The sequence below is a fragment of the Pseudomonas sp. PvP028 genome, assembly GCF_017832255.1.
GTDB lineage: Bacteria > Pseudomonadota > Gammaproteobacteria > Pseudomonadales > Pseudomonadaceae > Aquipseudomonas > Aquipseudomonas syringae.
Genome location: NZ_JAFIBL010000001.1, coordinates 3,466,145 through 3,523,815, shown reverse-complemented (window position 1 = coordinate 3,523,815; position 57,671 = coordinate 3,466,145). Strand labels below are relative to the sequence as shown.

The window sequence follows — 57,671 nt, the reverse complement described above, 5'->3', positions numbered from 1 at the left end:
CCGGCGACCAGGGTTGATGCCGACACTGGGCATCATCCTCGCCTTCACCGGGCTGATGCTGGTCGCCGGGCCGCAGGGCGCTTCCCTGCAACTCAGTTCCGGCGAGATCGTGACGCTGATCAGCACAGTGGCCATCGCCGCCGAGATCATCATGATCAGTGCCTATGCCGGTGAGGTCGATGTGCGTCGAGTCACCGTGGTGCAACTGGCTACCGCATCGGCGCTGGCATTTCTGATGATCGTCCCGACCGAGGAACACTTGCCGGATTTTTCCTGGTTGCTGGTGTTCAGTGCTGTGGGGCTTGGGACCATGAGTGCGGCGATCCAGATCGCCATGAACTGGGCACAGAAAAGTGTTTCGCCGACCCGCGCCACGGTGATTTATGCCGGTGAACCGGTCTGGGCCGGAATTGTCGGAAGACTCGCCGGCGAGCGTTTGCCGGGCGTCGCCCTGCTGGGCGCGGCACTGATTGTGGCCGGGGTGATCGTCAGCGAAATGAAGCGGCGTTCGGCGTCTGATGATCAGAGCATTGTCGACGAAGAGGGAAATGAACAAGCCGTGCGCAAAGCTGAGTGAACAGCGGGCTTTGCCAGCCATGAAACACCTTGCTTCTTCAAAGCTATTTCAAATACATATCGCTGCATCAGAAGTAATTATTTACCGAATTAAAAAAGCAGACACTTTTTGTAGGAAATTTCGGAAACCGTCCCTTTGGTATCGGAGTGTCTGGCACGTATGATGCTTGACATTCCCCTGCAGATTAGAAGCCTATGTCCCTGATAGTTCTACTGCTTCTGCCTTTCATCGGCAGCTGTCTGGCGGCCTTTTTGCCGCACAACGCGCGTAATGCGGAATCGTTTCTGGCCGGTCTGATCGCCCTCATCGGCGCGGTGCAGATGGCCTTGTGGTTCCCGCAGATCGCCGACGGCGGCGTGATTCGTGAAGAGTATTTCTGGCTGCCAAGCCTGGGCATGAACTTCGTTCTGCGCATCGACGGCTTCGCCTGGCTGTTCTCGATGCTGGTGCTGGGCATCGGTGCGCTGGTCTCGCTATACGCGCGTTATTACATGTCACCGGACGATCCGGTGCCGCGCTTCTTTGCGTTTTTCCTGGCCTTCATGGGCGCCATGCTCGGACTGGTGATGTCCGGCAATCTGATTCAGATCGTGTTTTTCTGGGAGCTGACCAGCCTGTTCTCGTTTCTGCTGATCGGCTACTGGCACCATCGGGCCGATGCCCGACGCGGCGCTTACATGGCGCTGATGGTCACCGGTGCGGGCGGTCTGGCGCTGCTGGCCGGCATGATGATCCTCGGCCATGTGGCCGGCAGTTACGACCTGGACCGTGTCCTGGCCGCCGGTGACGCGATTCGTGCACACGCCTTGTACCCGGTGTTACTCACCCTGATTCTGATCGGCGCACTGACCAAAAGCGCCCAGTTCCCGTTCCATTTCTGGCTGCCGCACGCTATGGCGGCCCCCACGCCGGTGTCGGCGTATCTGCACTCGGCGACCATGGTCAAGGCCGGGGTGTTTCTCATGGCGCGCATGTGGCCGGCGCTGTCCGGCACCGAGCAATGGTTCTGGATCGTCAGTGGCGCGGGTGCCTGCACGCTGATTCTCGGCGCCTACGCGGCCATCTTTCAGAATGACCTCAAGGGCCTGCTGGCCTATTCGACCATCAGCCACCTGGGCCTGATCACCCTGCTGCTCGGCCTCAACAGCCCGCTGGCTGCGGTGGCTGCGGTGTTCCATATTCTCAACCACGCGACCTTCAAGGCGTCGCTGTTCATGGCCGCCGGCATCATCGACCACGAGAGCGGAACCCGCGATATCCGGCGTCTCAGTGGTCTGGTAAGGCTGCTGCCCTACACCGCGACACTGGCGATGGTCGCCAGCGCCTCGATGGCCGGCGTGCCGCTGCTCAACGGTTTTCTATCCAAGGAAATGTTCTTTGCCGAAACCGTGTTTATTTCCGCCACTGCCTGGGTCGAAATTGCCTTGCCGGTGATCGCGACCATCGCCGGGATCTTCAGCGTTGCCTATTCGCTGCGCTTCACGGTCGATGTGTTTTTCGGTCCGGCGGCCAAGGATCTGCCGCACTTGCCCCACGAACCGCCGCGCTGGATGCGTGCGCCGGTCGAACTGCTGGTGCTGACGTGTCTGGTGGTGGGGATTTTCCCGGCGCAATCGGTCGCGCCCCTGCTCGCCGCCGCTGCGCGTCCGGTGGTCGGTGGCACACTGCCCGAATACAGCCTGGCGATCTGGCACGGCTGGAACCTGCCGATGGTCATGAGCCTGGTGGCAATGGCGGGCGGTATCATTCTGTATCTATTACTGCGCAAGCCGCTCAAGCACGAGCGCATCACCGCCCCGCCGCTGGTGGGACGTCTCAATGGCAAGCGCTTTTTCGAGCGCAGTCAGGTGGTGATGATGCACTGGGCACGCCGTTTCGAACGCAAGGTCAGCACTCGCCGCCTGCAGCCACAACTGTTTCTGCTGGTGCTCGCGGCGGTACTGGGCGGTTTCATTCCGATGTATTTCAGCGGCCTGACCTGGGGCGACAGACCGAAGATTCCGGGTTCCGGGGTGTTTGTCACGCTGTGGCTCATCGCGATTGCCTGCGCCATAGGCGCGGCCTGGCAGGGTAAATATCACCGTTTGGCGGCACTGGTGATGGTCAGCGTCTGCGGGCTGATGACCTGCATTACCTTCGTCTGGTTCTCGGCCCCTGATCTGGCACTGACGCAACTGGTCGTGGAGGTGGTGACCACCGTGCTGATCCTGCTCGGTTTGCGCTGGCTGCCGCGACGCAATGAAGACGTCGCCCCGCTCAGCGCACGCCTGCGTGCCCGCACCCGACGCATACGCGACTTCGGCCTGGCGGTGCTCGTGGGACTGGGCATGGCGATACTCTCCTACGCCATGCTGACCCGCCAGACGCCCAACGCCATCTCGTCCTTCTACCTGAGTCGTGCGCTGCCCCAGGGCGGCGGCACCAACGTGGTCAACGTGATGCTGGTGGATTTCCGCGGCTTCGACACGTTTGGCGAGATCACCGTGCTGGCGGCGGTCGCCATGACAGTGTTCGCCCTGTTGCGACGCTTCCGCCCACCGAAGGAAAGCATTCTGCTGCCCGCACAACAGCGCCTGCTGGCCCGTGACGTGGTAACGGACCTGGTCAACCCGCGCAGCGCCAGCGATACCGCGCTCGGTTTCATGATGGTTCCGGCAGCGCTGGTTCGATTGCTGCTGCCGATTGCCTTCATCATTTCGATGTACCTGTTCGTCCGCGGCCACAACCAGCCTGGCGGCGGGTTTGTTGCCGGGCTGGTGATGTCGGTGGCGTTCATTCTGCAATACATGGTGGCAGGCACCCAGTGGGTCGAGGCGCAAATGAGCCTGCGCCCGCTACGCTGGATGGGCACGGGCCTGTTATGCGCGGTTCTGACCGGCGCAGGCTCGATGGCGCTGGGTTATCCGTTCATGACCACCCACACCGCCCATGTCGATCTGCCGATCCTGGGTGATATTCACATTGCCAGCGCGCTGTTCTTCGATGTCGGCGTGTACGCCGTGGTGGTCGGCTCGACGCTGTTGATTCTCACCGCACTGGCGCACCAGTCGGTGCGCAGCCATCGGCCGACGCAGTTGCCCAAGCCTGTCGCCAACCCGCAAGGAATCCTCTGATGGAAGAAGTCATTGCAATCGCCATCGGTGTACTGGCCGCCTCGGGCGTCTGGCTGATCCTCAGGCCACGTACCTTCCAGGTAGTGATGGGGCTGTGCCTGTTGTCGTACGGGGTCAACCTGTTCATCTTCAGCATGGGCAGCCTGTTCATCGGCAGGGAGCCGATCATCAAGGACGGCATTCCTCAGGACCTGCTCAATTACACTGATCCGTTGCCACAGGCGCTGGTGCTGACCGCGATTGTCATCAGCTTCGCCATGACCGCGCTGTTTCTGGTGGTCTTGCTCGCTTCCAGGGGCCTGACCGGCACCGACCATGTAGATGGCCGGGAGCCCAAGGCATGAGCTGGATGAACCAACTGATCATCGCGCCCATCCTGCTGCCGCTGCTGACCGCCGGGCTGATGCTCTGGCTGGGCGAAAAGCACCGGCCGCTCAAGGGCCGTATCAATCTGTTTTCCAGCATCCTCGGGCTGGGCATTTCCGTAGCGCTGTTTCTCTGGGTGCAACACAGCGGCAGCAGCGGCTCGATCGGTGTCTATCTGCCGGGCAACTGGGGCGTGCCGTTCGGCATCGTGCTGGTGGTCGACCACCTGTCAGCGATGATGCTCGTCCTGACCGGGATTGTCGGGGTCTGCGCCCTGCTGTTCGCGCTGGCTCGCTGGGACAGGGCCGGTGCCAGCTTCCACGCGCTGTTCCAGATCCAGCTCATGGGGCTGTACGGCGCGTTCCTGACTGCGGATCTGTTCAACCTGTTCGTGTTCTTCGAAGTACTGCTCGCGGCGTCCTACGGCCTGATGCTGCACGGCTCCGGCCGGGCACGGGTGTCGACGGGCCTGCATTACATTTCGATCAACCTGCTGGCTTCGTCGCTGTTTCTGATCGGTGCAGCGTTGATTTACGGGGTGACCGGCACGCTGAACTTCGCCGACCTGGCCATCAAGATCCCGCAGGTAGCGGAGTCCGACCTGGGTCTGCTGCACGCGGGGGCTGCAATTCTGGCCACGGCGTTCCTGGCCAAGGCTGGCATGTGGCCGCTGAACTTCTGGCTGGTTCCCGCCTATTCGGCAGCCAGCGCGCCGGTGGCGGCGATGTTTGCGATCATGACCAAAGTGGGGGTCTACACCCTGCTGCGCCTGTGGACCCTGCTGTTTTCCGGTCAGGCCGGTGCGTCGGCCTTCTTCGGCGGCGACTGGCTGATCTACGGCGGCATGGCGACGATTTTCACCGCAGCCATCGCCATCATCGCCGCCCAGCGCCTGGAACGACTCGCCAGCCTGAGCATACTGGTGTCAGCAGGCATTCTGCTGTCCGCCGTTGGCTTCGCCCAACCGAGCCTCACCTCGGGCGCGCTGTTCTACATGGTCAGCTCGACGCTGGCATTGAGCGCCATGTTCCTGCTGGGCGAACTGATCGAACGCTCCCGCTCGGCCAACGAGATCCCTCTGGAATACGACGTGGATCAATTGCCTCGTACTCTGGAGTCTCTGCATCCGCCGCCCGGCGCCAACCTGGACGACGAACAGAAGGTCGTGGTCGGTCAGGTCATTCCCATGACCATGGCTTTTCTGGGCCTGAGTTTTATCGCCTGCGCCTTGCTGATCATCGGCATGCCGCCGCTCTCGGGGTTCATCGGCAAGCTCACCTTGATCAGCGCCCTGATGAACCCGCTGGGCCTGGACGTCGCGAAGGATGAGGCGCTTTCCACTCAGGCGTGGATGCTGATCGGCCTGCTGATCTTTTCCGGACTGGCGTCGCTGATCGCTTTTTCAAGGCTCGGCACGCAACGTTTCTGGACGCCACACGAGCGTCCTTCGCCGATGCTGCGCCGCAACGAATGCCTGCCGATCATCATTCTTCTGGGTCTGTGTATCGCGCTGACCTTCAAGGCCGAACCCTTGTTGCGCTACACCCAGGACACCGCTGCAGCGCTGCATGAGCCCAAGCAGTACGTGCAGTCAGTGCTCGCCACACGCCCGATACCCGGCCCCACCAGTCGGGAAGTCGATGCGGAGGGACAGCCATGAAACGCCTGTTTCCCGCCCCTCTCCTCTCATTGGCACTCTGGCTGCTATGGCTGGTATTGAACCTGTCGATCAGCCCTGGTCACCTGCTGCTGGGCGCGGTGCTGGGTTTTCTCGCGCCGCTGTTGATGGCTCCTTTGCGCCCGCTGCCGGTGCGTATTCGCAAACCCGGCACGATCCTGAAGTATCTATGGCGGGTGGGACGCGACGTGGTGGTCTCCAACGTGCAGGTCGGCCTGAGCGTCTGGCGGCTCGAAAGCCGTCCGCCACGCTCGGCCTTCGTGCGCATTCCACTGGACCTGCACAATGCTCACGGCCTCGCCGCGCTGGCGATGGTCACCACGGTAGTCCCCGGAACGGTGTGGTCGGAGCTGGCACTGGATCGCAGCGTGCTGCTGATGCATGTCTTCGATCTGGAGGACGAAGCGCAATTCATCGAGCACTTCAAAACCACCTATGAGCGACCGTTGATGGAGATCTTTCAATGAGTGCACTGCTCGACAACGCCATCCTGATCAGCCTGCTGATCTTCGCCCTGGCGATGGTGATCACCCTGCTGCGCCTGCTCAAGGGGCCTTCGGCCCAGGACCGGGTACTGGCGCTGGACTATCTGTACATCATTGCCATGCTGATGATGCTGGTGCTTGGCATTCGCTACGCCAGTGACACGTATTTCGAAGCGGCCATGCTGATTGCCCTGTTCGGCTTCGTCGGCTCGTTCGCTCTGGCCAAGTTCCTGCTGCGCGGAGAAGTGATCGAATGACCGGACTGCCGAACACAGTACCCTTCTGGGTGGAAATACTGACCGCCGGGCTGCTGATCGCCAGCAGCCTGTTCGCCTTGACCGGCGCGCTCGGGCTGCTGCGCCTCAAGGACTTTTTCCAGCGCATGCATCCACCCGCCCTCGCGTCGACGCTGGGCGCCTGGTGCGTTGCGCTGGCGTCGATCATCTACTTTTCGGCGCTGAAGGCGGAGCCGGTGATCCACGCCTGGCTGATCCCGGTATTGCTGGCGATCACGGTACCGGTGACTACGCTGTTGCTGGCGCGAACGGCGCTGTTCCGCAAGCGCATGGCCGGTGACGACGTGCCCGCGGAGGTCAGCAGCGGTACCGGCAACGGAGAATCGGCAGGCGGCTGAATCAACGTCTGGCCAGTGTTACTCGCTGGCCTTGAACGTCAGCTCGCCTTTGCGCCATTTGGCAGCCTTGCCGACGGCGCCTTTGAGAAGCTTGCTCATGCCGATCTGCAATTGCTCTTTCGCAGCGAAAACCATGAACACGGTCTGACCTTCCTTGAACACGATACCGTGACCTTCGGGGACGTCGACGAAGGCATATTCGCCCAGCCCGTACACGGTGGTCTTGATTTCGCGGAATTTCAATTCGAGCTTGCCGCCCTCGCGGCTGGGCAGAACAGACGCGCGGAAATGGTCGCCCACCTTGAGCTCAAGGCGAGGTTTGTCGTCGACGACCAATGCGCTTTCGGTGTCGATTTCGGCGATATAGATGCCTTCGGCTGATTGCTCGGTGATGTAGACAAAACGGGATTGAAACTGCTTGACCAATTGTGCGCGGAGGTCGCCGAGCACGAACAAGGCATGGGTATCCAGATTACTTACAGCCAAAGTACAAACCCTCAAACATGAAATGAGGCTGCCTGATGTCAGGGCAGTCGAAAAAGTGATTCATCCATAGACCGCTTCATGTGGCCGGAAATTTTCCGGCATGCTGCACGCAGAAGCGCAGACAGCGCCGCCGCAAACCTTGTGCAGGCGGGTGGCGGATTCTACCGGCTCATGGCAGCTACGGGATATATACCTTTTGTACACAGCAGTGTCGCGCAAGCGCTGGGGCCCCGAAAATAAAGGTCAGCCCGGGCACGGCGCAAAGGCTGGACGGGTTCCAGCCTGCAATGTGTGCGTCCTGCGATAGCAGAAACATATCATTTATAGCCGCTGTAGAAAAAGCCATCTTTTCCTGCACAGCCAAATGCATCGAACTCTTGCCTGTGCCCACTACTCCCATAAGAACTGATGAATACGGGGATAACCCCCGGCGAGGAGATGACATGGAACAGACTACAACTACCATCAACGACCTGTTCGCCCAATTGGCGCTGGACTCCGATGATGAGAGCATCGAAAAGTTTATCGCCAGCCATCCTCTGCCCGACGACGTCAAGCTGATCGACGCAGAGTTCTGGACGCCGCGTCAGTCTGACTTTCTCAAGGAGCAGCTGCACGAAGATGCCGAATGGGCGATGGTGGTCGACGAACTGAACGTGCGTCTTCACAAAAAGCCCGAGTGAGCCACTCGGGCGTTGAGGCCTATTGCGGATAACCGGGCTGGCCGATATTGGGATGCAATATCCGGCCGCCTGACTGGGGTGCGTGGACGAAAACAGCGTCGCCTAATGTACCCACTCTGCCGACCACTGCATTCCAGTGCGCAGACTGATGAATGTAGCGCCAGCGTAGTAATGCCTCTTCATGACTGTCCAGCAGGTAAGGCCCGCCTCGCGCATAGTCGATCAACCGGGTAGAGATGTTCTCGAGCTCGGGAGGCAACTGGAATTCGGGGGTCAGTGGCACCGGATTGAAAGGCACGCCCTCATCACACGCCAGTGTGTGCATCACCAGCAACGATACTCTCGACAGGTGGCCAAATACCTGGCGGCCCATCCCCACTGCGGCAACAACTGTACTCATGCCATTCAGGCTTTTCCTGCACGGATAACACTTGCTCTCGCAAGCCTGAACCCTCAGCCAGGCCTGACTATCGAGCGGGTCGATCCAGTGATCGCGGTTCATTCGGTTCAATTCAGCCTGTGCCTCCTTCCAGCTTGGTGCCTCCTCGCAAGGGCTGCCACGGCTGACCACACTGCTGCGGGGACGCGTAAGCAATACGCTTTCCTCCATCTGTGGAGGGTAACCCCCACCGATATCGGAATGTGCACCGGGCAGAACGATTTCCCTGGGCCACACGGGCCGAACGCTGTTCAGCGCAAAGTTGCGCCGTGACTCATCGCGGGCCACCAGATGCAACACCTGCTGCGCACACCCCGGAGGCAGGTAAAGATTGACTCTCCTGTTGCTCGCATCGCGGGTATTGCCCATGTCCTTGAAGCTGCCGATGGCTGCAACGGTATCGAACAGACCGATTACCTTGAGCCGTACGCTGCCGTTGCTCCAGCTGAAACTGTCGCTCAGCCTGGCCTTGCGGCTTTCAAGTATCGGCTCGAGCATGCCCGAACGCTGCTTGAGTATTTCATTGACCAGATGCCTGGCCGACGCTGCACCTCGGCTGAAGCCGAACACGTCCAGTTCCAGCGCTTCGAGCACACAATCCGGGTTGTCGCGGGGAAACGCTTTCAATACCGATTCCAGCTTTTTGAATGCGTTTTCCACCTTGGAGATCACACCGGTGGCCCCGCGACCGAAACTCTGCCCCGGCCATACCGAATCACGTCCACCGGAGGTGGTGCCGGCCCCGCTTACATAGATCGGGTAATACACCTTCAGGCCTTCACCGTCATTTTCGGCAACAGATTGCAGACGGTAGATATCGACCAGTCTGGCTATATTGCTTGGATCATTACTGTAACTACTGCCAGGCTGAACATGACGACCCGCGCACGCTTTAATATGCTGCCCCTCATTGATCTCCATCAATGCCTGGCAGTCGGCTCCGATCTGACTATTGACGCGATTATTTCCCGTCCCATCGAAGAAAATCCCTACCCGCGCCGTGACGCGCCGTGTCACCACATCTGAAAGGGCTGCCGACTGTTGAAAACTCCGTTTATCGCTCATAACACTTCCGTCCCTAGAGGCAAGCCATGAAAAGGCTGCGCTTAAATCAAAACGTAAATAACGTTGATTTAAACAGCTTGCTTAAAGACAGTGAGCAGTCAAGCCATGTTGCACGTTTTCAGACAGCTCCTACAACTTCTATCGCCATGACTTTATTACCTTCAACTAAAAACCTACACACGCGCCAGCAACTTTGCTGATTAGTTATTTCTTTGAAAAAACCAACTAACAGGCCAGCCCTTTTGCCGGCCTGAATGATCGGTTACGCGTCTCAGCGGCCTTGCGGCCTGTACCCCAAGCGCAGGCCGCCCCAATGTCGGCCGTTGACCAGGATCGGCACGGACAGGTCGTGCATCAGTTCACCGGTGTCTCGCGTGTAGGTTTGCAGCAGGACCGGCTGTTGGTGGCTGCCACAGCGAATGCCGGTACGGTCATCGAACTTGCGCTTGCTCCGATTGTGCGCATTATCCGCCGTGGCATCGCCTGTCAAAGGCTGACTGAAGGCGTTGTTGTGCGTCGGCACATAGCCTTGCTGGGTACAGGCGATGGCAAATACCAGACCTTCGTGGCGCGACAGCAGCGGTTCTTGCAGTGCTGGCAATACCTGATCGGTATAACGGTCGAAACGTGTTGTAAAGCGAGTGGGTGAAGTGTTGGCGACGGGTTTGTAATTGCGGTCGAACAGGTCATCAAGGCTGACGCGTCCCTGTTCGATATCGGCCTCGAATTTTTCGCTGATCATTCGCGCGCCTTCACGAGCCAGGTCGTAAATGCGTTGGTGGTATTCATCCAGACCGACCTGCGCCAGGCGCTGACTGATAGTCTCGGCCTGCCCCTCCATCTGCACTGCGGACTTGGCCAGTTGCCGGGTCTGCTCATCGCTGACAGAAAGATCACTGCGCATGTGCTCGACAGCGTCGAACAGGCTCGCCAACTGATCCTGATTGCTCCTCGCCCCCTGCGCGATTTCGCCGACCTGGCTTTCCAGTTCGACCGCAAGCCGGGCGATATTGCCCAGGTGCTCGCCGGTCAGCTCGACCTGCTCGACACCCACATCCAGATCGGACGACAGCTCACGAATCTGCTCCACGACTTGTGCGGTGCGCTGCTGGATATCCGCCACCATCTGCCCGACCTCCCCGGTGGCACTGGCAGTGCGACCGGCGAGACCACGGACTTCGTCGGCAACCACCGCAAAACCGCGTCCGTGCTCGCCAGCCCGCGCCGCTTCGATGGCGGCGTTGAGCGCCAGCAGGTTGGTCTGGCTGGCAATCGACTGAATGACCAGCGTCACACGCTGGATCTCTTCACTGCGCTGGCTGAGTGCCTCGATCAGCTCACGGCTGCCGACGGCACGCTTGCTCAGGCGGTGCATGCGTTCGATGGACTCATTCAGCACGCTGCTGCCCGATTCGCTGCGCTGCCGCGCCTCGCTAGCGGCAACCAATGCCTGCTGACTCAACTGGGCTGTCTGTTGCTCGGTGGCGATCATCTGTTCGGCACTGCTGACGATCTGTTCGGCAGCCCCCAGTTGCGACTGCACCTTGCCAGCCAGTTGCCCGACCGAAAAGGCCACCTGGGCCGCGGACAGCGCGTTATGACTGGTGGTGCGCGACAGATCGCGGGTCAGCAAGGCGATATCGCTGTCGCCCACCGCGCTGCCTGGAAGCGCTTGCCTGCTGCGCACCAGGCGCGGCAACCAGACCACCAGCAACGCCAGCGGAACGACGACATACAGCGACAGGCCTGCAACGCTCATGGCGGCGAGCAGCAGGCACAGGACCACGCTTTGCACCGCCGGCACCCACCACCTCGATGCAGCGTCGGGCGTATCGGCCAGCGGTAATCCGGCTGCCATGGATAGGTTGTCGGCCATGTTGCGTCACCCCGTCTGTCATTGTCGTTATGGCGCTATTAAACGCCAGATAACGGCCTTGTGCCATGCGCTGTTGGTCGTAGCGACCGGGCGATGGACGTCAACGCGTTTTCGACAAATTCCGGGCACAACAAAACCGGGAGGCAATTGCTTGCCTCCCGGTCTGGACACTCAGTCGCTGTTACCTGTCTATCAGGCCTGGCGCTGGTGCTTGTCGATCTGCTCGTGGCGCTCTTGCGCTTCGATGCAATACTTGGTGGTCGGGCTGATCAGCAGGCGCTTGAGGCCGATTGGCTCGCCGCTGTCGTCGCACCAGCCGAAGGTGTCATCGGCAATACGCGAAAGGGCCATTTCCAACTGTGGCAGCATGCGCTGGTCGCGATCGATCACATTGACCAGCCAGTGACGCTCTTCTTCGACCGAAGCAGCGTCAGCCGGATCGGCAGGCGTGTCCAGGCTCTCGATCGCAATGCGGCTCTGCTCGATACGCTCATGGATCTCGACCTTCATGCCCTGCAACAGCTCGACGAAGAAAGCGTGCTGCTCGGCGTTCATGTAGTCATCGGCCGGCATGGCCAGCAACTTTTCCTTTGTCATTTATTTCTCTATAAAAAAACGTGCATTGAGGAGCGGCCTGACGTTGCCGTACAAACCAATAATCTCCAAGCGCCACCTGGCACTCAATTTACGAGGGGCGGCAGTCTAAGGCCGGCTAGCGGGCTCGGCAACACAATTGAAGGATTTTTGTACAGCAAATACCTTAAAACCCTTCAAGTGCGGGCGAAAGACCTGGCCAGCAGGTTGCTTGATGAGGCTCTGACCCACTGACAACGAATCGGTTCCTGCAAACTCCAACGCACAAAAGGGCCTTGAAAGGCCCTTTGATGCAGGTGATGGAATCAGCGCTTGGTCTTGCGCTTGTTGCGATATTGATCGATTACCACGGCCACGACAATGATCAAGCCTTTGATAATGTCCTGAACATAGGCGTCTACACCAACAAAGGTGAAACCGCTGGCCATCACGCCGAGGATCAGCGCACCGATAACCGTACCGGTAATCCGCCCGACCCCTCCGGAAAGGCTAGTGCCGCCGATGACCGCAGCGGCGATGGCGTCCAGCTCGTAGGACATGCCCATCCCGGCCTGCCCGGTTGCCGCTCGCGCCGAGGCGACCACACCCGCCAGCCCGGCCAGCAGCCCGGCGATGCTGTAGACGATGACCAGATGGCGCTTGACGTTGATCCCCGAGGTGCGTGCCGCCTGCATGTTGCCGCCAATGGCGTAGGTGTACTTGCCGTACTTGGTGTAACGCAGGGCTATGTGAAAGATGACCGCCACCACCAGGAAGATGATCACCGGCATCGCGCCCTGGCCAATGGCCGTGTACGAGTCGGAGAGCATGCTGACCGGCTGACCTTCGGTGTAGAAGCGTGCAAGGCCGCGCGCAGAGACCATCATGCCCAGCGTGGCAATGAACGGCGGAATACCGGTTATGGCAATGATGCTGCCATTGATGGCGCCCGCCAGCAGCCCGACGCCGAGACCGACAACGACCGGAATCCACACCGGCAGGTCGGTCAGCGACGGAAACACCGCCCGGGAGAAGTCGGAAGTCTGAGCCAGGCTCGCGGCAATCATCGCTGAAAGCGCAAGCACCGAGCCGGAGGAGAGATCGATGCCGGTGGTGATGATCACTTGGGTCACGCCGATGGCCAGCAAGCCGATGATCGACACCTGCAGGATCATCAGTACCAGACGCTGGGAATTGAGCAGGAAGCTCTGATCACGGACGATCCAGCCGAACAGTTCAAAGATCAGGCCGATGCCGATCAGCACCAGAAAGATGCTCAGTTCGGTGGGCAGCCGCCGTTTGCTTCTGGTCGGCGTCATGGCCGGTTTATTTTGCAGAATCGCGTCGCTCATGTTCGTTATCCTCTTGTTCTTCTTCTACCGAGCCCTGTAGTGCGAACTCAATGAACCTTGTGGCCGGAGGCCAGATGCATGACTTTTTCCTGGGTCGCTTCACTGCGATCAAGGATGCCCATCATTTCGCCTTCGTGCATGACCATGACCCGGTCACTCATGCCAAGCACCTCCGGCAGCTCAGAGGAAATCATGATGACCGCCATGCCCTCACTGGCCAGCAGGGAGATCAGCCGGTAGATTTCTACCTTGGCACCCACGTCGATACCGCGCGTCGGCTCATCCAGAATCAGTACCTTGGGGTTGGTCATCAGCCAGCGCGCCAGCAGCGCCTTCTGCTGGTTACCTCCGGATAATGTGTCGATGCACTGCTCCAGTGACGGCGTCTTGACCCGAAGCTTTTTGCACATGTCTTCGCACAGGGCGCGCAAGGCCTTCTGTTGCACGAAACCGTTGCCGGCATAGTTGTCCAGCACGGCCATCTCCATGTTTTCCATCACCGACAGGCATGGAAACAGACCAGTCAATTTGCGGTCCTCCGTGAGTAGCGCAAAACCCAGTTCGATGGCCTGATGTGGATCGCCGATGTGCACCGTCTTGCCATCGAAGCGCACCTCGCCGCTATCGCTGGGGGTTATGCCAAACAGCGTCTCGGCTACATTGGTGCGTCCGGACCCCATCAGCCCGGCAATGCCAAGCACCTCCCCGGCACGCAGGTCGAAGCTCACATCCTTGAAAATGCCGTTCAGGCTCAGCCGGTTGACGGACAGCAGCACATCGCCTGCCGGTTTCTCCCTTTCGGGGAACAACTGGGTCAGTTCCCGGCCCACCATCATGGTGATCAGACTGTCGCCATCCATGCTTTCAGCACGCTGCAGACCGATGTAGGCACCGTCGCGGAACACCGCCACTTCGTCGGCGATCTCGAAGACTTCGTTCATCTTGTGGGTGATGTAAATGATGCCTTTGCCCTGGGCACGCAGGTCGCTGATGATCGAGAACAGGTGAGCGACTTCGGTTTCGGTGATGGCCGAGGTCGGTTCGTCCATGATCAGCACGTCCGAGTTGTATGACACGGCCTTGGCAATCTCCACCATCTGCCGCTCGGCGATGCTCAGCGTGCCGACCAGTTCCTCGGGATCGAGCTTGATGCGCAGGCGCTCCAGCAGCTCGGCAGTGCAGCGATGCATCTCGCGGTGATCGACCATGTGCAGGCCGTTGAGCTGCTCGCGACCGATCCAGATGTTCTCGGCAATGCTCATGAACGGCATCAGGTTCAGTTCCTGATGGATCATGGCGATGCCTGCCTGCAACGCTGAAAGAGGCGTCTCGAAGCGGACCGGCTTGCCACGCAGACGGATTTCGCCCGCGTCCGGCTGATAGATGCCCGCAATGATTTTCATCAGGGTAGATTTTCCGGCTCCGTTCTCGCCCATCAGCGCCAGCACGCTGCCAGGGCGAACACGCAGTTGCACATCATTGAGCGCAACCACGCCAGGAAAGCCCTTGGTGACATGGCTGATTTCCAGCAGATACGGGGCCTGGGCGTCAGGCGCCCCGCCATCCCCGTCGCCGGACGGCAGATCGCGTTGCTCGGGCGGATTGGCAGTAGCAGAACCGAACATGATCACAACTCCTCAAGCGGCAGGCTGCGGCAGAGCATTTGCGTGCCCTGCCGGGCCTGACGATCGTTGTTATTTGAAAGTGGCGACGTTTTCAGGGGTGATCAGGCGATAGGGAATGATGATCGCCTGGGGCTCGACCTTTTCCTTCCTGGCCAGTTTCACCGCGGCATCTATCGCCCCGTCGGCCTGCCCTTTCGCGTCCTGATAGACCGATACGGCCAGATCGCCCTTGGTCACGGCGTTCAGTCCGTCTGGCGTACCGTCGACACCGGCGACGAAAACGCTGCCCTTGCCGACGCCTGCCTGCTTCAGCGCCATCGCCGCACCAATGGCCATTTCATCGTTGTTGGCCAGCACCGCATTGAATTTGCGCCCTTGAGTGAGCCAGTCGTTGGTCAGGTCCATGCCCTTCTGGCGCAGGTAGGTACCCGTCTGCTCCTGGTCTATCTTGATGTCCGGGTACTTGGCCAACACCTCCTTGACGCCCTTGGTGCGGTTTTGCGTGGAGTTGTTGGCCAGGTCACCCAGCAAAATCATGACACTGCCCTTGTGGTCCATCTTGTCAGCGATGTATTGCGCCTGAAGTCGACCGGCCTCCATGTCATCCGACGTCACGGTGGCGACGCCTGCTGGCAGCTTCGGATCGTCCGGGCGGCGGTTGACGTAGACCAGCGGGATACCGGCGGCGACCGCTTCCTTGGTGATCCGCGCAGTGGCGGCAGTGTCGACCGGGTTGACGATCAGCGCGTCGACTTTCTTGTTGATCAGGTCCTTGACCTGATCGAGCTGCTTGTTGACGTCCGCGCGGGCATCGACGAACTGCAGGTCCACTTTCTCGGTCGTGGACATGACCTTGGCCTTGGCACTCATATCGTCACGCAGGTAGGTCAGCCAGGTGTCATCGAACTGCGACATGGACACACCGATCTTGATATCGGCCAACGCTGCACCGCTGCCCAGCATCAGCGCCATCGCCAACGAGGTCAAAGCAATCTTGGTCTTCATGAGGATCTGTCTCCAAATTCTTGTTGTTGTGTGGATGCAGCAAATCAGCGTGACAGGCGGATCCCGGTAGCACCGGGGATGCAGAACAGTTGCGCATCCTTGTGGCGCACGCACAGGCCCCGGGCGACGACGGTGAGAAATCGCTCCAGGGTCCGGATCCAGAATGACGGGGTGGCAGAACACTTGGCGGTGACGCCAGAGGTAGGGGTTTTCATCGACAGTACCTATCTTTTGTTTTGTTTTTGTCGGGCTTGCTTCTCGTGATCTGAAAAACCTTCAAAACGCGAGTGATTCGATCGTCGGTAACCTGAAAACGACTCTATTGGAAAATATTTTCCAATTCAACTGATTTTAGAATTTTATTCCATTTCATTTTGTGCGGTTGCAGAAACGACAGAGCCTGACGCATGGCAAGCGTCAGGCTCTCTTCGATAACGGGCTGCTGGATGCGCTGCAGTGCGCGATGGCTACAGCACTACGACCCGCCCCTCTCTAGCGCTCAGGCGCGCGGCATCCATGACCTGCGCAGAGGCTATCGCATCGTGTGGATTGACCGGATTACTGCCCCGCTCGTCAATGGCGCTTTGTAACTGGCGGTAGAACTCAAGCCAGCAACCGCGCTCCGAGGGTACACGCTCGCGATGCTCACCCTGCTCGAACCAGCCCCAGCGCCGATGCTCCTCGACACCCCAGCGCTCGCCCTCGGACTTTGGCGTGAGCCCGGCAAAGGCGGCCTCTTCCTGGCCGTCCAGCCCGTCCACGCTGTAACAGCCCTTCGCCCCACTGACCCTGAAACGCGGTTTGGCACTGTTTTGCAGGCAACTGCCGGACAGGTGTGAAGTCACGCCGCTGGCATGCCTCAGGGAAACGAAGAACGTGTGGTCCAGTTCGTCTTGCGGCGCAGCGAATTGCAATTCGGCATACACCCGTTCGACCGGCCCGAACAGCACCAGCGCCTGATCCAGCAGATGACTGCCCAGATCACGCAGCACGCCACCGCCGCTGGCTTTGCCGACAGACCGTGGCGAATAACGCTCGATGCTGGACTCGAACCGGCTAACCGCGCCCAGAGCCTCACTGTCGAGCAATTTGCGCACGGTGAGGAAGTCCGAATCCCAGCGGCGGTTCTGATAAACGCTGAGCAGTACGCCACGGCGCTCGGCCGCGTCCACCAGCTCGCGTGCCTGCGCTGCATCACTGGCGAAGGGCTTGTCGCTGACCACTCCGACACCCAGTTCTATCGCTTCGAGGATCAACGCTCGGCGCGAGGCCAGCGGTGTGGAAATCACCACCACATCAACCCCGGCAGCGACCAGATCGACCAGCGTATCGAAGGTCGCCACGCCGGGATGGTCTTTGGCCACTTCCTGTTTGCGCTCGGGTGAACGGGTTACCACACCCACAAACGTGGCACCCGGCAAACTTGAAATCAGCGTCGCATGAAAGTAACGCCCGCCTTTGCCATAGCCCACCAGCCCTGCTCGCATGCATGTCTCCTGTAGTCCATGAACCTCATGGCCGCAGCCGTCGGTTGTGTAGTTGATGCCGCCGTTTCAACGGAGCAGCTCGCTTTTGACCCGCTCCAGCATGAATCGGCTCGATTCATCTGCGCGTTCCTCCCAGGCAAATACCGCCACTGTGGCAATGCCGTCGAACTTGATGTCCCGCAACGTCGAGAAGAACGCCTCCCAGTTCACCTCGCCCTGGCCGATGTCCAGGTGCTGATGCACCGTCGCCGTCACGCCGGGCGGGTTGACGATGTAGCGCAGGTTGGAAGAAGCCCGGTGATTATAGGTGTCGGCAATGATCAGATGCGTGAGCTTGTCGCCGGCATAGCGCAGCATCGAAGCGATATCACCAACGCCATCGTCGTAGAAGAAAGTGTGTGGTGCCGCGTACAGGTAGTTGATCCAGTCCCGATCGAGCCCGCGAATAATATCCACCGACTCGTTGTTGCGCTCGCAGAAATCGTAGGGGTGCGCCTGAATATCGAGCTTTATACCTTCACGCTCGAAATGCGGCATCAATTCATCCATGGATTTCATGAACTGGTTTTCACAGACCAGCGCATGGTCGGACTGCCCGCTGAACTCGGTATTCATAAGGTCGCAGTCCATCTCAACGGCGACCTGAATGGCACGTTTCCAGTTGCGAACCGCTGCAATACGCAGGTCTTCATCTGGCGCAGCCCAGTGGTACAGCGGCAGCAACGAGGAGAGTTTCACCCCGGCATCACTCAGGGCTTTGCGAAACTCCCTGATCCGCGCCCGATCCACCCGCGGGTATTTGTAAAATGGCATGAAATCTTCACGCGGCGACAGCTCGATATAGTCATAGCCCAGCTCCGCGGTTTTATCGACCATCGCCCCCAGAGACAGATGGCGATACATGTAAGGGTCCAGTGCAATACGCATGATGCCTCCTTTTATTCCTTTCAAGAGATGTACTGGTTAAACGCAGGATGGTCAGCTATAGAACACCGGACGCATGGCGAGGGTGATCGGCACGACTGCGCCCGTGTTCTGCGCCAGCACGCAGGCATCGGCGGCCACAGCGGCGGCATATCCGTCCCAGGCCGAAGGGCCGTAGAGAGTCCCCGCTTTGACGCCGTCGATGAAGTCCTGCAACTCGACGTCGTAAGCAGCGATGAAGCGGTCTTTCCAGTCCATCAGAATCGCGTTGGACAGCTTCGCCTCGCTGCGCAACTGGACCTGAGAGGGCTCCGGCAGTCTGGCAATACCCGTCTCGCCGACGACTTCACACTGGATGTCGTAGCCATACTGGCAATTGACGAATACTTCGACGTCGATGCGTGTGCCCTTGACCGTTTCCAGCATCACGATCTGCGGGTCCTTCAGGTGCGCCAGGGCCTTGCTGGTCTTGCGCGGGAATACCACCTGCACCGACACGTAGTCATCGTCGAGCAGCCAGCGCAGTACGTTGAGTTCGTGAATGAGCGTATCGGTGATGGCCATGTCGGTCTTGTAATTCTCGCCCACACTCGGGTTGCGGTGCGCGCAGTGGAGCATCAGCGGCTCGCCGATCCGGCCGCTGTCGATCACTGCCTTGAGCGCGCGATAGCCCTGGTCATAAGGGCGCATGAACCCCACCTGTACCAGACGCCTGCCACTGGCGATCTCGGCTTCGACAATGTGCCGGCAGCCTTCGGCAGTGACTGCCAGCGGCTTTTCGCAGAACACCGGCTTGCCCGCAGCGATGGCTGCCAGCACATATTCTTCGTGACTGGGGCCCCAGGAGCAGACCAGGACCGCCTCGACATCCGGCGCGGCGATCAATGCGTGCCCGTCGGCATACACTTCGGCGCCGAGGTCCAGATCGCGCACCACCTTCGCTGCCTGTTCGAGATTGATGTCGGTGACGGCCACCACCTGACTGCCGACCAGCGTCTTGCTGCAACGCCGGATATGATCCTGACCGATTGCGCCTGTACCGATCACGCCGAGTTTCAATGCCATTTTCATGTTCCTTTTTTGTTATTGGATGTACCCGTGAACGGATCACGGGCGCTGAACGATAAAAGTGATCAGTACTGACGAGCCTTGAGCAGCTCGCGATTGAGCTTTTCATACACCTGAGCGGTAGTGCCGGTGGTCGACACTTCGGCAACCCCGACACGCCACCACGACAGGTATTTGTGGATCATCGTCTTGGGCAGGACCTTGATGTCGATCAGCGTCGACACGGTCTGACGTTGCGCATCGGCGAGCGCCTGGCGCAGTTGTTCGGCAGTACTCACCTTGTAGGTCTTGCAGCCATAGGCGGCAGCACTCATGGCGAAATCCACTGGCACAAAGTCACCGTCGAGCTTGCCGGTTTCCGGATTGCGGAAACGGAACTCGGTGCCGAAGCTGTTCATGCCGTGCTCCATCTGCAGATTGTTGATGCAGCCGAAAGTCATGTTGTCCAGCAGCACCACGTTGATCTTGCGCCGCTCCTGGATCGAGGTGGCCAGTTCCGAATGGAGCATCATGTAAGAGCCATCGCCGACCAGCGCAAAGACTTCGCGGTGCGGCGCTGCGAGCTTCACGCCCAGTGCGGCGTTGACCTCATAACCCATGCACGAATAACCGTATTCGACGTGATAGGTGTCGACTCCGATACTGCGCCAGGCGCGCTGCAGATCACCCGGCAAGCTGCCCGCTGCTGCAACGATCACCGCATCGGCAGGCAGGCTCTGGTTGAGGATGCCCAATACACCACTCTGAGTCAGACACGAACCCGTCAGCTCGATGAAATCGCGCAGCACGGCAGGGTCCAGGTGATCGTTGATTTCCGGGACAAAATCCTCACGTTGGTACTCGACCGCGTACAGGCGATCCACCTCGGCATCCAGCTCGGCACGTGCCGATCGCGGTGCATCGCCCCAGGCCGCACGATAACCGCAGGCCTGGAGGCTTTCGGTCAGCGCCTGCAATGCCATCTGCGCATCGGCCAGGACCTGCACGCCGTCCAGTTTCTGCACATCAAAGGCACCGACATTGAGGTTGAGAAACTGCACATCCGGGTTCTGGAACAGCCATTTCGACGCGGTGGTGAAATCGCTGTAACGGGTGCCTACGCCGATGATCAGGTCAGCCTCTTTGGCCAGCCGATTGGCCGCCAGCGTGCCGGTTTCGCCGATGCCGCCCATGTTCAACGGGTGCGCCGAAACGATGGCACTTTTGCCGGCCTGAGTTTCGGCGAACGGGATATCGAAGCGCTCGGCAAAGGCTTGCAAGGCATCCGCCGCGCCGGAGTAACGCACCCCGCCGCCGCAGATCAGCAACGGCTTGCGCTTGTCGGCCAATAGCCTCAATGCGTCGTCAAGCATGGCCTTGCTTGGCGGACGCCGGTCGATACGGTGCACACGCTTTTGCAGGAAGCTGTCCGGGTAGTCGTAGGCTTCAGCCTGCACATCCTGAGGCAGCGCCAGGGTAACGGCGCCCGTGTCGGCCGGGTCGGTCAGTACGCGCATGGCATTGAGCGCTGCGCTCATCAACTGCTCGGGCCGGTTGATGCGGTCCCAGTATTTGCTCACCGCCTTGAACGCGTCGTTGGTGCTGATACTCAGGTCGTGAAACTGCTCGATCTGCTGCAGCACCGGATCGGGCTGGCGGCTGGCGTAGACATCGCCCGGCAACAGCAGCAACGGGATGCGGTTGGCCGAGGCCGTTGCCGCAGCGGTGACCATGTTCGCCGCGCCAGGGCCGACCGATGAACTGCACGCGTAGATCTTGCGACGCAGGTGCTGCTTGGCAAAAGCGATGGCGGCGTGGCACATGCCCTGCTCGTTACGGCCCTGATGGACCACCAGGTCGCCGCTGTCCTGCTCCAGCGCCTGCCCAAGCCCCAGCACGTTGCCATGCCCGAAAATGGTGAAAATGCCGGCGACGAATTTGCTCTGTACGCCGTCGACTTCGACGTACTGGTTATCGAGAAACTTCACCAGGGCCTGGGCCATGGTCAGTCGGGTTGTACTCATGTTCGCACCTTGTTCTTGTTTGAGGTGGCCAGGGTTTAAGCCGGCCTGACGGCTGAAGTCAGTGACGCTGCGAAACGGCTCGTGACAAATGCGTCATGCTTGCCGCTATTGCCTGAGGAATGTCATCCAGCACGTGAACGCTTTCAGCAAACGGTTCGAACGACAGATGCCCCTCATAGCCGCTGTCCAGCAAGCGCTCGATCTGCGACGCATTACCCAGAATGTCGCCTTCGCCGACCAGCACGCGATGACCATCGCGAATGCTGTTGAGCGGTGTCTGCGCATCCTCGACACCGGAGATATGTACCAACCCGGTCAGCTCCGGGAACAGCTCGACCTCGCCGGCCAGATGGTGGTGAAAGGTATCGTGAACCAGTCGGTAAACATCCAGCCCGCCGACAGCTTTGATCGCATCCACCGCTTGACGCTTGAGTCGCAGCGAGCACTCCTCAAAGCCGAGGGGTTCGACGAAGCCGAGAATTCCGTGCTCGCGAAGAATCGGGGCCAAGGCCGTCAATGCGGTGCGTAATCCCGCAGCGCGCTGCGCACCGTTGCGCGGGTCGGCACGGTCATTGAGCGGGCACAGCACCAGACCGCGGGCACCGCAGTCGCGGGCGTACTGCGCCAGCTTGGTCGCTTGAGCAGCGCGCTCCTGGTTCCACACATCGAACGGGTACAGGGCGTTGATGGACAACACCTCTACCCCCCTGGCAGCACAAAGATCACGGACGACCTCGGGGGCAGTGCCGTCTTCGATCTCGATGCCCTTAAGGTCGTTGCGAATCTCGATAGCATCGGCACCCAGCTCAACCGCCAGGTCGACGAAACTTTCCAGAGACAGGCGCGGCGCGACCATTCGATTAAGGGCGAAACGCAGAGGGTGGTTCATTGTTCTTATTCTCCGCAAACATTCCATTGATGAAGACTATTTGGCAGTCGGCATACTGAACTCGGGGCCTTTGGCGATGCTGTCCGGCCAGCGCTGCATGACGCTTTTGTAGCGGCTGTAAAAACGCAGGCCTTCTTCGCCATAGGCATGGTGATCGCCAAACAGCGACCGCTTCCAGCCGCCAAACGAATGCCAGGCCATGGGTACCGGGATCGGCACGTTAATGCCGACCATGCCGACCTTGATGCTGCGAGCGAACGCGCGGGCCACGCCGCCATCGCTGGTGAAGCACGACACACCATTGCCGAACTCGTGTGCGTTGATCAGCGCCACAGCGCTGGCAAAATCCGCGACGTGGACGATGCCCAGCACCGGGCCGAAGATTTCTTCCTTGTATATCTGCATCTGCGGCGTGACGTGGTCGAACAGCGTCGCGCCGACGAAAAAGCCCTGCTCGGCACCCGGCACCTTGAAGTTGCGCCCATCGACGAGCAGCCTGGCGCCCTCTTTGACGCCCTGATCGATGAAACCCTCGACCTTGGCCTTGTGCACGGCGGTGACCAGCGGCCCCATGTCCGAATCGGCCTGCATGCCGTTGCCGACCTTGAGCTGGTCGATGCGCGGCAGCAGCTTGTCGATAAGACGCTGGCCGACATCGCCAACCACCACGGCAATCGAGATCGCCATGCAGCGCTCCCCTGCCGAGCCATAAGCCGCCCCGATCAAGGCGTCGGCGGCCTGATCCAGATCAGCGTCGGGCATCACGATCATATGGTTCTTGGCCCCGCCCAGCGCCTGCACGCGCTTGCCGTGGGCAGTGCCTTGCTGATGGATGTATTCAGCGATCGGGGTCGAGCCGACAAAGGAAATGGCCTCGATGTCAGGGTGCTGTAGCAATGCATCGACCGCCACCTTGTCGCCCTGCACCACATTGAAGACGCCATCGGGCAGACCGGCTTCCTTGAGCAGGCGCGCCATCAGCAGGCTGGCCGACGGATCGCGTTCGGAAGGTTTGAGGATGAAGCAGTTGCCGGTCACCAACGCCATGGGGATCATCCACAAGGGCACCATGACCGGAAAGTTGAACGGCGTGACCCCGGCGCAGACGCCCAGTGGCTGACGCAGGTTCCAGTTATCGATACCGCCGCCGATGTTGTCGCTGAAATCGCTCTTCAACAGGCTGGGAGCACCGCAGGCAAATTCGACGATCTCGATACCGCGCACCACCTCGCCGCGTGCGTCGGACAACACCTTGCCGTGCTCGCGGCAAATGATCTGCGCCAGTTCGTCGTGGTGATGATCCAGCAGTTCCTTGAACTTGAACATCACCCGCGCACGGCGCAACGAGGACTGCTCGGACCAGGCCGGAAACGCCGCCTTGGCCGCCGCAACCGCTTCATCCACGGTCTTCACGCTGGCCAGCGCAACACGCGCCTGGACCGTGCCGATTGCCGGGTTGAAGACATCGCTGTAACGCTCGCCCTCGCCCGTGTCCAGGTGTCCGTTGATGTAGTGGCCGATTACCGGTGACTCGTTCATCTCATGCCTCCAGAACAAAAATGGGAAATCAGAGATCCAGCAGCCAGCTGTGCTGCGGATCGTTGTGGAACTGCCAGGCGCGCGTCGGGCCGGCCATTACGTTCAGGTACCAGGATTCGTAGCCATAGGGGACGGAGACCGGGTGGTAGCCCTTGGGCACGGTCACCAGGTCATTGTTTTCCACGGCCATGGCCTGATCGATGCTGCGGTCGTCGGTGTACACCCGCTGGAAAACGAAGCCCTGCGGCGGGTTGACCTGGTGGTAGTAGGTTTCTTCGAGGAAGCTCTCGTGCGGCAGGTTGTCCCGGTCATGCTTGTGCGGCGGGTAACTGGAGGAATGCCCGGAAGGTGTACGCACCTCGACCACCAGCAGCGAATGCGCCGCTTCACTGTCCGGCAATATGTCGCACACATAACGGGTATTGGCGCCCTTGCCGCGTACGCTGCGCTTCATGCTGCCCGGCATGATCAAGCGTGCCGGAAAATGTTTGCCGGCATCGCCCGGCGCCGTGCATACGGCAAGCTGCACCGCGCCACGCGCGACAAACTGCGCCTGGCTATGCGGCGGCAGGTAGACTGCGAATGGCGATTTTTCCTCGAATACCGATTGTCGGTCGCCGATGTTTTCCCAGTTGAAAGCGCCCTGCCCCGGCGCTTCGCCACTGACGCTGGCGTGCCCGGTCAGCAGGACCACGCACAGCTCGTTTTCTCCTGCGCTCAGTGGCAGGGTTTCTCCGGACTCCAGGCGGTAGGCGGCGAAGTTCACGTATTCCAGCGAACCGGGGGCCAGCGCTACGACGTCGCGGCCAGTGGATTTACTCTTGGTCAGCAGATTCATGCTTGAGTCCTCCTTATCGTGCATCGGCCAGCAGTTGGCGCAGCGTGTCATAGCCTTTTTTGGCGTAGACATAACTCGGCGCTACGGCTGGGTCCTGTTCGGCCTCGACCACCAGCCAGCCGTTGTAATCGGCCTGCAGTAACACCTTGAGCAGCGCCGAGAAGTCGATGTCGCCATCGCCCGGCACCGTGAAAGTGCCGTTGATGATGCAGTCCGGAAAGCTCCACAGATTGTTGCGCGCCAGTTGCACCACCGGCTTGCGCACGTCCTTGAAATGCACATGGCAGATGCGCTGGATGTGCTTGCTCAACACCTGAAGAGGTTCGCCACCGCCCATGTAGCAATGCCCGGAATCGAACAGCAGTCCGACTTCCTCGCCGGTCAGCGCCATCAGCCGGTCTATATCCTGCGGCGACTCGACGTAAGCGCCCATATGATGGTGATACGCCAGACGCACGCCCCGGGACAGGGTGAAACGCGCCAGCTCGGTCAATTTTTCGGCGTACTCATGCCAGGCGGCATCGGTGTGAAAACGCGGTCGTTCGACCAGCGGAATACGCTGCCCCTGAATCGAGTCGGCCACCTCGCCATACACCAGCACCGAAGCGCCATTTTCGGCGAGCAGTTGCACATGCGCAGTGATGGCTTCGATTTCCTCGGCCACCGAACGCCGCGCCAGGCGGCTGGAATACCAGCCGGACACCAGCGCCAGATCATGGGGCCGCAATACATCACCGACGCCCTTGGCATCTTTCGGAAACTTGCCGTTGAGCTCGAAGCCCTCGTAGCCAATGGCTTTGCCTTCGCTCAGCGCCGTGCTCAGCGGGGTTTCTCCGCCAAGGGCCGGCAAATCATCGTTGCTCCAGGAGATCGGATTGATGCCGATGCGGATCCTGGGTGTGGAAGTCGAAACGGGCATGGCTGCACCTTTTTTGTTGTTATAGCGACGTTGTTGTCGTGACGTCGAAACCCGGAACCGATCAGGCGCGGCTTTCGCGCCAGGATTCGATCAACCAGTTAAAGGTGCTCTGCACCCGACTGATCAGCGTCGCATCGTCTATTTCGCCGGCCATCCAGGCCCGGCTTGGCTCACGGAATATTGTCCGGCCGACGGCAAAGCCCTGGCAGACGCGGCTGTGGCGTGCTTCGGCAAAGCCGGCGGCGAGGTCCTCGACCGGTGCATTGAGCCCGAGCAGCACCACGCCGCGGCAATACGGATCGCGTTGCTGGATCAGTTCGTCCAGTTGCTGCCAGACCTGCGCGCTCTGCGCCTCGATCTTCCACCACGCAGGGTAGATGCCCAGATTGTACAAACGCTTCAGCGAGCGAAGCATCACGTCCGGATGAGGCGACGGGTGATCCTTGGGCGGGATGATTTCCAGCAGCAACTCATGGCCGCTGACTTTCGAAGCGTCGTAGAGCGCCTTGATCTGCGCTTCCTGCTCCAGGCGCAACATCGGCTCGTCATCGGGGTGATATTGCACCAGGCACTTGATGATCTGCTCTTGCGGCCAGGCGAGCAGATTGCTGCCGATGGAGCGACCGTGCTCGAAGGCCAGCGGCCTTGAACCCTGCACTTCCACCGGACGCGCTACCCACCAGCCGCGACCGGTCGCCGCGTTGAGTGAATCCTGACCGAAGCGCTGGTCGGCAAGCAGACCGACATCGGCTTCGATGCCGCGCTTGCGCAGGTCGGCTTCGACCCGCTCGACCGCCTGCACGAACAGCTGCTTGAGCTGGCTGATGCTGCGAAGATCACGCCCGGCCTGTTGCGCCAGTTCGACCAACTGGCCGCGATGATCGAAGGCGAAGATGAACAACTGTCGCCACTGCTTGCGCGGCACGCTGACCTGATGCAGCCGTTGCAGGGCGACATCCTGATCAGGGCGAGTAATGGGTTCAGGGCTGTTGAACAGGTAATCGAGTTCGGCCGGGGTCGGCATGGCGGGCGCACAGGCGTGCCGCGACACCACCAGCCCGCCACAGGCATTGGCCAGCTGGCAGCAGCGTTCGTCGCTGGCCTCCTTGAGCCAGCCGCTGAGAAAACCGGACATGAACGCATCGCCCGCACCGAGCACGTTGAGCACTTCGACCTGCACGCCGGGGTAGATGGCGCCCTCTTCCAGCCGCGCAGGAATGGCCCCGTGAATCACCGTGCAGCCTTGCGGGCCGAGCTTGACCACCAGCGTTGCGGCCGTCAGTTCACGCACCTTGCGCAGGGCAGCGAGCAAATCGGTCGAACCGCCGGCAATCTGAAATTCTTCTTCAGTGCCGACGATCAGGTCGAAACGCGGCAGGATGCGCTGCACATGCTGGCTGACCTTCTGATCGGCAACGAACCGGGTCTCGCCGTCGGCCTTGCCTGCCAGCCCCCAGAGCACCGGGCGGTAGTCGATATCCAGCACGCGTTTGACGTCATGCTTCTCGGCATAGTCGAGCGCCTGGCTGCTGGCCTTGAACACCTGATCAGTGGAGAAATGCGTGCCGGTGATCAGCAGCGCCTTGCTCGAGGCAATCTGCTGCTCGTCGATGTCCTCGGCGCGCAGGGCCATGTCAGCGCAGTTTTCACGGTAGAACACCAAGGGGAAGGTTTCACGATCCTTCAGCCCCAGCAGCACCATCGCCGTCAGGCGCTCGGGGTCGCGCTTGATGGCGCTGACATCACAGCCTTCGCGGGCCAGGGATTCGACCAGAAAGCGGCCCATGTGATCATCGCCGACCCTGCTGAGCATGGCCGACCTGAGCCCGAGCCTGGCCGTGCCGAAGGCGATATTGGCCGACGAGCCGCCCAGGTACTTGGCGAAACTGGAAACGTCTTCCAGCCGCGCGCCCACTTGTTGTGCATAAAGGTCGACGCCCAGGCGTCCGAGGCAAATCAGATCCAACTGACGCCCAGTGGCAAAGCGTGTCTGGCCCATGGTGGCTCCTGTTATTTTTATCAGCCTGCAGCGCCTGCATCATGTGTACACGCTGCTTTGTGAATGCAGCGTAAAACGTAAGCGCGCATCAATCAATATTTTTTCTATAATTATTTTTATTGGAATATTTTTTCCATACCGCCACTCAAGTGCTGGCACGCTGCACAGGCGGGTAGGATATAGTCGTCGCTCCTGCCCCAAGGCAGCCTCCACCGTCAGGCCCACAACGGTCGTGCTGTGCACGAAGTTGCCCTGAAAAAGAACAAGCAGATAGGATGTGAATATGACCAGCACCGATCAGTCCACTTTGCCCGGGACGAGCGTCGACATGCCGCCGAACAGTGCCGAAGGCTTGTTGCGACTGATCACTGATGAATACGAGGGACTGCCACGTCAGCTCAAGCGGATCGCCAGCTATATGAGCCAGCAGAGCGACCGGATCATGGTTGACCGGATCAGCGACATCGCCCGCGAGTGCGAAGTCCACCCTTCGGCCATCGTGCGATTTTCCCAGCGCTTCGGCTTCAGTGGCTTCAGCGAGATGCAGGCGTTATTTCGCGAGGCTTATACGCACAAGACCACGCCGGTGCAGAACTACCAGCAGCGTATCCGCAGCCTGATCGCCAACAAGTCACAGAAAGCCAACGCAGGCGATCTGGCACGCGAATGCGTCAGCGCCACCCTCTCTGGCCTGGAACGCCTGAGTGTCGAACTGGATGACGATGAATTCGAAAAAGCCGTGGACCTGGTGGTCAACGCCGACAATATCTATGTGGTGGGCGTGCGCCGCTCGTTCGCGGTGGCTGATTATCTGGTCTACAACCTGCAACACACCAACAAGCGCATTCACCTGATCTCTGGCCTGGGTGGCAGCTATCGCGAGCAAATGCGCAGTGTGCGCGCCAATGACCTGGTGATTGCCATCAGCTTCACGCCCTATGGCAAGGAGACCCAGCACTGCCTGCGCATTGCCCAGCATCATCAGGCCAAGACGCTGATCATCACCGACAGCAACCTGTCGCCGCTGGCCAAGCGCGCCAACTCGGTGTTGCTGGTCAACGAGGGCAGCTCGTTCGCCTTCCGCTCGCTGAGCGCCACGCTATGCCTGTGCCAGGCGCTCTTCATTGCCGTGGCGTATCGCCTGGAGCTCAAGGTCGATGAAATACACGAGCAGGTCGGGTTTGATGACTGAGGGCAGAGCCCTCAGGATTTGGCTTCCTCGCCCATGCGCTGCTGGTTCTTCTCGCCCATTTTCTTCGCGCGTTTTTCCAGCACCAGATACACCACCAGCGCCAGCAGCAGCGGCAGCAGGAAGTAGATCGCGCGGTAACCGATCAACGCTGCGAGCAGGCTGCCCTTGGAAAACTGGTGCGCCAGCAAGGTGATAAACACAGTCTCGAGCACGCCGAGGCCTGCTGGAATGTGAGTGATCACCCCGGCGATGCTGCTGATCAGCAACACACCGAGAATCGCCGGATAAAACGCCTTGTCCGGCAGCAGGGTGTAAATTACCGCAGCCATCAACGACCAGTTCAGAGCGCCCAGACTGGCCTGCATCAGCGCCTGCTTCATCGATGGCAGATTGAATTCCTGATCACGGATGGTCCATGAGCGTTTCTTCGAAAACCGGCAGGCCAGCAGGTACGCAAAACACACGGCCAACAGTCCGAAGCCGATCAGTTGCAGGGTTGTGGTGCCGATCGACCACTCCTTGGGCAACTCCAGAAAACGCATCGAAAACACAAAACCGGCCAGCAGCATGTAGCCCAGCCAGTTGGTAATCAGGCTCAGGCTGAGAATCCGCGTGATGGTCGAAACGTCCAGCCCCAGTCGCGAATACAGGCGGTAACGCAAGGCGATGCCGCCGACCCAGGAACTGAGATTGAGGTTGAACGCGTAGCAGACAAACGTCACCGGCACGATCTGCTTGATCGACAACTTGTGCCGGGTGTAATAGCGCGCCAACACGTCAAAGCCGCAGTAGGTCGCGTAGCTGGCAAAAGCCACCGCCGCCGCGATGGCCAAGGTGCTGGCCTTGTAGGACGCCAACGCCTGTTTCACCTCTTGCCAGTCAAGCTTCTTGACCAGCATAAACAGCAGAACCGGGACGGCGATGAAGAAAAACAGGTTGAACACCCGCTTTGCCCACTTCCACTTGGTTCCCTGCGCACTGTGCGGCGCTGCCTGCGTGGCTTGGGTCATAGGGTTTTCTCCTGGTCCATCGGATGGTTGTTCTGCTGCTGTTCGATCACTTTCGCTTCGGGCACTACATCACCGGCACGCAGGGGCTTGAGGCGCACACCGTGAACCGGAAACAAACCGGCAATGGCCGGGAAACGGCGCAGGAAAAAGAAACTCAATACGATCATCGGCGCACGCCACCACTGGCCACGTGCCGCCCCCTTGAGGCTCATTTGCTTGCTGTGCGCGGCGGCAAGCTCCATCAGATGATTTTGCAGATGCTCATTGAGCGCGCGATCACGAATGAACAGGTTGGCTTCCAGGTTCAGCGCGAGGCTCAGCGGGTCGAGATTGCTGGAGCCCACGGTGGACCAGTCCTGGTCGATCAACGCGACCTTGCCGTGCAATGCACGTTGCTTGTATTCGTGAATGGCCACGCCATCGCGCAGCAGATAGGTATAGGTCAGTCGCGAGCAGACCCGCACGAACGGCATGTCGGGCTGCCCCTGCAGAATCAGGGTGACCTTGACGCCCCGCCGTGAGGCATTACGCAGCTCACGCAGAAAGCGGTAGCTGGGGTAAAAATATGCATTGGCCAGGGTGATGCGTTGCTTCGCAGCGCGAATCGCCTCGAGGTACTGCTCTTCGATATCGGTGCTGTGCTCGTCATTATCGCGCTCGGCGAGCAGCATGCTGGCGTCACCGGCGCGGTCCAGCTTGAGTTCAATGGGTGGCAATTTGTCACGAACGACCTTGCTGAGCATATTCAACGCGCTGTGGTGAATATCGCCAACAATCGGCCCGCGGACCAGAACGGCGTAGTCCTGCTTGGCCGTCACCCCGGTGTCGGTCATATGATCGACGCTGTAGTTGATGCCGCCGATGAAACCCAGTTCGCCGTCGATCACCACCACCTTGCGGTGCAGGCGGCGGAACAGGTTGGTGCGCATGCCCATGAACCGCGGGCGCGGATCGAACAACTGAATCTGGATGCCGGCGTCGATCATGGTTCTGACAAACGTCGAACTCAGGTCCGAAGTGCCATAGTCGTCCACCGTGACGACCACCTTCGCGCCATTTGCGGCGGCTTCGAGCAACGCCTGTTGCAAACTTTCGCCGATTCGGTCTTCAAAGATGATGAAGGTCTCGATCAGCACCTCTTTGCGCGCGGCACGTATGCACTCGAATACCCGGGCGTAGAAATCCTCGCCATTGATCAGCAACTCTACCGAGTTGCCGTCACGCCACTGCCCTGTCGTGTCGCTCATAAGGTCAACTCCACCGCCAGCGGTGCATGATCGGAAAGGTGGGACCACGGCCGGCTGGACAACACTTTCGGCCGGTGCGACGTCGCATTGCGGACATAGATCCGGTCCAGGCAGAGCAAGGGCCAACGGGCCGGAAAGCTTTTGGCCGGTGCCCCGAAGCGCTCGACGAAAACCTCATGCAGCCCGCTGCCCTGCAGCGATGCATCGGCGCGCCGGCGCCAGTCGTTGAAGTCACCGGCAACGATCACCGGCTCGCCCTCGGGAATACGTGCCATCAGCTCGTTAAGCAGTTTGAGCTGCTGACGCCGATGGTTTTCACGCAGCCCCAGGTGCACACAGACCGCATGCACCCGGCCGGCGTGTGGCACCTCGAGAATGCAGTGCAACAAGCCGCGCTGCTCGGTGCCATGAATGGAAATATCGAGGTTTTCATGCTGGATGATCGGGTATTTGGACAGCAACGCGTTGCCATGATCGCCATCCGGGTACACCGCGTTGCGGCCGTAGGCAAAATCACTCCACATGCTGTCGGCCAGAAACTCGTACTGCGAAATCGTCGGCCAGTCCTTGACCTTGCGCGCATGGCTCTGTTGTTCGCCGTGCACTTCCTGAAGAAACACGATATCGGCCGATACAGTGCGCACAGCTTCACGCAACTCCGGCAGAATGAAGCGGCGATTGAAAATGCCAAAGCCCATGTGCATGTTCATGGTCAGTACATTCAATGAAACACTGGCGGACACTGGTGTTGCTGGGCCGACAGGCGGATTGGCACTGGTCAAGACTTGCTCCCGGGTGAATATTCACGGCATATGAAGCCACCCGTGGGCACAGGTTCCGTCGCGTATTTCACGTGCTGTGTATTTGCCATATTTAGTGGCCGGAGAGGCACGTGAAAAAAATCAGGCCATCATGAAACGCAGGCGCCCGATCGACAGCCTAAGCTGTGCACCAGACCTGCAAACAAAGAGACAAGGAATCAAACCGTGGATGCATCGACTTCTCAACGCTACACCGCCCGGGCCAGGTGGCTGCACTGGTCAATGGCCATTCTGATCGTGCTGGCGTACACCCTGATTCTGAGCCGCACCCAGTTCAGCAAGGGCTCGGAATACCGTTTGCTGGTCGTGCAGAGCCATTACTGGGTCGGCATTCTGATTCTGATCATGGCGTTTTTCCGTGCCGCCGAGCGTCGACGTCATCGTCCACCCGGCATTACACCGCCGCTTGAAGGTGCGTTGCGCATCGTCGCAACCCTGACCCATTACGCGCTGTATGCGTTCCTGTTTGCTCAGCCGTTACTGGGCCTGCTGACGGTGATGGTGGAGAAAGGCGCACTGCCCATCCCCCTCACCGACCTGCAGATTCCCTGGCCGCTGGCCACCTCGGACCACCTGGCCGAAACGTTCGAAGACGTGCACAAGTTGCTGGGCTCGATCTTTTACTATGTCATTGGTCTGCATGTGATCGCTGCGCTCTGGCACCACCTGGTGCGCAAGGACGATACCCTCAAGCGCATGCTGTAACTCAGGACGCCGAAAGAACCCGGGCAAGCGTAGCCTTCACCTTGCCCATCCCCTCGCGCAGGGCCTGTTCGATTTCCGCCATGGTAATGACAGTCGTCGATTTGCCCGCTGCCGGATTGACCACCAGCGCCAGGCAGGCGTATTCAAGCTCCAGTTCACGCGCCAAGGCGGCTTCGGGCATGCCAGTCATGCCGACTATGTCGCAACCATCACGCTCCAGGCGAATGATTTCGGCAACAGTCTCCAGACGCGGTCCCTGGGTACAGGCATAGACGCCCCGATCGGAGAACGCGCATCCCTCTGCCGCCAACGCCGCAATCAGCCGAGCACGCAGCGGTTCGCTGTACGGATAGCTGAAGTCGATGTGCGTGACCTCTTCCAGATCATCGGCAAAGAAGGTGTGCTGACGACCGCTGGTGTAGTCGACCAGATCATGCGGCACACAGAAATGCCCGGTGCCCATGGCCGGATGAATGCCACCGACTGCGTTGACCGCAAGAATCGCTTCGGCACCTGCCTGCTTGAGTGCCCAGATATTGGCCCGGTAGTTAACCTGATGCGGCGGCAAGCGGTGCGGGTGGCCGTGGCGCGCCAGAAACATCACTTCACGACCGGCATAGTCGCCGATCTGGATTTCGCCGGACGGTGCGCCATAAGGGGTGTTCATCGGCAGGGATTGCCGAATATTCAGGCCCTCGAGCTGGGTCAGGCCAGTACCGCCAATAATCGCGTAAACAGTCATCGCAAATCCTTAATCGATCAGTTGAGCAGCGCGCAGAGCCTGGAGCGCGGCCTGCCAGCGCGGGTGTTGCCGATAGTCGGTGCTGGCCGACGCCTGACCGCGCATACGCGCGATACGTGGCGAAGGCTTGACCTTCAGGCGCTGTGCAGCGCCCAGCGCAAGCTCTGCGGCCGCCCGGTCGTTACACACCAGGCCCATGTCGCATCCGGCTGTCAGCGCTGCCTCGATACGGCTGGCCGCATCACCGACGACATGAGCCCCGGCCATCGACAGGTCATCGCTGAAAATAACACCGTCAAATTGCAGTTCGTCGCGCAGAATGTCCTGCAACCAGCGCCTTGAAAAGCCTGCGGGCTGCGAATCGACTTTCGGGTAAATGACATGCGCTGGCATCACTGCAGCCAGCTGCTGACTCAGACGAGCAAACGGCACCAGATCACTGGCGCGGATCTCTTCCAGGCTACGCTCGTCATTCGGGATAGCCACATGAGAATCGGCTTCAGCCCAGCCGTGGCCGGGAAAATGCTTGCCGGTGGCAGCCATGCCCGCAGCGTTCATCCCACGAATGAACGCCCCTGCCAGCAACGCCGCCCGCTGCGGATCGCCTTCGAACGAACGCGTGCCGACCACAGCGCTGCGCTGGTAGTCGAGGTCCAGTACCGGAGCGAAGCTCAGGTCCAGTCCGACCGCCAGCACTTCGGTCGCCATCAGCCAGCCACACTGCTCAGCCAGAAGCTCGGCGTCAGGCTTGTCGGCGATGGCGCGCATCGGCGGCAGGCGTACGAAGCCCTCACGCAGGCGCTGCACCCTCCCGCCCTCCTGATCGACGGCCAGCAGCAGGTCCGGGCGCACGGCACGAATCGCGGCGCTCAATTCACGAACCTGACGGGGATGCTCGATGTTTCGGGCAAAGATGATCAAACCGCCCACTTCGGGCTGACGCAAAAACTGACGGTCTTCGCTGGTCAGCCAGGTGCCGGCGACATCGACCATCAGGGAGCCTTGCAGGCCAGAACTCATAGAAAACCCTTACACAGCAGTGCTCGTTCACAATCCGGGCATGGTGCTTGATCCTGAAGCCCGACGCAATCCGACACGCCGGTACAGCGTGACTCAGGGCAGAAGCTTCAGGCCTTGGCGACCGCAGGCGCGCTGGTGCTGCTCTTGGTCCGCGGCCTGAGCTGGGCGGCGATCATCGCAGGGTCGCTGACCCCGGTGTCGGCGCGCATGCCGGCGGCCAGAAACGGCACCATCAGGCGCATGACCTGCTCGATGGAGGTATTGACGCCGAAATCGGTCTCGGCAATGGCGCGCAGGGCCTTGATACCGGACATGCTGAACGCCGCAGCGCCGAGCATGAAGTGCACGCGCCAGAACAGCTCGATGGGTGGAATGCGCGGCGCGGCTTCGTTGACCAGCGTCATGTAGCGACGGAACACCTTGCCGTACATGTCTTCGAGGTAGCGACGCAGGTGGCCCTGGCTCTGACTGAACGCAAGCCCCAGAAGGCGCATGAAGATCGACAGGTCGTTACCGCTGCGCGGCTGCACCACAAGCGCCTGCTCGACGAGAATCTCCAGCAGTTCCTCAAGGCTTGGCTTGTGTTCGGGTTTTGCCTGGCGACGTTCCAGCTCGCGATCGAGACTGATGCAGAACGGTCCCAGAAAACGCGAGAACACGGCCTGAATCAACGCCTTCTTCGAGCCGAAGTGATAATTCACTGCAGCCAGATTGACCGACGCCTTGCTGGTGATAAGACGCAATGACGTTTCGGCAAAGCCTTTCTCTGCAAACAACTGCTCTGCAGCATCAAGAATGCGTTCAACGGTTTCCGACTGGGCCATGGCTCTCTGCCTAACAAACGAACGTTTGAAACATACGTATCAAACGCCTCGGTTGTCAAGTCGGCGCGTTCACTTTGTGGCCGAACAGTCACGGTAATGGATGTTAAATGACAAAACTCAGGTATTGCCGAGGTTTTTGACGGGAGGCACTGCATGAGTAGGGCCACCGCTCGGCAGCGAAAATGAAATGGATGATTGCCAACGCGCCTTCACTGTATATAATCCCAGTCACTGTATAAAAAGCCAGAGCGCCCCTCATGATCAAACTGACGCCACGCCAGGCTGAAATCCTGGGTTTCATCAAACGCTGCCTGGAAGACAACGGGTTCCCGCCGACACGTGCGGAAATCGCTCAGGAGCTGGGCTTCAAATCGCCCAACGCGGCGGAAGAGCACTTGAAAGCCCTGGCGCGTAAAGGCGCCATCGAAATGACCCCAGGTGCTTCACGCGGTATTCGCATCCCCGGCTTCGAAGCGCGGCCGGATGACAGCAGCCTGCCAGTCATCGGCCGCGTTGCAGCAGGTGCACCGATCCTGGCCCAGCAACACATCGAAGAGTCCTGCAACATCAATCCTTCCTTCTTCCACCCCAGCGCCAACTACCTGTTGCGCGTTCACGGCATGAGCATGAAGGACGTCGGCATTCTGGATGGCGACCTGCTCGCCGTGCACACCACACGCGAGGCCCGCAACGGCCAGATCGTGGTTGCCCGGATTGGCGATGAAGTGACCGTCAAGCGTTTCAAGCGTGAAGGCAGCAAGGTCTGGCTGCTGGCGGAAAACCCTGATTTCGCACCCATCGAGGTCGATCTCAAGGATCAGGAACTGGTGATCGAAGGTTTGAGCGTCGGCGTCATTCGCCGCTAAGGAGACGTTATGCAGTTCCATCAAGCACCGCATTCGCAATTGCCGCTGTTCGAGGCGTTTCTGGCTCAGCCCATCGCCCCGCTGCTCACAGATGCAGTCGAAACGCCGTGGGGCGATGAACCAGAGCCCTTCAGTGAACTGTCATTGCGCGGCGCTGCCGGGAACTGCCTCAACCTTCTGGCCCCTATTCTTCGGGAACTGAGTGAGGAGCTGGATGCGCGCTGGCTGACACTGATCGCACCGCCATCCAGCCTGACGCAGACATGGCTGCGCGATGCCGGGCTGAACAGGGAGCGGATTCTTCTTCTGCAGCCACGCGGCACGCAAAGCGTACTGGAGTTGACTCGCGAAGCACTTCGACTGGGGCGTAGTCATACGGTGGTGAGCTGGATCAACCCGCTAGGCGCCATAGCGCGTCAGCAACTGATCAGTGCAGCAAAAATCGGGGAAGCACAGAGCCTGAACATCCGGCTGGGCTAAGGCCCAGTCGTCGATCAATGCAGAACGTGAGGCACATCATCCTTTTCGATTTCGCCTTCCGCCAAGCGGCCAGCCATCTGCACACCCACACTCAACATGGCTTTGGCGACTTCGACATGCTGACCCTGCATGAACGCTTTGGCATCCGCAGAGAAATCAAGCGTTACCAGAGAACCCTCGTCATCGGCACGACGCAGCTCGATACGTCCGTCAGGTAGTTCGACAATTTCCAGGAAAGAGGTAGGCATTGGTACAGTTACTCCGCGATAAGCCGGCATTGTAACAGCCTGCCAGCCCTTACTTCATTGGTTTTCAGCACTCGCTCAGGCCTTCACGAAAACGGATGGCCAACCCTTTAAGCTGTTGGCGCCAATTTTCGAGCTCTTCACGTGAGAGTTCAGACTCCGGCTCTGCGTCCAGGTTCACTGCCTGTATCATCGGCTGCGTGACATCACCCTTGAGCTTTTTCGGCGCTCGCGGTGGCTCATACAACGCGTTATAGGCTGCCAGCAGTTGCGCAAGCCATGTCTGGCGATTCTGGGCGAGCTCTACCAGCTCGGCCATTTCGGGAATGGCGATGGCGTTCAGCACCTCTTGCGTCAACAACTCTTCCGCACGTCGCGCACTGGCTTGCGGCAGACGGTAGTAACCTGCGATCTCATGACACAGGCCCAGCAGCGCACCATATAGATGAAACAGCGCGGACTCGCGTTCTGCCTGCAGCAACGCAGGAGAGTTCACCGCCTGCCCCTTCTCCGCCCTCCCCAACGCTTCGAGCGAGAGCCCTGCGAAATAGATTTTCTGGTTGGTACGGGTATAGAGCTCATGAGCCATGGCGACACTCTCCATAACGATAGGATAGAGAACAGCATAGCCTGCGGCACTTGGGCCGTCCGGCAAAACAGGCGGATGCCTATCGAAAACAGCGCCCGGCTCACTTGAGCCGGGCGCTTGCGATCAACGCTTGTCTTCAACCTTCCAGGCGCTGCCGTCATAGAACGCACGCCAGCCGGTAGGCTTGCCTTCTACTTCGGTCTGGACGTATTGCTCTTTGGTCTTGCGGCTGTAGCGGATCACTGCTGGACGACCGTCCGGATCCTTCTTCGGCGCTTCGCAAAGGAAGTGATACTTGGGATCGATTTCGTCCTTGTGCGGAGCGATTTCGATGACCAGCGGTGCGCGGGTTTCGCGATTCTTCGGGAACTGGCTGGCAGCCAGGAACAGACCCGAAGCACCATCACGCAGGATGTAGGTATCGTCAACCTTGTCGCACTTGAGCTCCGGCATTTTCACCGGGTCCATCTTCGGCGGCGCCGCGTCACCGCTTTTCAGCAGTTTGCGGGTATTCTTGCAGTCCGGGTTGGTGCAGCCGAAGAACTTGCCGAAACGGCCGGTCTTGAGCTGCATCTCGCTGCCACACTTGTCACACTCCAGGCTCGGACCTTCATAGCCTTTGATGCGATAAGTGCCTTCCTCGATCTCGTAACCGGTGCAATCGGGGTTGTTGCCGCAAATATGCAGCTTGTGCTTCTCGTCCAGCAGGTAGGCGTCCATCGCCGTGCTGCAGATCGGGCAACGATGCTTGCCGCGCAGAACACGCGACTCGGACTCACCCTCATCATCGTCGGCAATTTCGTCGCCGGGAGTCAGATTGACGGTCGCCTTGCAGCGTTCCTTGGGTGGCAGGCTGTAGCCGGAGCAACCCAGGAAAACGCCCGTCGAGGCCGTACGGATCTGCATTGGACGGCCGCACACTTTGCACGGGATATCGGTCATCACTGGCTGGTTGGCACGCATACCGCCATCAGCGGCCTCGGCCACCTCAAGCTTTTTACGGAAATCGCCGTAGAACTCGTCCAGCACGTTCTTCCAGTCGCGCTCACCCTGAGCCACGTCGTCGAGATTTTCTTCCATCCCGGCGGTAAAGCCATAGTCCATCAGGTTGGAAAAGCTTTCGGACAGACGTCCAGTGACAATGTCGCCCATCTTTTCCGAGTAGAAGCGGCGGTTATGCAACGCCACGTAGCCACGATCCTGGATGGTCGAGATGATCGCTGCGTAGGTCGACGGGCGACCGATGCCACGCTTTTCCATCTCCTTGACCAGGCTCGCTTCCGAGTAACGCGCAGGCGGCTTGGTGAAGTGCTGGCTTGGGTCGAGCTTGTTCAGTTTCAGGGTTTCGCCCTGGGCCATGTCCGGCAGAACATCGTCATCGCCCGGCTTGGCCATCTGCGGCAGCGCACGGGTGTAACCGTCGAACTTGAGGATTCGGCCCTTGGCGCGCAACTCGAAATCGCTCGCGGCGACCGTAACGGTGGTCGACAGGTATTGCGCAGGCAGCATCTGGCAGGCCACGAACTGACGCCAGATCAACTCGTAAAGACGCTCGGCGTCACGCTCCATCCCGGTCAGTTTGCTCGGGTGAGTGTTGACGTCGGAAGGACGAATCGCTTCGTGAGCTTCTTGCGCGCCTTCCTTGCTGCTGTAGACGTTGGGCGACTCCGGCAGGTACTTCTTGCCGAATTCGGTTTCGATGTAGTCACGCGCCATGCTGACGGCATCAGCCGACAGGTTGGTCGAGTCGGTACGCATGTAAGTGATGTAGCCCGCTTCGTACAAGCGCTGAGCCATCATCATGGTCTTCTTCACGCCGTAGCCCAGACGATTGCTCGCCGCCTGCTGCAGGGTCGAGGTGATGAATGGCGCCGACGGCTTGCTGCTGGTCGGCTTGTCTTCACGCTTGACGATGCTGTAGCTGGACGCCTTGAGCTTTTCAAGGGCGGCCATGGCCTGGCTTTCATTCAGCGGCTTGAACGCTTCGCCATTTTCACGCACCACTTCGAAACGCACATTTGCGCCCTTGGCAGTGCCCAGATCGGCGTGGATCTCCCAGTACTCCTCGGGGTTGAACGCACGGATTTCACGTTCGCGCTCGACTACCAGTTTTACTGCGACCGACTGCACACGTCCGGCAGACAAGCCACGGGCAACTTTCTGCCAGAGCAGCGGCGAGACCATGTAGCCGACGACGCGGTCGAGGAAGCGACGCGCCTGCTGGGCGTTGACCCGGGCAATATCCAGTTCGCCTGGCTTGGAAAACGCTTCCTGAATGGCTTTCTTGGTGATTTCGTTGAACACCACGCGCTTGTAGCGGCTGTCATCACCCCCGATGGCTTCGCGCAGGTGCCAGGCAATGGCTTCCCCTTCGCGGTCCAAGTCCGTCGCGAGATAGATGATGTCGGCATCCTTGGCGAGCTTGCGCAGCTCTTCAATGACCTTTTCCTTGCCGGGGAGGATCTCGTACTTGGCTTTCCAGCCGTGTTCCGGGTCGACTCCCATGCGCGAGACCAGCTGGCGTTGCGCCTTTTCTTTCGGCGTCAGTACCGGGCCTTCGCCCGCGGCAGCCTTGCCACGCTTGGCGGCAGGATCTTTGGCGGCACTCGCCGAACCGCTGGTGGGCAGGTCTCGGATATGGCCGATACTCGACTTCACCACGTACTGGTTGCCCAAATACTTGTTGATGGTCTTGGCCTTAGCCGGGGATTCCACGATGACCAGCGATTTGCCCATGGATCAGAAAATTCCTGAATACTAGATGAAAGACAGTGAGGAGCTTGTAAAGGCCACGCTATATATAGTGGCTACAAGGTGAGGTCAAGCACAGCCTGTTGTGCAATCGCCTCTCACGTTCGGGAAAACAGGCTGGGTTCAGCCTCAACCAGAGCAAAGCGCGGGACGTGCTCGCCGTCAACCTCGACCGACTCCAGAAACATGCTCAAGGGACGTACCCACATGCCGAAATCGCCGTACAAAGCCTGATAAAACACGACTTCCTCTTCGGTTTCGGAATGTTTTGCAACGCTGAAAACCCGGTAGTGCGGGCCCTTGTAATGGCGATAGAGCCCTGGTTGCAGCTGCATGTTGCGGTCCCCTTGTAACACGTCCAAAAAATTTGCCTGAAACCATTTTTTCAAAAAACAAAAGCCGGGGCACCAAGCCCCGGCTCGCATCACACTCGGGAATCAGACGCGTTCGAAAACGGTCGCGATGCCCTGACCCAGACCAATACACATGGTCGATACACCAAAGGTGCCGCCATTCTGCTTCATGACGTTGAGCAGAGTGCCGGAGATGCGTGCACCGGAACACCCGAAAGGATGCCCCAGAGCGATGGCGCCGCCGTGCAGGTTAACCTTCTCGTTCATCTTGTCGAGCACTTTCAAATCTTTCAACACCGGCAAGGCCTGTGCAGCGAAGGCTTCATTGAGCTCGAAGAAATCGATATCGGCGATACTCAGGCCCGCGCGCTTGAGCGCTTTCTGGGTGGCCGGAACCGGACCATAGCCCATGATTGCGGGGTCGACACCGGCCACCGCCATGGAACGGATCACCGCCATCGGCTGGATACCGAGGTCCTGGGCACGCTGGGCCGACATGACGATCATGCACGATGCACCGTCAGTGATCTGCGAGGACGTACCGGCAGTCACGGTGCCACCTTTTGGATTGAAGGCGGGCTTGAGTGCCGCCAGACTTTCCAGGGTGGTGTCCGGACGGATGGTTTCATCGTAGTCGAAGACCTTGAGGAAGCCGTTCTCGTCATAACCCTGCATCGGGATGATCTCGTCCTTGAACTTGCCTTCCAGCGTCGCCTTGTGCGCCAACTGGTGGGAGCGCAGGCCGAAAGCGTCCTGCTGCTCGCGGGTGATGCCATGCATTTTCCCGAGCATTTCGGCGGTCAGGCCCATCATGCCGGAGGCTTTGGCGGCGTGCAGGGACATGTGCGGGTTCGGGTCAACGCCGTGCATCATGCTGACATGGCCCATGTGCTCGACACCGCCGATGACGAACACATCACCGTTGTTGGTCATGATGGCCTGAGCAGCCGTGTGCAGCGCGCTCATGGACGAACCACAAAGACGGCTTACCGTCTGGGCGGCCGAGGTGTGCGGGATCTGGGTCAGCAATGACGCCATGCGTGCGATGTTCCAGCCCTGCTCCAGGGTCTGGTTGACGCAGCCCCAGATCACGTCCTCGACTTCAGCCGGGTCGACCTTGTTGTTGCGCTCGAGCAATTTGCTGATCAGGTGCGCGGACATATCTTCAGCGCGGGTGTTGCGGTGCATGCCGCCCTTGGAGCGGCCCATCGGGGTGCGACCGAAGTCGACAATCACGACGTCTCTTGGATTAAGGCTCATTGGTTCATTCCTCGGAAGACGCTTGACCGAAGAAGCTCTGGCCTTTGGCGGCCATCTCACGCAGCTTCGTGGTCGGTTGATACAGGGCACCCAGTTCGGCGTATTGGTCAGCCAGGGCAACGAATTCGGCAACACCGATGGAATCGATGTAGCGCAGCGCGCCGCCACGGAACGGAGGGAAACCGATACCGTAGATCAGGCCCATGTCAGCCTCGGCAGCGGTTTCGACAATGCCGTCTTCCAGGCAGCGGACCGTTTCCAGGCACAGCGGGATCATCATCCAGTTGACGATGTCTTCATCGCTGACTTCGCGCTGCTCGTAGACAATCGGCTTGAGCACGTCCAGCACTGCCGGGTCATTGACCTTCTTGGGCTTGCCCTTCTTGTCGGTCTCGTACGCGTAGAAACCCTTGCCGTTCTTCTGTCCGAGGCGCTTGGCGTCGTACAGAGCATCGATCGCAGAACGGCGATCGTCTTTCATACGATCAGGGAAACCTTCGGCCATGACATCACGACCGTGGTGGCCGGTGTCGATACCGACCACGTCCATCAGGTAGGCAGGGCCCATCGGCCAGCCGAATTTCTCCATGACCTTGTCGATGCGCACAAAATCCACGCCCGCACTGACCAGCCTGGCGAAACCACCGAAGTACGGGAACAACACGCGGTTGACCAGAAAGCCCGGGCAGTCGTTGACCACGATCGGGTTCTTGCCCATTTTCTTGGCGTAGGCAACGGTCGTGGCGACCGCTTCTTCACTGGATTTCTCGCCACGGATCACTTCCACCAGCGGCATCATGTGCACAGGGTTGAAGAAGTGCATGCCGACGAAGTTTTCCGGGCGCTTGAGGGCCTGGGCCAGCAGGCTGATCGAGATGGTCGAGGTGTTGGACGCCAGAATGGTGTTTTCACCCACGTTGGCTTCGACTTCGGCCAGTACCGCCTGCTTGACCTTGGGGTTCTCGACGACTGCTTCCACGACCAGATCGACATTGCCGAAATCGCCGTAGGACAGCGTAGGACGAATGGCGTTAAGCGCTTCGGCCATCTTCGCCGCGGTCAGACGACCTTTCTCCAGGCGACCGCCAAGCAGTTTGGACGCTTCGTTCAGACCCAGCTGAATGGCTTCTTCACGGATATCCTTCATCAGGATCGGCGTGCCTTTGACTGCCGACTGATAGGCGATACCGCCGCCCATGATCCCGGCACCCAGTACGGCCGCCTGCTTCACGTCCTTGGCAATCTTGTCGTAGCCCTTGGCTTTCTTTTTCAGTTCCTGATCGTTCAGGAACAGGCCGATCAGACTCTGCGCGGCTGCAGTCTTGGCCATTTTCACGAAACCGGCGGCTTCGATCTCCAGTGCCTTGTCACGACCGAAGTTGGCGGCTTTCTGAATGGTCTTGATGGCTTCGACCGGGGCCGGATAGTTCGGGCCGGCCTGACCTGCGACAAAACCTTTGGCGGTTTCGAATGCCATCATCTGTTCGATGGCATTGAGCTTGAGCTTGTCCAGCTTCGGCTGACGCTTGGCCTTGTAATCGAACTCGCCGGAAATGGCGCGCTGGATCAAATCAAGGGCGGCGGCCTGCAGCTTGTCGGGCGCTACTACCGCGTCCACGGCACCCACCTTGAGAGCGTCTTCCGCGGCGTTTTCCTTGCCCGAGGCAATCCACTCGATCGCGTTGTCGGCACCGATGATGCGTGGCAGACGCACGGTGCCGCCGAAACCCGGGTACAGGCCCAGCTTGACCTCGGGCAGACCGACGCGAGCGCTGCTGGCGATGACTCGATAGTCTGCGGCCAGGCACATTTCCAGACCGCCGCCCAACGCGATACCGTTGATTGCCACGACAGTCGGCACGTTCAGGTCTTCGAAATCACTGAAAATTCTGTTCGCTTCCAGATTGCCGGCGACCAGCTCAGCTTCCGGCAACTTGAAGTTGTCGACGAATTCGGTGATATCGGCGCCGACAATGAATGAATCTTTGCCACTGGTGACAATCACGCCCTTGATCGATGCGTCGACCTTGACCGCATCGACTGCCTGGCGGAACTCATTGAGGGTGAGACGGTTGAACTTGTTGACGGACTCACCCTTGAGGTCGAAATTCAATTCGACGATGCCACTTTCAAGAGCCTTAACCGTGATGGCTTTACCTTCGTAAATCATCAACTGATCTCCACAATATGGAAGCTGAACAATACCCGCCGGACCTCAATGTCCGACGGGGCTACGACGTCGCCGTCGATGAACACGCCAAATCACACGCTTACCGCCGCGACGTGGTAGTCGGGATTCTGTCAGAGCTCTCTGACGACCAAACGCTCATTTCATACGCCCGTTTGATTTGGGTACGCACACCATCAGGCATAACCACACGATTGTCAATTCGACAAAACACCTGAAAATCCACGTTTTAACAGGAGCATGCGCAGGCTTCATAATGCCCACGAAGACCTACGATCCTCCATCATTCGCAGTAATGATAGTGGCCATTCGAATGCCCTGCAGGTGCCGCATGGGGCACGCGGTAATACGCCGCCACACTAGGCCTGGCGGGCTTCTGCATGACGATAGCCATGCCGCGTGACATTCGATAGGCGCAGCGAACAATTAGCCACGAACGCACCGTATGAGGGCACGCGCAAAAAATATTCGCAGGAATCGCGACAAAAAGAAGCAAAAGGTCTAGAGTCGCAGCACTGCGCCACAAGAGGCTCGCAATGCAGCTGATTTGCGGGTGCGCAACAGCGAAAGCCGACATGGCGGCGAAAGCCTGTCGGCACGCGACGAATTATCGGCCTGCCTGGCCAACCCCGGCCCGATGTTGTTATCGGGCTTTTTAATGCCTGCGATTCAGGGTCAGGCCAGGGCCTTGAGCAGCGCATCAATACGCTGTAACACTTCTGCCTCGCCCCGCTCCGCCCAGTACACCGCAACCAGCTGCCCGTCAGCCTCGACCTTGTAGGCATCCACGGGCAATGTTTGCAGGTAAGGCAGCAGCTTCGCGTCTTCGCAAGGCTCGCGCCAGCGGTTGCGCCACACGCCCGGCTCGCTTTGCCAGTACACCCAGGCATCTGCATGCGAGCCCAGGCGCGGGCGATGGTACTGCGCGCAAGGGCTGGGCGGCTCCTTGCTCAGCCAGTGCGGCCACTCCTGCGGGGTCAGTTGCATGCCCATGCCCAGGCGCCGCGCCTGCATGCGCAACGCCATCCTGCCGCTCTGCTGGCGCGAGGGACGCAGCCACACCAGTGGGCTCAACATCACACCAATGATTGACAGGACTATCCAGACCGTCATATTTCTTGCCCCCAGCCGATTTCAGGCTCTTTACAACATTCTAGAAAACAATGACTTGCACATGGGTCTGCCCAGATGCGAACGAAAGAGCCATACTCCCATCATTGCAATTCTCCCGGAGGACACCCTCATGCCATACAAACACATTCTGGTTGCCATCGACCTCACCGATGAGTGTGACCCGGTCATACGTCGCGCCAGCGGGCTGGCCAAGGCCAGCGGGGCAAAACTGTCGGTCGTGCACATCGTCGAACCGATCGCCATGGCGTTCGGCGGCGACGTGCCGATGGACCTTTCACAGTTGCAACAGCAACAGATCGATCAGGCCAGGCAGAAGCTAGCAAAGCTGGAGGACAAGTATCCGGAACTGGAGAACAGCAAAAGCCACATGGTGTTCGGCCAGCCCCGCCAGGAGATCCACAAGCTGGCCAAGAGTGAAGAATGCGACCTGATCGTTGTCGGCAGCCATGGCCGTCACGGCCTGGCCCTGCTGCTCGGCTCGACCGCCAACGACGTCCTGCACGGCGCACCCTGCGATGTGCTGGCAGTAAGCCTCAAGAAACCCGAGTAAGCTGACCCGCCACAGAGAAAAGCCCGGTTAACCCGGGCTTTTTTGCATGTCAGGAACGCGCCGGACTATCACTCGTCCAGCTCGGCCCAACGCTCCAGCAGCTTGTCCAGCTCGGCCTGCAGGTTTTCCAGCTGCGCCAGCACGGCTGCAGTCTGCTCCGCCGAGCGCTGATAGAAGCCCGGCTCGGCCATTTCCGCGTTCAGCGCGGCCATCTTGCCTTCGACTTCATCGATCTGCGCAGGCAACGCCTCCAGTTCGCGCTGAAGCTTGTAGCTGAGCTTCTTCTTCGCCACCGGCATGTCCTGAGCGGCGACGGGCGCGGCCTGCACCACAGCGCTGGCCAGCTCGGCCTTGCCCGACTTGGTGTCGGCGACGCCCAGCAGACGCGGCGAACCGCCCTGACGCAGCCAGTCCTGATAACCCCCCACGTACTCACGAACCTTGCCCTCGCCTTCGAACACCAGAGTACTGGTGACGACGTTGTCGAGGAATGCCCGGTCGTGACTGACCATTAGCACGGTGCCTTTGAAGGTCAGCAGAACCTCTTCGAGCAGCTCCAGGGTTTCGACGTCCAGGTCGTTGGTCGGTTCGTCGAGCACCAGCAGGTTGGCTGGCTTGCTGAACAGCTTGGCCAGCAACAGACGGGCTCGTTCACCACCGGACAGCGCCTTGACCGGCGTGCGGGCACGCTGCGGGCTGAACAGGAAGTCGCCGAGGTAGCTCAGCACATGACGGCTCTGGCCGTCGATGTCGATGAAATCACGTCCCTCGGCAACGTTGTCGATTACGGTCTTTTCCAGATCGAGCTGGTGACGCAACTGGTCGAAATAGGCCACGTCCAGACGCGTACCGACTTCAACCTTGCCGGCAGTCGGCTGAAGGTTGTCGAGCATCAGCTTGAGCAGCGTGGTCTTGCCGGTACCGTTGGCACCGAGCAGACCGATACGGTCCTCGCGCTGCAGGACCATGGAAAAGTCCTTGATCAGGGTCGGCCCGCCCGGATGAGCGAAGCTGACGTTCTCAAGGATCATGACCTGCTTGCCGGATTTCTCGGCAGTATCCAGCTGAATGTTGGCCTTGCCGGTGCGTTCACGACGCTCGCTGCGCTCTACACGCAGCTCCTTGAGCGCACGCACGCGACCTTCGTTACGGGTACGACGCGCCTTGATGCCCTGGCGGATCCAGACTTCTTCCTGAGCCAGACGCTTATCGAACAGTGCGTTGGCGGTCTCTTCAGCAGCCAGCGCGGCTTCCTTGTGGACCAGGAAACTGGCGTAGTCGCCATCCCAGTCGATCAGGCCGCCACGGTCCAGCTCAAGGATGCGGGTCGCAAGGTTTTGCAGGAATGCCCGGTCGTGCGTGATGAACAGCACTGCACCCTGGAAATCCTTGAGGGCTTCTTCAAGCCAGGCGATGGCGCCGATATCCAGGTGGTTGGTCGGCTCGTCGAGCAACAGCAGGTCTGGCTCGGACACCAGCGCCTGGGCCAGCAGAACACGGCGACGCCAGCCACCGGACAATTCGGCCAGGGTCTTGTCGGCCGGCAGCTGCAAGCGGCTGAGCGTGCTGTCGACCAACTGCTGCAAGCGCCAGCCATCACGGGCTTCAAGGTCCTGCTGAACATGCATCAGCTTGTTCAGGTCTTCCTCGGTGACGCAGTTCTGCGCCAGGTGGTGGTACTCGGCCAGCAAGGCACCGACGCCATCCAGACCTTCGGCAACCACGTCGAACACCGTCCGTCCGTCGGCTACCGGCAATTCCTGGGGCAATTCGCCGATCTTGAGGCCGGGGGCGCGCCAGACAGCCCCGTCATCAGGCTTCTGAACGCCTTTTACCAGCTTCAACATGCTGGATTTGCCTGTGCCGTTACGGCCGATGATGCACACCCGCTCGCCACGGGCGATCTGCCAGGACACCTTGTCCAATAACGGCATGGCGCCGAAAGCAAGGGACACATCGCTGAATTTGAGCAGGGTCATGAGCTTCTCCAAAAACCGGGCGCGCATTCTACCTGAGATAGCAGGCAGATGTCGGCATTCGTGGCACCGCCGCGCGCCTCGACAAGACTTTATGACCGCCAATTATTTCCATATGAGACAAGCTCGTCGGCAATGCTTTCACCAAGAGCTGGCAAAAGGCTAAGCTAGCAATACTTTTCACCGACTCATCTGCTCGGAAGTCTCATGCGCAGTCGTTTGTTCAGCTTTTTATCGTGCCTGCTCCTCTCCGCCACCGCCGTCCAGACTGCTCATGCGGTAGACCTCAACCAACAACGCAAGTATTACGACGAAGCCAAACGCGCACTGGCCAAGGGCGATTCCGGCCCCTACCAGATGTACGCCACGGCCCTGGCCGACTATCCGCTGGAGCCTTACCTCGAATACGACGAACTGACGGCGCGCCTGAAAACGGCAAGCAATCCCGAAATCGAGAAGTTTCTTGCCGAGCACGGCGACCTGCCGCAAGCCAACTGGATGAAGCTGCGCTGGTTGCGCTGGCTGGCCGAGCGTGGCGACTGGCAAACCTTCGTCAAGTATTACGACCCGAAGATGAAATTCGTCGAGCTGGACTGCCTGTACGGGCAGTATCAGTTGAACAGCAACAAGCGCGCCGAAGGTTTCGCCAGTGCCGAAAAGCTCTGGATGACCGGCAAGACATTACCTGCTGCCTGTGACGGTTTCTTTGCCCAGTGGGCGGCGGCCGGCCAGTTGACCGAACAGAAGCGCTGGCAGCGCGCCAAGCTGGCGGCGCAGACGCGCAATTACAGTCTGGCCAGCACGCTGGTGGACAGCCTCAACTCGCTGGCACCGCAAGGACGCCTGCTGCTGGCTGTCGCGCAGAAACCCGAGATGGTCAACAACCCGTCGCAATTTACCCCGGTAGACGAAGCGATGTCCGACGTGGTCGGTCTCGGCCTGCGCCGACTCGCCAAGCAGGACCCGCAGAAAGCCCTGTCGATGCTCGATGGCTACGCCGCGACCATGCATTTCTCCCGCGAAGAGCAGGTCGAGATTGCCAAGGAAATCGGCCTGACCCTGGCACGTCGTTATGACGACCGCGCGCTGGAGGTCATGACCAAATACGACCCTGAATTGCGTGACGACACCGTGACCGAATGGCGCCTGCGACTGCTGCTGCGTCTGGGTCGCTGGGAAGACGCCTATGAGCTCGCGCGCCGACTGCCCAAGGATCTGGCAGCGACCAATCGCTGGCGTTACTGGGAAGCCCGCTCTCTGGAACTGGCGCAACCCAACAGCCCGCTGATTGCCGCGCTGTACAAGGACGTCGCCAAGGAGCGTGACTTCTACGGTTTTCTGGCTGCCGACCGCACCCAGAGCCCGTACCAGCTCAACAACAAGCCCCTGGTGCTGAGCCAGGCGCTGATCAACAAGGTACGCAACACGCCCGGCGTGCGTCGCGCACTGGAGTTTCACGATCGCGGCGAGATCGTCAACGGTCGGCGCGAGTGGTATCACGTGAGCCGCCTGTTCAATCGTGACGAGATGGTTGCCCAGGCCAAGCTGGCCTACGACATGCAATGGTATTTCCCGGCAATCCGTACCATCAGCCAGGCGCAATACTGGGACGATCTGGATATTCGCTTCCCGATGGCACACCGCGACACGCTGGTACGCGAAGCCAAGGTGCGTGGCCTACATTCGAGCTGGGTGTTCGCCATCACACGCCAGGAAAGCGCCTTCATGGACGATGCTCGCTCGGGCGTCGGTGCCAGCGGGCTGATGCAACTGATGCCTGCCACTGCCAAGGAGACCGCGCGCAAGTACAGCATCCCGCTGGCCTCGCCTCAGCAGGTGCTGGACCCGGACACCAATATCCAGCTGGGCGCCGCCTACCTGAGCTCGGTGCATGCGCAGTTCAACGGTAATCGGGTGCTCGCCTCAGCGGCCTACAACGCCGGCCCGGGCCGTGTGCGCCAATGGCTTAAAGGTGCCAACCATCTGGCCTTCGATGTCTGGGTAGAGAGCATTCCGTTCGATGAAACCCGTCAGTACGTGCAAAACGTATTGTCGTACTCGGTGATCTACGGCCAGAAGCTCAACTCGCCTCAGCCTCTGGTGGACTGGCACGAGCGGTTCTTCGACGACCAGTGACCGGTCGGCAGGAGTGCTGCGCTCAGCACTCCTGCCGGACAACGGCAGTCCCCGCCCCTACTCCAGCACTTCGACGGACATGCCCACTTCAAGCTCCCCCAACCCCTCGTTGGCCACGTTCTGGCCGAACAGCACGTTGCCTTCCACTTCCCGATAAGTCTTGAGCGTGGCGAACGGTTCGCGATCTGTACTGCGCTCGCCGGTTGCCGGGTCGACAGTGGTCAGGATGCAGCGTGCGCAAGGCGTGAGCAGCTGGAACTCGATGTCGCCGATGCGGATGCGTTTCCAGCCATCCTCGGCAAAGGCCTCGGCCCCTTCGATCACCAGATTGGGTCTGAAGCGCAGCATTTCCATCGGCCTGCCCATGCGCGCTGAGAGGTCATCGAGCGATCCCTGACCGATTAGCAACAGTGGAAAACCATCGGCAAAGCTCACCCGATCGTTGACCGTCTGATAGCCGCCAGGGATCCAGCGTGCACGCTCCGCCGGCAGATAGACCATACGCGTGGGCTTGCCGATAAACCGGCTGACCCATTCGGCCGCCTCATCGCCCGCATCCGGCACCTGCAGCGAGTCACGCCAGACGGTGACGCCACGCAGATTCAGGTCGATATTCAGCGGAACCGCGACGTCCTGGGGTTCGAAGCCAGGTGCCGAAAGCGTCACGCCGCCACTGGCGTTCCACAATACCGACAGTTGGGACATGTGCGGCAGCGCACGCTGAGTGAAGAACCGGCCATTGCTGGCGTCGACCAGCATCCAGCGTCGATCACCCGCCAACCCCAACGCATCGAACGATGCGCGCTGCATCGACTCGGCCTTGCAGGATTTGAGCGGGAAACGATAGAGCGAGCTGAGACGTAACATGGGCGCCGATTCCTTTGAGGGCTGGATAAGCTTTGATGCAGACAGCAAAGCTTATCCGAAGCCGGAGCCGACGGCACTCGCGGTGAAGAATCGCGCGCGGCGTCAGACAATCATCAAAAGACGTTCGCGCACGACCTCGACCAGCTTGTCGGGTTGGAACTTGGAGAGGAAGTTGTCACAGCCGACCTTCTTGACCATTGATTCGTTGAAGCTGCCGGACAATGAGGTATGCAGGACGATGTACAGACCACGCAGACGTGCATCGTTACGAATCTCGGTGGTCAGACGGTAGCCGTCCATTTCCGGCATTTCCGCATCGGTGAACACCATCAGCAGCTTCTCATGCACGTTCTCACCTGCATCCGCCCAGGCTTTGAGCATGTTCAGCGCCTTGAGACCATCGCTGGCGACGTGCAGCTTGAGGCCCAACTGAGACAGCGTGTCGCGCAACTGCGCCAGCGCAACCTTGGAGTCGTCGACCAGCAACACTTCGCGGCCACGGGCGTTTTCCAGCACCGGGTCTTCGAGCTTCTCGCGGGACACCTTGGCGTTGTAAGGGACGATCTCGGCGAGTACTTTTTCAACGTCGATGATCTCTACGAGTTGATCATCGACCTTGCTGATGGCAGTCAGGTAATGCTGACGACCGGCGCTGACCGGCGGCGGCATGATTGCATCCCAGTTCATGTTGACGATGCGGTCGACACCACCAACCAGAAAGGCCTGAACCGATCGATTGTATTCGGTGACGATGATCGTGCTGCCCGGACCCGGCACCAGCGGGCGCATGCCGATGGCCTGGGAAAGGTCGATGACCGGAAGGGTCTGGCCGCGCAGGTTGACCACGCCACACACAAACGAATGACGTTGCGGCATGAGGGTCAGTTTGGGTAGTTGCAATACTTCCTGGACCTTGAACACGTTGATCGCAAACAACTGCCGACCGGCAAGGCGAAACATGAGGATTTCCAGGCGATTCTCGCCCACCAGTTGTGTGCGCTGATCTACTGTGTCGAGAATGCCTGCCATTATTAGCTCCTGAAGCGATGGTCACATTGATTCTGTTGAGCCTGTATCGGCTGAAATCAGCCGGACCTTAATGGCGATGAACGGCCATTCTCAAGCATTGATGTCATTTTACCATCATGCTTTACTGATGTCGCTTTCAAGACACGCAAATGCAGCTCCAAACCAGCACCGAAAATGCCTCGGTGCCTCTCTGCGACCAAAACCAAATCAAATATCTGCAAAAAGTCAATCAGGGATAACCTGATATGATCGACATCTAATTGCCACTATTGTGACGGCATTCTCACTACATGAATGGCGTTTGATTTGTGTCCGCGTCCCAATCTTTGCAATCGATCGGCGCTGGCAACATTCAGAAACGCCCTACATACTTTTGTTTGAAATCGACATTAACTGTCAGCCATTCGCCGCGGGCGGAAGTTCGCTATCCATGATCAGTGGAGACACAGGATGCTGAGCCACAACGATTGGCAGCACAAGCACGACCAGTTCCTGAGCCTGTCTCAGGCACTTCTGCACAAGTCGGAAGAATGTCTTTCGCATCTGGAGCTGATCCCCAACGATGAGGACGCTACCGGCTGCCTGTTGACCACCCTGCGCAAGCTCGCGCAGGAGGCAGAAGCCGTTCCAGTGCCGTGCATTGCCGATTTTTCCCGTCAGCTGTGCCAACTGTTGAAAACCGGCGGCCAGGCCAACGAGCTTTCTCAGGAAGCCCTGCTCGCCGTCAAGAACTGCCTGACACTGATGTACTGGCAAGTCGAGCTTCTCGATCCGCATACCGGCGAGCTGACGATGGACGACAACGAACAGCTTGAACTGCTGGAAAAACTGGCCAGCGTCTCCGCGCAATCGGCTTCGCCGAAAGATGTAACCCGCCAATAACACTCGATCACATCCGGCCGTTGAGAGTCACATCGCGATGTCATTGAGGCAGCGTTGTCACGTCAGCATTTTCCGTTCATTGTCTTTATTGCAGCTAACATCCTATTCAAGTATGACCCGAGGCTGCACACACGTTTGAGCGGTCTCATTTGCACAAGAAATCACAATGACCTGCAATCTGTTATTGGTCGACGACCACTCCCTTATCAGAGCCGGCGTGCGAGCGCTGGTTGCAGACATGCCTGGATACACCATCCTGGGCGAAACGGCTGACGGCTCGCAACTGGCGAGTCTTGCGCAGCGCCTCAAGCCCGACATCATCCTGCTCGACATCTGCATGAAAAGCATCGACGGCCTGGTTGCACTTGAGCACCTGCTGAAGGTGCAACCGCACTGCAAGGTGTTGATCCTGTCGGCGCAGAATGATCCGGACATGATCATGCGTACGCTAGACATCGGCGCGCAGGGTTATCTGCTCAAGGACACTACGGCTGCGGAACTCGAACAGGCATTGGAGGCGCTACGTGGCAACGAGCGCTATCTGAGCCCGGCCATTGCTCAGATGGTCATCGAGTGCGCACTGCGCGGTACACCCTCGGACCGGGCCCAGGCGGCGAAAGAGCGCTTTCGACTGACCGCTCGGCAACTTGAAATCCTGCGCCTGATCGTGCGCGGCAAGTCCACACGCGAGATCGCCGATGGCCTGGGGCTGAGTGTCAAGACCATCGAGACTCACCGCGCCCAGGTCATGAAACGCCTGCAGATATTCGACGTGGCCGGGTTGGTGCTGTTTTGCGTTCGCGAACGGATTATCAGTCTGGACGACTGAGCTTCGGTGCACCGCCCAGTACCGGAGAGTCCGCTGGCAGGTGGACGTGAAGCGCGCCCGGCCGGGCCTCGAAACGCAGGTCCTCGCCCGACAGCGGCTCACCGTCCAGATTGATATCCAAACCTTGGGCGGACTTGAGCTCTACCCAAGGCAAACGCGCGCGAATGAACATATTGTCGATACCCAGCCCGCCCTCCAGAAGGCTCCTCAGCGTGCCGACCACTTCCTGAGGCGCTGGCAGGATGCTGATGTCGAGAAGACCATCGTCGGCCATCGCGGTCGGGCACAGCTCGTGTCCACCGCCCGCCTGCCGACCATTGCCGATACCCAGTGCAAGCAAGTCTCCGCGCCAATGAAAATCCGGCCCGGTGAGCTCACCATGCGCCGCATGCAGCTCGCTGAATCGGGTCAGGCCCGTAAACAGGTAGGCAGCACCACCCAGCACCTTCTTCAGGTCCTCGGACGTGTTCGCCGTGACCTGGCTGCCAAACCCGCCGGTCGCCATATTGAGGAACAGCTTGCCGCCCACCTCACCCAGATCGACCGCACGCGGAGCCACGTCCATGAGTTGCAGGGCTTTGGAGACCTCGAGAGGCACGCCGGCCGCACGGGCAAAATCGTTCGCAGTCCCCAACGGCAGAATAGTCAGGCTGGCCTTGGTTTCGGCCAGTGCCAGAGCTTCGGCGATATCGCGCAAGGTGCCGTCGCCACCACCTGCGACAATGTGCCGATGACCGGCGGCCAAGGCTTCGTCGACCAGGCGCTGGGCATCGCCGGCTTCCCAGGTCAGTCGCACGTCCAGTTCCCAACCCTGCTTACGCTTGTCTGCCACTGCGTCACGCACGTCTTCATTGAGTGCCTGTTTACCGTGAAGAATGAGCATTGCCCTGCGTTGTGTCATGACACCTCCTCTGCCGAACCCTACGAATTGAAACCTGCGAGCGACGCTCTTTTCTGTTATCGGCGCCCGCTTACATTTCGCACGACGCATGACTGTGACCCCGGGCGGTCGGAAAAAGCCCATCCGATGCGGAAATTTTTTTCACCCTGGCAACCGCTCGTTTTGCCCCGCAGGCACTGGCGAGAGCCACTTAACGGGCGGTCCGGATCAACGCCTGCGTCATGAATGAAGCACTTTTGTACTGTCGCTATTCGTTTCATGAGCTTTACTGACAGCATTACCCTCAACTGAGGGAAATTTCCTTCACAAATGATTGAAAAGGCTTAAATAAAATCCGGTCAGGGACGACATACATAAAGTGCTATTCACAAAAGACGATCTGGATTCCTCATCAGCACGATGTGTAACTGGCTACGCTTGGACACAGTCCACGCATAAACACCTCCAGGGTGTTGCAGGCAGACAGTAGAAAGCTGTCCTGAATCAGCAGAATTCAGGCGCATACAGGGAGTAGGGGATTTCTATGAGGTTGCAGCCCGTCGACAGTCTTTCGCTGACCCGCACCAGCCTGGTCGAATACTTTCTTTTCGGCATCCGCCTGGCGCATGGCATCGCCTGCATACTGCCGGGCCTGGTGATCATGTTATTGATCAAGGACGGCGGCACGGACGCTCATCAGAGCTACCTGACCATGCTGCTGTTTTTCGGCTGTGTAGGGGTGCTGGTATTTCAAGCCATGGGCGTCTATTCCGAAGCGCTGTTCAGCAACGATCTGCGCATGGGCGCGATGGCGCTGGCCTGGACCGCCGCTTTCGGACTATTGCTGTTCATGCAGCAGGCAATGGGCCTGTTCGGCTACCTGCCACCCGAAGAACTGCTGATCTGGTACCTGACCAGCCTTGCACTGTTCGGCATCATTCGCCTGCTGTTACTGACGCTGTTCAAACATCAGATGCGCAAGGGCGTCTTCCTGCAGCACGCGGTGATTCTGGGCGCGACGGAGAACGGCCAGCGTCTGGCCGAATACCTGCTTGAACATCAGGACATTCGTTCAGGCGTGACCGGTTTTATCGACGACCGTATCGGCCGCATGCCCAAGACCGTGGCCAACCTGCCGCTGCTGGGCAATACCAGCGATCTGGAACGGCTGATCCGCGAAGAGAAAGTGACTCAGGTGCTGGTCGCCCTGCCCTGGACCGCAGAAAACCGCATGGACTACATCATCCGCGAATTGCGCAGGCTACCGGTCAACGTGTTGCTGGTGCCGGACATGATTGCCTTCCGACACACCCACAACCGAATCACTGAAGTCGCCCGGCTGCCGATGTTCAATGCCTCGGATCTGCCGCTCAGTGGCTGGTCGCCGTTCATCAAACGTGCTGAAGACATCGTGCTGTCATCGCTGGCATTGCTGGCGCTGTCACCCTTGATGCTGCTGGTCGCACTGGCGATCAAACTCGATTCCCCAGGCCCGGTGTTTTTCCGTCAGAAGCGCTACGGCTACAACAATCGCTTGATCGAAGTATTCAAGTTCCGCTCCATGCATCAGCACCAGGCCGATGCAACCGCCGAACGGCAAACCACCCGCGGCGACGCCAGAATCACCCGGGTAGGACGCTTCATTCGCAAGACCAGCCTTGATGAACTGCCACAATTGTTCAACGTGGTGGCGGGCAGCATGTCGATGGTCGGGCCGCGCCCGCACGCCACGGCGACCAAGGCTGCGGGGATTCTGTTCGAGCAGGCGGTCAAGGAATACACCTCGCGGCATCGCGTCAAACCAGGCATTACCGGACTGGCGCAGATCAACGGCTATCGGGGCGAAACCGACACTGTTGAAAAAATCGAAAAACGCGTCGAGTTCGACCTTGAGTACATAGAAAACTGGTCCGTCTGGTTCGACCTCTACATCCTTATGCGCACTGTGCCTGCAGTGCTATTCACCCGTGAGGCTTACTGATGAGCACTCTCATTCCCTGCATTATTGCCGGCGGCTCCGGCACTCGCCTGTGGCCGGTTTCGCGTGAAGCCATGCCCAAACCGTTCATGCGCCTGCCAGACGGTCAGAGCCTGCTGCAGAAGACTTTTCTGCGTGCGGTGGGTCTGCCGGGCGTCGAGCGTCTGCTGACGGTGACCAACCGGGAAGTGTATTTCCGTACGGTGGACGACTACCGCCAGTTGAACAAAGGCAATGCGCGCCTGGATTTCATCCTCGAACCCTTCGGCCGCAATACGGCAGCTGCGGTTGCCGCTGCGGCGCTGCACGTCAGTCAGTTGTATGGCGACGAGGCGCAACTGCTGGTTTTGCCTGCCGACCACCTGATCACCGACGTGGGGGAATTCTCCAGAGCGGTGGGCGCTGCACAGAAGCTGGCTGCAGAGGGCTGGCTGGTGACATTCGGCATTCTGCCGACCGCACCGGAAACCGGTTTTGGCTACATTGAGAAAGGCCCGGCACTCAATGCGGACGCCTGTCAGGTCGCCCGCTTTGTCGAAAAGCCCGATGCGATCACCGCCCAGGGCTATCTGGACAGCGGTCAGCATTTCTGGAATGCCGGCATGTTTTGCATGCGCGCCGACGCCGTGCTGCGCGAGTTGCGCACGCATGCGCCGGACGTCCTGAGCGCCGTCAGCGCGTGCCTGGAATCGAGCCCGCGCAAGGAAGGCAATCGTGAGCTGCAAGTCGAGCTGGACGGTGAATCGTTTGCCCTGACACCGGACATTTCCATCGACTACGCGCTGATGGAACGCTCCGAAAAAGTCGCCGTGGTGCCCTGCCAGCTTGGCTGGAGTGATATCGGCTCGTGGCAGGCAGTGCGTGAGCTGTCTCCGGTCGATGCTCAAGGCAACTACTGCAATGGCGAAGCCGTGCTGCACGACGTCAGCAACTGCTACATCGACTCCCCAAAGCGTCTGGTGGGCGCTATCGGCCTCGACAATCTGATCATCGTCGACACCCCCGACGCCTTGCTGATCGCCGACGGTCGCCGCAGCCAAGAGGTCAAGATCATCGCTCAGGAGCTCAAGCGCCAAGGCCATGATGCCTACCGCCTGCACCGCACGGTCACACGCCCATGGGGCACCTACACCGTCCTCGAAGAGGGCAAGCGCTTCAAGATCAAGCGCATCGTGGTTCGCCCGCAGGCGTCGCTGTCGTTGCAGATGCACCATCACCGCAGCGAACACTGGATCGTGGTCAGCGGCATGGCCACCGTCACCAACGGCGAGCGCGAGTTCATGCTCGATACCAACGAGTCGACCTTTATCAAGCCGGGCCACACACACCGTCTGGTCAACCCCGGCGTCATCGATCTGGTGATGATCGAGGTGCAGAGCGGCGAGTACCTGGGCGAAGACGACATCGTGCGTTTTACCGACATTTATGGACGTGTACCCGACAAGGCCGTGAAGAGCTGATCGGCGCAGCAACAAGCGTCGCTTGATTCAAGCG

General features: G+C 59.6%; 53 protein-coding genes (1 of these 53 cut by a window edge). 19 read left to right on the top strand and 34 right to left on the bottom strand.

The window, feature by feature from the left end; translation table 11 throughout:
• The 7 genes from JOE34_RS15675 to JOE34_RS15645 all read left to right on the top strand — a co-directional run.
• Positions 1-577 carry the 3' portion of a DMT family transporter gene (locus JOE34_RS15675; protein ID WP_003391675.1) on the top strand. The gene continues 359 nt to the left of window position 1, outside the view, so only the last 577 of its 936 coding nucleotides appear in the window; its start codon lies off the left edge, out of view; the stop codon is at positions 575-577.
• 194 nt (positions 578-771) lie between these two features.
• Complete coding sequence (locus JOE34_RS15670; RefSeq protein ID WP_003427084.1) at positions 772-3,690, top strand: monovalent cation/H+ antiporter subunit A; 2,919 nt, start codon at positions 772-774, stop codon at positions 3,688-3,690.
• Positions 3,690-4,034 (top strand): Na+/H+ antiporter subunit C, encoded by a 345-nt coding sequence (locus JOE34_RS15665; protein ID WP_002554068.1) that lies wholly within the window; start codon positions 3,690-3,692, stop codon positions 4,032-4,034. The genes JOE34_RS15670 and JOE34_RS15665 overlap by 1 nt, the downstream gene beginning before the upstream one ends.
• Positions 4,031-5,716: a monovalent cation/H+ antiporter subunit D gene (locus JOE34_RS15660; protein WP_003391672.1), complete on the top strand. Its 1,686-nt coding sequence runs from the start codon at positions 4,031-4,033 to the stop codon at positions 5,714-5,716. Before JOE34_RS15665 ends, JOE34_RS15660 begins: the two co-directional genes overlap by 4 nt.
• On the top strand, positions 5,713-6,201 hold the full coding sequence (locus JOE34_RS15655) for a Na+/H+ antiporter subunit E (protein WP_017278009.1): 489 nt from the start codon (positions 5,713-5,715) through the stop codon (positions 6,199-6,201). Before JOE34_RS15660 ends, JOE34_RS15655 begins: the two co-directional genes overlap by 4 nt.
• Positions 6,198-6,476, top strand: a complete 279-nt coding sequence (locus tag JOE34_RS15650; RefSeq protein ID WP_002554071.1) for a K+/H+ antiporter subunit F — start codon at positions 6,198-6,200, stop codon at positions 6,474-6,476. Before JOE34_RS15655 ends, JOE34_RS15650 begins: the two co-directional genes overlap by 4 nt.
• Positions 6,473-6,853 (top strand): Na+/H+ antiporter subunit G, encoded by a 381-nt coding sequence (locus JOE34_RS15645; protein WP_003391671.1) that lies wholly within the window; start codon positions 6,473-6,475, stop codon positions 6,851-6,853. The genes JOE34_RS15650 and JOE34_RS15645 overlap by 4 nt, the downstream gene beginning before the upstream one ends.
• Positions 6,854-6,871: 18 nt before the next feature.
• Here the strand turns inward: JOE34_RS15645 and JOE34_RS15640 are convergent, their stop codons facing one another.
• Positions 6,872-7,339, bottom strand: coding sequence for a hypothetical protein (locus JOE34_RS15640; RefSeq protein WP_003349255.1), 468 nt, complete (start codon positions 7,337-7,339; stop codon positions 6,872-6,874).
• Positions 7,340-7,782: 443 nt separating this feature from the next.
• Between JOE34_RS15640 and JOE34_RS15635 the strand changes: the two genes are divergently transcribed.
• Positions 7,783-8,022 (top strand): DUF2789 domain-containing protein, encoded by a 240-nt coding sequence (locus tag JOE34_RS15635; RefSeq protein WP_003315766.1) that lies wholly within the window; start codon positions 7,783-7,785, stop codon positions 8,020-8,022.
• 19 nt (positions 8,023-8,041) lie between these two features.
• Here the strand turns inward: JOE34_RS15635 and JOE34_RS15630 are convergent, their stop codons facing one another.
• On the bottom strand, positions 8,042-9,526 hold the full coding sequence (locus tag JOE34_RS15630; RefSeq protein ID WP_024664017.1) for a DUF2235 domain-containing protein: 1,485 nt from the start codon (positions 9,524-9,526) through the stop codon (positions 8,042-8,044).
• Between the two features lie 26 nt (positions 9,527-9,552).
• Here JOE34_RS15630 and JOE34_RS15625 point away from each other — a divergent pair, with 26 nt between their 5' ends.
• The gene (locus JOE34_RS15625; RefSeq protein ID WP_154619085.1) at positions 9,553-9,726 is read left to right on the top strand and encodes a hypothetical protein; all 174 of its coding nucleotides are present in this window, start codon (positions 9,553-9,555) and stop codon (positions 9,724-9,726) included.
• Between the two features lie 71 nt (positions 9,727-9,797).
• Here JOE34_RS15625 and JOE34_RS15620 read toward each other — a convergent pair whose 3' ends face one another.
• The 15 genes from JOE34_RS15620 to iolC form a co-directional block, all read right to left on the bottom strand.
• The gene (locus tag JOE34_RS15620) at positions 9,798-11,402 is read right to left on the bottom strand and encodes a methyl-accepting chemotaxis protein (protein ID WP_046266255.1); all 1,605 of its coding nucleotides are present in this window, start codon (positions 11,400-11,402) and stop codon (positions 9,798-9,800) included.
• Positions 11,403-11,594: 192 nt separating this feature from the next.
• Entirely contained in the window at positions 11,595-11,999 is a 405-nt protein-coding gene (locus JOE34_RS15615) for a TraR/DksA C4-type zinc finger protein (protein ID WP_002554078.1), read from the bottom strand.
• A 302-nt stretch (positions 12,000-12,301) separates the two neighbouring features.
• A complete protein-coding gene (locus tag JOE34_RS15610; protein WP_003370536.1) occupies positions 12,302-13,327 on the bottom strand; it encodes an ABC transporter permease in 1,026 nt (341 codons plus the stop codon).
• Positions 13,328-13,374: 47 nt separating this feature from the next.
• Complete coding sequence (locus JOE34_RS15605; protein ID WP_024662809.1) at positions 13,375-14,952, bottom strand: sugar ABC transporter ATP-binding protein; 1,578 nt, start codon at positions 14,950-14,952, stop codon at positions 13,375-13,377.
• Between the two features lie 69 nt (positions 14,953-15,021).
• Positions 15,022-15,957: a sugar ABC transporter substrate-binding protein gene (locus JOE34_RS15600; protein ID WP_010425089.1), complete on the bottom strand. Its 936-nt coding sequence runs from the start codon at positions 15,955-15,957 to the stop codon at positions 15,022-15,024.
• A 44-nt stretch (positions 15,958-16,001) separates the two neighbouring features.
• Positions 16,002-16,172 (bottom strand): hypothetical protein, encoded by a 171-nt coding sequence (locus tag JOE34_RS15595; protein WP_154232728.1) that lies wholly within the window; start codon positions 16,170-16,172, stop codon positions 16,002-16,004.
• Positions 16,173-16,424: 252 nt separating this feature from the next.
• Entirely contained in the window at positions 16,425-17,444 is a 1,020-nt protein-coding gene (locus JOE34_RS15590) for a Gfo/Idh/MocA family oxidoreductase (protein ID WP_024662808.1), read from the bottom strand.
• A gap of 66 nt (positions 17,445-17,510) precedes the next feature.
• Complete coding sequence (locus JOE34_RS15585; RefSeq protein ID WP_003349149.1) at positions 17,511-18,371, bottom strand: sugar phosphate isomerase/epimerase family protein; 861 nt, start codon at positions 18,369-18,371, stop codon at positions 17,511-17,513.
• Positions 18,372-18,422: 51 nt separating this feature from the next.
• Positions 18,423-19,433, bottom strand: a complete 1,011-nt coding sequence (locus tag JOE34_RS15580; protein WP_003391656.1) for a Gfo/Idh/MocA family oxidoreductase — start codon at positions 19,431-19,433, stop codon at positions 18,423-18,425.
• A gap of 68 nt (positions 19,434-19,501) precedes the next feature.
• The gene (iolD, locus tag JOE34_RS15575) at positions 19,502-21,439 is read right to left on the bottom strand and encodes a 3D-(3,5/4)-trihydroxycyclohexane-1,2-dione acylhydrolase (decyclizing) (protein ID WP_209996039.1); all 1,938 of its coding nucleotides are present in this window, start codon (positions 21,437-21,439) and stop codon (positions 19,502-19,504) included.
• A gap of 58 nt (positions 21,440-21,497) precedes the next feature.
• Positions 21,498-22,328, bottom strand: a complete 831-nt coding sequence (locus tag JOE34_RS15570; RefSeq protein ID WP_003391654.1) for a TIM barrel protein — start codon at positions 22,326-22,328, stop codon at positions 21,498-21,500.
• A gap of 36 nt (positions 22,329-22,364) precedes the next feature.
• Positions 22,365-23,867 (bottom strand): CoA-acylating methylmalonate-semialdehyde dehydrogenase, encoded by a 1,503-nt coding sequence (locus JOE34_RS15565; protein WP_004417196.1) that lies wholly within the window; start codon positions 23,865-23,867, stop codon positions 22,365-22,367.
• Between the two features lie 28 nt (positions 23,868-23,895).
• Positions 23,896-24,705, bottom strand: coding sequence for a 5-deoxy-glucuronate isomerase (gene iolB, locus JOE34_RS15560; RefSeq protein WP_003348011.1), 810 nt, complete (start codon positions 24,703-24,705; stop codon positions 23,896-23,898).
• A 13-nt stretch (positions 24,706-24,718) separates the two neighbouring features.
• Positions 24,719-25,624 (bottom strand): myo-inosose-2 dehydratase, encoded by a 906-nt coding sequence (gene iolE / locus JOE34_RS15555; protein WP_024664506.1) that lies wholly within the window; start codon positions 25,622-25,624, stop codon positions 24,719-24,721.
• Positions 25,625-25,685: 61 nt separating this feature from the next.
• Positions 25,686-27,623: a 5-dehydro-2-deoxygluconokinase gene (gene iolC / locus JOE34_RS15550; protein WP_024664507.1), complete on the bottom strand. Its 1,938-nt coding sequence runs from the start codon at positions 27,621-27,623 to the stop codon at positions 25,686-25,688.
• 283 nt (positions 27,624-27,906) lie between these two features.
• Between iolC and JOE34_RS15545 the strand changes: the two genes are divergently transcribed.
• On the top strand, positions 27,907-28,815 hold the full coding sequence (locus JOE34_RS15545; RefSeq protein ID WP_010425114.1) for a MurR/RpiR family transcriptional regulator: 909 nt from the start codon (positions 27,907-27,909) through the stop codon (positions 28,813-28,815).
• A gap of 11 nt (positions 28,816-28,826) precedes the next feature.
• Here the strand turns inward: JOE34_RS15545 and JOE34_RS15540 are convergent, their stop codons facing one another.
• The 3 genes from JOE34_RS15540 to JOE34_RS15530 are packed head-to-tail and all read right to left on the bottom strand — an operon-like array spanning position 28,827 to position 31,854.
• Entirely contained in the window at positions 28,827-29,825 is a 999-nt protein-coding gene (locus tag JOE34_RS15540) for a lysylphosphatidylglycerol synthase domain-containing protein (protein WP_003391639.1), read from the bottom strand.
• Entirely contained in the window at positions 29,822-31,072 is a 1,251-nt protein-coding gene (gene clsB / locus JOE34_RS15535) for a cardiolipin synthase ClsB (RefSeq protein WP_003391637.1), read from the bottom strand. The genes JOE34_RS15540 and clsB overlap by 4 nt, the downstream gene beginning before the upstream one ends.
• A complete protein-coding gene (locus tag JOE34_RS15530; RefSeq protein ID WP_057407479.1) occupies positions 31,069-31,854 on the bottom strand; it encodes an endonuclease/exonuclease/phosphatase family protein in 786 nt (261 codons plus the stop codon). The genes clsB and JOE34_RS15530 overlap by 4 nt, the downstream gene beginning before the upstream one ends.
• 204 nt (positions 31,855-32,058) lie before the next feature.
• On the opposite strand from JOE34_RS15530, the gene JOE34_RS15525 reads away from it, so the two are divergent.
• Positions 32,059-32,598, top strand: a complete 540-nt coding sequence (locus tag JOE34_RS15525; protein WP_004417189.1) for a cytochrome b — start codon at positions 32,059-32,061, stop codon at positions 32,596-32,598.
• A gap of 1 nt (position 32,599) precedes the next feature.
• On the opposite strand, the gene JOE34_RS15520 is transcribed toward JOE34_RS15525, so the two are convergent.
• The 3 genes from JOE34_RS15520 to psrA form a co-directional block, all read right to left on the bottom strand.
• Complete coding sequence (locus tag JOE34_RS15520; protein WP_003391630.1) at positions 32,600-33,340, bottom strand: S-methyl-5'-thioinosine phosphorylase; 741 nt, start codon at positions 33,338-33,340, stop codon at positions 32,600-32,602.
• A gap of 9 nt (positions 33,341-33,349) precedes the next feature.
• A complete protein-coding gene (gene nagZ / locus JOE34_RS15515) occupies positions 33,350-34,360 on the bottom strand; it encodes a beta-N-acetylhexosaminidase (protein ID WP_024649380.1) in 1,011 nt (336 codons plus the stop codon).
• 107 nt (positions 34,361-34,467) lie between these two features.
• Complete coding sequence (psrA, locus tag JOE34_RS15510; RefSeq protein ID WP_003315795.1) at positions 34,468-35,184, bottom strand: transcriptional regulator PsrA; 717 nt, start codon at positions 35,182-35,184, stop codon at positions 34,468-34,470.
• A 257-nt stretch (positions 35,185-35,441) separates the two neighbouring features.
• Between psrA and lexA the strand changes: the two genes are divergently transcribed.
• Both lexA and sulA read left to right on the top strand, forming a co-directional pair.
• On the top strand, positions 35,442-36,050 hold the full coding sequence (gene lexA / locus JOE34_RS15505; protein WP_003315796.1) for a transcriptional repressor LexA: 609 nt from the start codon (positions 35,442-35,444) through the stop codon (positions 36,048-36,050).
• A gap of 9 nt (positions 36,051-36,059) precedes the next feature.
• A complete protein-coding gene (sulA, locus tag JOE34_RS15500; protein WP_003315797.1) occupies positions 36,060-36,530 on the top strand; it encodes an SOS-induced cell division inhibitor SulA in 471 nt (156 codons plus the stop codon).
• Positions 36,531-36,544: 14 nt separating this feature from the next.
• Here sulA and JOE34_RS15495 read toward each other — a convergent pair whose 3' ends face one another.
• The 7 genes from JOE34_RS15495 to JOE34_RS15465 form a co-directional block, all read right to left on the bottom strand.
• Entirely contained in the window at positions 36,545-36,778 is a 234-nt protein-coding gene (locus JOE34_RS15495; RefSeq protein ID WP_003315798.1) for a hypothetical protein, read from the bottom strand.
• 64 nt (positions 36,779-36,842) lie between these two features.
• Positions 36,843-37,364, bottom strand: coding sequence for a DUF6586 family protein (locus JOE34_RS15490; protein WP_003348039.1), 522 nt, complete (start codon positions 37,362-37,364; stop codon positions 36,843-36,845).
• 123 nt (positions 37,365-37,487) lie between these two features.
• A complete protein-coding gene (topA, locus tag JOE34_RS15485) occupies positions 37,488-40,100 on the bottom strand; it encodes a type I DNA topoisomerase (protein WP_161421686.1) in 2,613 nt (870 codons plus the stop codon).
• A gap of 113 nt (positions 40,101-40,213) precedes the next feature.
• Positions 40,214-40,450, bottom strand: a complete 237-nt coding sequence (locus JOE34_RS15480) for a DUF1653 domain-containing protein (RefSeq protein ID WP_003315802.1) — start codon at positions 40,448-40,450, stop codon at positions 40,214-40,216.
• Between the two features lie 102 nt (positions 40,451-40,552).
• A complete protein-coding gene (fadA, locus tag JOE34_RS15475) occupies positions 40,553-41,728 on the bottom strand; it encodes an acetyl-CoA C-acyltransferase FadA (protein ID WP_003370497.1) in 1,176 nt (391 codons plus the stop codon).
• A gap of 4 nt (positions 41,729-41,732) precedes the next feature.
• Entirely contained in the window at positions 41,733-43,898 is a 2,166-nt protein-coding gene (gene fadB, locus JOE34_RS15470; RefSeq protein WP_122220329.1) for a fatty acid oxidation complex subunit alpha FadB, read from the bottom strand.
• Between the two features lie 693 nt (positions 43,899-44,591).
• The gene (locus tag JOE34_RS15465) at positions 44,592-45,029 is read right to left on the bottom strand and encodes a hypothetical protein (protein WP_003391608.1); all 438 of its coding nucleotides are present in this window, start codon (positions 45,027-45,029) and stop codon (positions 44,592-44,594) included.
• A 130-nt stretch (positions 45,030-45,159) separates the two neighbouring features.
• Between JOE34_RS15465 and JOE34_RS15460 the strand changes: the two genes are divergently transcribed.
• Positions 45,160-45,600, top strand: a complete 441-nt coding sequence (locus JOE34_RS15460; RefSeq protein WP_003391606.1) for a universal stress protein — start codon at positions 45,160-45,162, stop codon at positions 45,598-45,600.
• A gap of 68 nt (positions 45,601-45,668) precedes the next feature.
• Here JOE34_RS15460 and JOE34_RS15455 read toward each other — a convergent pair whose 3' ends face one another.
• Positions 45,669-47,579: an ATP-binding cassette domain-containing protein gene (locus JOE34_RS15455; protein WP_003427133.1), complete on the bottom strand. Its 1,911-nt coding sequence runs from the start codon at positions 47,577-47,579 to the stop codon at positions 45,669-45,671.
• Positions 47,580-47,783: 204 nt separating this feature from the next.
• On the opposite strand from JOE34_RS15455, the gene JOE34_RS15450 reads away from it, so the two are divergent.
• Entirely contained in the window at positions 47,784-49,712 is a 1,929-nt protein-coding gene (locus JOE34_RS15450; protein ID WP_010425139.1) for a transglycosylase SLT domain-containing protein, read from the top strand.
• A 57-nt stretch (positions 49,713-49,769) separates the two neighbouring features.
• Here the strand turns inward: JOE34_RS15450 and JOE34_RS15445 are convergent, their stop codons facing one another.
• Together JOE34_RS15445 and JOE34_RS15440 are read right to left on the bottom strand one after the other, a co-directional pair.
• Positions 49,770-50,579 carry an MOSC domain-containing protein gene (locus tag JOE34_RS15445; protein WP_032659203.1) on the bottom strand — a complete coding sequence of 270 codons (810 nt, stop codon included), beginning with the start codon at positions 50,577-50,579 and terminating at the stop codon, positions 49,770-49,772.
• A gap of 102 nt (positions 50,580-50,681) precedes the next feature.
• Positions 50,682-51,608 carry a chemotaxis protein CheV gene (locus JOE34_RS15440; protein ID WP_003315817.1) on the bottom strand — a complete coding sequence of 309 codons (927 nt, stop codon included), beginning with the start codon at positions 51,606-51,608 and terminating at the stop codon, positions 50,682-50,684.
• Between the two features lie 450 nt (positions 51,609-52,058).
• Here JOE34_RS15440 and JOE34_RS15435 point away from each other — a divergent pair, with 450 nt between their 5' ends.
• Together JOE34_RS15435 and JOE34_RS15430 are read left to right on the top strand one after the other, a co-directional pair.
• Positions 52,059-52,490 (top strand): hypothetical protein, encoded by a 432-nt coding sequence (locus tag JOE34_RS15435; protein ID WP_003391590.1) that lies wholly within the window; start codon positions 52,059-52,061, stop codon positions 52,488-52,490.
• Between the two features lie 166 nt (positions 52,491-52,656).
• Positions 52,657-53,319, top strand: coding sequence for a response regulator transcription factor (locus JOE34_RS15430; RefSeq protein WP_003383639.1), 663 nt, complete (start codon positions 52,657-52,659; stop codon positions 53,317-53,319).
• Here the strand turns inward: JOE34_RS15430 and yegS are convergent.
• Positions 53,303-54,220, bottom strand: coding sequence for a lipid kinase YegS (yegS, locus tag JOE34_RS15425; protein WP_003315820.1), 918 nt, complete (start codon positions 54,218-54,220; stop codon positions 53,303-53,305). The two genes, JOE34_RS15430 and yegS, sit on opposite strands and share 17 nt — an antisense overlap.
• Positions 54,221-54,743: 523 nt before the next feature.
• Here yegS and JOE34_RS15420 point away from each other — a divergent pair.
• Entirely contained in the window at positions 54,744-56,180 is a 1,437-nt protein-coding gene (locus JOE34_RS15420; RefSeq protein WP_003315821.1) for an undecaprenyl-phosphate glucose phosphotransferase, read from the top strand.
• Positions 56,180-57,637: a mannose-1-phosphate guanylyltransferase/mannose-6-phosphate isomerase gene (locus JOE34_RS15415; RefSeq protein WP_032659208.1), complete on the top strand. Its 1,458-nt coding sequence runs from the start codon at positions 56,180-56,182 to the stop codon at positions 57,635-57,637. Before JOE34_RS15420 ends, JOE34_RS15415 begins: the two co-directional genes overlap by 1 nt.
• Positions 57,638-57,671 lie beyond the last annotated feature (34 nt).

Bases quoted from the DNA above. Each gene is read 5' to 3' on its own strand.
- JOE34_RS15670 (WP_003427084.1), top strand. From the start codon at position 772: ATGTCCCTGATAGTTCTACTGCTTCTGCCTTTCATCGGCAGCTGTCTG.
- JOE34_RS15665 (WP_002554068.1), top strand. From the start codon at position 3,690: ATGGAAGAAGTCATTGCAATCGCCATCGGTGTACTGGCCGCCTCGGGC.
- JOE34_RS15660 (WP_003391672.1), top strand. From the start codon at position 4,031: ATGAGCTGGATGAACCAACTGATCATCGCGCCCATCCTGCTGCCGCTG.
- JOE34_RS15655 (WP_017278009.1), top strand. From the start codon at position 5,713: ATGAAACGCCTGTTTCCCGCCCCTCTCCTCTCATTGGCACTCTGGCTG.
- JOE34_RS15650 (WP_002554071.1), top strand. From the start codon at position 6,198: ATGAGTGCACTGCTCGACAACGCCATCCTGATCAGCCTGCTGATCTTC.
- JOE34_RS15645 (WP_003391671.1), top strand. From the start codon at position 6,473: ATGACCGGACTGCCGAACACAGTACCCTTCTGGGTGGAAATACTGACC.
- JOE34_RS15635 (WP_003315766.1), top strand. From the start codon at position 7,783: ATGGAACAGACTACAACTACCATCAACGACCTGTTCGCCCAATTGGCG.
- JOE34_RS15630 (WP_024664017.1), bottom strand. From the start codon at position 9,526: ATGAGCGATAAACGGAGTTTTCAACAGTCGGCAGCCCTTTCAGATGTG.
- JOE34_RS15625 (WP_154619085.1), top strand. From the start codon at position 9,553: ATGAAAAGGCTGCGCTTAAATCAAAACGTAAATAACGTTGATTTAAAC.
- JOE34_RS15620 (WP_046266255.1), bottom strand. From the start codon at position 11,402: ATGGCCGACAACCTATCCATGGCAGCCGGATTACCGCTGGCCGATACG.
- JOE34_RS15615 (WP_002554078.1), bottom strand. From the start codon at position 11,999: ATGACAAAGGAAAAGTTGCTGGCCATGCCGGCCGATGACTACATGAAC.
- JOE34_RS15610 (WP_003370536.1), bottom strand. From the start codon at position 13,327: ATGAGCGACGCGATTCTGCAAAATAAACCGGCCATGACGCCGACCAGA.
- JOE34_RS15605 (WP_024662809.1), bottom strand. From the start codon at position 14,952: ATGTTCGGTTCTGCTACTGCCAATCCGCCCGAGCAACGCGATCTGCCG.
- JOE34_RS15600 (WP_010425089.1), bottom strand. From the start codon at position 15,957: ATGAAGACCAAGATTGCTTTGACCTCGTTGGCGATGGCGCTGATGCTG.
- JOE34_RS15595 (WP_154232728.1), bottom strand. From the start codon at position 16,172: ATGAAAACCCCTACCTCTGGCGTCACCGCCAAGTGTTCTGCCACCCCG.
- JOE34_RS15590 (WP_024662808.1), bottom strand. From the start codon at position 17,444: ATGCGAGCAGGGCTGGTGGGCTATGGCAAAGGCGGGCGTTACTTTCAT.
- JOE34_RS15585 (WP_003349149.1), bottom strand. From the start codon at position 18,371: ATGCGTATTGCACTGGACCCTTACATGTATCGCCATCTGTCTCTGGGG.
- JOE34_RS15580 (WP_003391656.1), bottom strand. From the start codon at position 19,433: ATGGCATTGAAACTCGGCGTGATCGGTACAGGCGCAATCGGTCAGGAT.
- iolD (WP_209996039.1), bottom strand. From the start codon at position 21,439: ATGAGTACAACCCGACTGACCATGGCCCAGGCCCTGGTGAAGTTTCTC.
- JOE34_RS15570 (WP_003391654.1), bottom strand. From the start codon at position 22,328: ATGAACCACCCTCTGCGTTTCGCCCTTAATCGAATGGTCGCGCCGCGC.
- JOE34_RS15565 (WP_004417196.1), bottom strand. From the start codon at position 23,867: ATGAACGAGTCACCGGTAATCGGCCACTACATCAACGGACACCTGGAC.
- iolB (WP_003348011.1), bottom strand. From the start codon at position 24,705: ATGAATCTGCTGACCAAGAGTAAATCCACTGGCCGCGACGTCGTAGCG.
- iolE (WP_024664506.1), bottom strand. From the start codon at position 25,624: ATGCCCGTTTCGACTTCCACACCCAGGATCCGCATCGGCATCAATCCG.
- iolC (WP_024664507.1), bottom strand. From the start codon at position 27,623: ATGGGCCAGACACGCTTTGCCACTGGGCGTCAGTTGGATCTGATTTGC.
- JOE34_RS15545 (WP_010425114.1), top strand. From the start codon at position 27,907: ATGACCAGCACCGATCAGTCCACTTTGCCCGGGACGAGCGTCGACATG.
- JOE34_RS15540 (WP_003391639.1), bottom strand. From the start codon at position 29,825: ATGACCCAAGCCACGCAGGCAGCGCCGCACAGTGCGCAGGGAACCAAG.
- clsB (WP_003391637.1), bottom strand. From the start codon at position 31,072: ATGAGCGACACGACAGGGCAGTGGCGTGACGGCAACTCGGTAGAGTTG.
- JOE34_RS15520 (WP_003391630.1), bottom strand. From the start codon at position 33,340: ATGACTGTTTACGCGATTATTGGCGGTACTGGCCTGACCCAGCTCGAG.
- nagZ (WP_024649380.1), bottom strand. From the start codon at position 34,360: ATGAGTTCTGGCCTGCAAGGCTCCCTGATGGTCGATGTCGCCGGCACC.
- psrA (WP_003315795.1), bottom strand. From the start codon at position 35,184: ATGGCCCAGTCGGAAACCGTTGAACGCATTCTTGATGCTGCAGAGCAG.
- lexA (WP_003315796.1), top strand. From the start codon at position 35,442: ATGATCAAACTGACGCCACGCCAGGCTGAAATCCTGGGTTTCATCAAA.
- sulA (WP_003315797.1), top strand. From the start codon at position 36,060: ATGCAGTTCCATCAAGCACCGCATTCGCAATTGCCGCTGTTCGAGGCG.
- JOE34_RS15495 (WP_003315798.1), bottom strand. From the start codon at position 36,778: ATGCCTACCTCTTTCCTGGAAATTGTCGAACTACCTGACGGACGTATC.
- JOE34_RS15490 (WP_003348039.1), bottom strand. From the start codon at position 37,364: ATGGCTCATGAGCTCTATACCCGTACCAACCAGAAAATCTATTTCGCA.
- topA (WP_161421686.1), bottom strand. From the start codon at position 40,100: ATGGGCAAATCGCTGGTCATCGTGGAATCCCCGGCTAAGGCCAAGACC.
- JOE34_RS15480 (WP_003315802.1), bottom strand. From the start codon at position 40,450: ATGCAGCTGCAACCAGGGCTCTATCGCCATTACAAGGGCCCGCACTAC.
- fadA (WP_003370497.1), bottom strand. From the start codon at position 41,728: ATGAGCCTTAATCCAAGAGACGTCGTGATTGTCGACTTCGGTCGCACC.
- fadB (WP_122220329.1), bottom strand. From the start codon at position 43,898: ATGATTTACGAAGGTAAAGCCATCACGGTTAAGGCTCTTGAAAGTGGC.
- JOE34_RS15465 (WP_003391608.1), bottom strand. From the start codon at position 45,029: ATGACGGTCTGGATAGTCCTGTCAATCATTGGTGTGATGTTGAGCCCA.
- JOE34_RS15460 (WP_003391606.1), top strand. From the start codon at position 45,160: ATGCCATACAAACACATTCTGGTTGCCATCGACCTCACCGATGAGTGT.
- JOE34_RS15455 (WP_003427133.1), bottom strand. From the start codon at position 47,579: ATGACCCTGCTCAAATTCAGCGATGTGTCCCTTGCTTTCGGCGCCATG.
- JOE34_RS15450 (WP_010425139.1), top strand. From the start codon at position 47,784: ATGCGCAGTCGTTTGTTCAGCTTTTTATCGTGCCTGCTCCTCTCCGCC.
- JOE34_RS15445 (WP_032659203.1), bottom strand. From the start codon at position 50,579: ATGTTACGTCTCAGCTCGCTCTATCGTTTCCCGCTCAAATCCTGCAAG.
- JOE34_RS15440 (WP_003315817.1), bottom strand. From the start codon at position 51,608: ATGGCAGGCATTCTCGACACAGTAGATCAGCGCACACAACTGGTGGGC.
- JOE34_RS15435 (WP_003391590.1), top strand. From the start codon at position 52,059: ATGCTGAGCCACAACGATTGGCAGCACAAGCACGACCAGTTCCTGAGC.
- JOE34_RS15430 (WP_003383639.1), top strand. From the start codon at position 52,657: ATGACCTGCAATCTGTTATTGGTCGACGACCACTCCCTTATCAGAGCC.
- yegS (WP_003315820.1), bottom strand. From the start codon at position 54,220: ATGACACAACGCAGGGCAATGCTCATTCTTCACGGTAAACAGGCACTC.
- JOE34_RS15420 (WP_003315821.1), top strand. From the start codon at position 54,744: ATGAGGTTGCAGCCCGTCGACAGTCTTTCGCTGACCCGCACCAGCCTG.
- JOE34_RS15415 (WP_032659208.1), top strand. From the start codon at position 56,180: ATGAGCACTCTCATTCCCTGCATTATTGCCGGCGGCTCCGGCACTCGC.